The sequence below is a fragment of the Achromobacter xylosoxidans genome (genome assembly GCF_001457475.1).
Taxonomy (GTDB): domain Bacteria; phylum Pseudomonadota; class Gammaproteobacteria; order Burkholderiales; family Burkholderiaceae_B; genus Achromobacter; species Achromobacter xylosoxidans.
In genome coordinates this window covers 5436396-5491408 of the sequence record NZ_LN831029.1, presented here as the reverse complement: position 1 = coordinate 5491408, position 55013 = coordinate 5436396, and the positions used below count along the sequence as shown (strand labels likewise).

Annotated in this window: 52 protein-coding genes and 6 tRNA genes (2 of these 58 cut by a window edge); 26 read left to right on the top strand and 32 right to left on the bottom strand. The window is 68.3% G+C overall.

Going from position 1 to position 55013, the window contains the following annotated elements; genetic code table 11:
• Positions 1–410, top strand: the final stretch of a protein-coding gene (locus tag AT699_RS24770; protein ID WP_058207475.1) for a dienelactone hydrolase family protein. Its footprint begins 475 nt before the window's first position; the window shows 410 of its 885 coding nt (coding positions 476–885); its start codon lies beyond the left edge, outside the window; the stop codon is at positions 408–410.
• A gap of 628 nt (positions 411–1038) precedes the next feature.
• Here AT699_RS24770 and AT699_RS24765 read toward each other — a convergent pair.
• Positions 1039–1464, bottom strand: a complete 426-nt coding sequence (locus tag AT699_RS24765) for a hypothetical protein (protein WP_006386666.1) — start codon at positions 1462–1464, stop codon at positions 1039–1041.
• Between the two features lie 229 nt (positions 1465–1693).
• On the opposite strand from AT699_RS24765, the gene AT699_RS24760 reads away from it, so the two are divergent.
• Together AT699_RS24760 and AT699_RS24755 are read left to right on the top strand one after the other, a co-directional pair.
• A complete protein-coding gene (locus tag AT699_RS24760; protein WP_006386665.1) occupies positions 1694–2197 on the top strand; it encodes a peroxiredoxin in 504 nt (167 codons plus the stop codon).
• 88 nt (positions 2198–2285) lie between these two features.
• Complete coding sequence (locus AT699_RS24755; RefSeq protein WP_024070186.1) at positions 2286–3689, top strand: MFS transporter; 1404 nt, start codon at positions 2286–2288, stop codon at positions 3687–3689.
• A 13-nt stretch (positions 3690–3702) separates the two neighbouring features.
• Here AT699_RS24755 and AT699_RS24750 read toward each other — a convergent pair whose 3' ends face one another.
• From AT699_RS24750 to AT699_RS24710, 9 genes are all read right to left on the bottom strand, one after another.
• Positions 3703–4584, bottom strand: a complete 882-nt coding sequence (locus AT699_RS24750; RefSeq protein ID WP_053500525.1) for an EamA family transporter — start codon at positions 4582–4584, stop codon at positions 3703–3705.
• Positions 4585–4586: 2 nt separating this feature from the next.
• On the bottom strand, positions 4587–5612 hold the full coding sequence (bioB, locus tag AT699_RS24745) for a biotin synthase BioB (protein ID WP_006386662.1): 1026 nt from the start codon (positions 5610–5612) through the stop codon (positions 4587–4589).
• A gap of 250 nt (positions 5613–5862) precedes the next feature.
• Positions 5863–7410 (bottom strand): helix-turn-helix transcriptional regulator, encoded by a 1548-nt coding sequence (locus AT699_RS24740; RefSeq protein WP_006386661.1) that lies wholly within the window; start codon positions 7408–7410, stop codon positions 5863–5865.
• Between the two features lie 173 nt (positions 7411–7583).
• Positions 7584–7660, bottom strand: a tRNA-Asp gene (locus tag AT699_RS24735).
• Between the two features lie 75 nt (positions 7661–7735).
• Positions 7736–7811, bottom strand: a tRNA-Glu gene (locus AT699_RS24730).
• Between the two features lie 45 nt (positions 7812–7856).
• A tRNA-Ala gene (locus tag AT699_RS24725) sits at positions 7857–7932 on the bottom strand.
• 103 nt (positions 7933–8035) lie between these two features.
• Positions 8036–8112, bottom strand: a tRNA-Asp gene (locus tag AT699_RS24720).
• Positions 8113–8173: 61 nt separating this feature from the next.
• Positions 8174–8249, bottom strand: a tRNA-Glu gene (locus AT699_RS24715).
• A 39-nt stretch (positions 8250–8288) separates the two neighbouring features.
• Positions 8289–8364: transfer RNA gene (locus AT699_RS24710), tRNA-Ala, on the bottom strand.
• A 311-nt stretch (positions 8365–8675) separates the two neighbouring features.
• Between AT699_RS24710 and AT699_RS24705 the strand changes: the two genes are divergently transcribed.
• Complete coding sequence (locus tag AT699_RS24705; protein ID WP_024070182.1) at positions 8676–9731, top strand: aldo/keto reductase; 1056 nt, start codon at positions 8676–8678, stop codon at positions 9729–9731.
• A gap of 128 nt (positions 9732–9859) precedes the next feature.
• On the opposite strand, the gene lnt is transcribed toward AT699_RS24705, so the two are convergent.
• The 5 genes from lnt to miaB all read right to left on the bottom strand — a co-directional run bounded on the left by lnt (position 9860) and on the right by miaB (position 15451).
• The gene (gene lnt, locus AT699_RS24700) at positions 9860–11491 is read right to left on the bottom strand and encodes an apolipoprotein N-acyltransferase (protein WP_024070181.1); all 1632 of its coding nucleotides are present in this window, start codon (positions 11489–11491) and stop codon (positions 9860–9862) included.
• A complete protein-coding gene (locus AT699_RS24695) occupies positions 11488–12378 on the bottom strand; it encodes an HlyC/CorC family transporter (RefSeq protein WP_038504299.1) in 891 nt (296 codons plus the stop codon). The genes lnt and AT699_RS24695 overlap by 4 nt, the downstream gene beginning before the upstream one ends.
• 154 nt (positions 12379–12532) lie before the next feature.
• The gene (gene ybeY, locus AT699_RS24690; RefSeq protein WP_006386657.1) at positions 12533–13006 is read right to left on the bottom strand and encodes an rRNA maturation RNase YbeY; all 474 of its coding nucleotides are present in this window, start codon (positions 13004–13006) and stop codon (positions 12533–12535) included.
• Positions 12996–14021 carry a PhoH family protein gene (locus AT699_RS24685; RefSeq protein ID WP_006386656.1) on the bottom strand — a complete coding sequence of 342 codons (1026 nt, stop codon included), beginning with the start codon at positions 14019–14021 and terminating at the stop codon, positions 12996–12998. The genes ybeY and AT699_RS24685 overlap by 11 nt, the downstream gene beginning before the upstream one ends.
• Positions 14018–15451: a tRNA (N6-isopentenyl adenosine(37)-C2)-methylthiotransferase MiaB gene (gene miaB, locus AT699_RS24680; protein WP_024070179.1), complete on the bottom strand. Its 1434-nt coding sequence runs from the start codon at positions 15449–15451 to the stop codon at positions 14018–14020. The genes AT699_RS24685 and miaB overlap by 4 nt, the downstream gene beginning before the upstream one ends.
• A 165-nt stretch (positions 15452–15616) precedes the next feature.
• Between miaB and AT699_RS24675 the strand changes: the two genes are divergently transcribed.
• Entirely contained in the window at positions 15617–16378 is a 762-nt protein-coding gene (locus tag AT699_RS24675) for a phosphatase PAP2 family protein (RefSeq protein ID WP_024070178.1), read from the top strand.
• 78 nt (positions 16379–16456) lie between these two features.
• Here AT699_RS24675 and AT699_RS24670 read toward each other — a convergent pair whose 3' ends face one another.
• The 7 genes from AT699_RS24670 to yajC all read right to left on the bottom strand — a co-directional run bounded on the left by AT699_RS24670 (position 16457) and on the right by yajC (position 22140).
• The gene (locus tag AT699_RS24670; RefSeq protein ID WP_024070177.1) at positions 16457–17170 is read right to left on the bottom strand and encodes an alanyl-tRNA editing protein; all 714 of its coding nucleotides are present in this window, start codon (positions 17168–17170) and stop codon (positions 16457–16459) included.
• A gap of 28 nt (positions 17171–17198) precedes the next feature.
• Positions 17199–17876, bottom strand: a complete 678-nt coding sequence (locus AT699_RS24665; protein WP_024070176.1) for a VOC family protein — start codon at positions 17874–17876, stop codon at positions 17199–17201.
• Between the two features lie 90 nt (positions 17877–17966).
• A complete protein-coding gene (locus AT699_RS24660) occupies positions 17967–18278 on the bottom strand; it encodes a helix-turn-helix domain-containing protein (protein WP_006386651.1) in 312 nt (103 codons plus the stop codon).
• Positions 18275–18643: a type II toxin-antitoxin system RelE/ParE family toxin gene (locus AT699_RS31230; RefSeq protein ID WP_006386650.1), complete on the bottom strand. Its 369-nt coding sequence runs from the start codon at positions 18641–18643 to the stop codon at positions 18275–18277. Before AT699_RS31230 ends, AT699_RS24660 begins: the two co-directional genes overlap by 4 nt.
• A gap of 169 nt (positions 18644–18812) precedes the next feature.
• Entirely contained in the window at positions 18813–19748 is a 936-nt protein-coding gene (gene secF, locus AT699_RS24650) for a protein translocase subunit SecF (protein ID WP_006386649.1), read from the bottom strand.
• A 51-nt stretch (positions 19749–19799) separates the two neighbouring features.
• Positions 19800–21680, bottom strand: a complete 1881-nt coding sequence (secD, locus tag AT699_RS24645) for a protein translocase subunit SecD (protein ID WP_006386648.1) — start codon at positions 21678–21680, stop codon at positions 19800–19802.
• Positions 21681–21795: 115 nt separating this feature from the next.
• Positions 21796–22140: a preprotein translocase subunit YajC gene (gene yajC, locus AT699_RS24640; protein ID WP_006386647.1), complete on the bottom strand. Its 345-nt coding sequence runs from the start codon at positions 22138–22140 to the stop codon at positions 21796–21798.
• Positions 22141–22511: 371 nt separating this feature from the next.
• Here yajC and relB point away from each other — a divergent pair, with 371 nt between their 5' ends.
• Together relB and AT699_RS24630 are read left to right on the top strand one after the other, a co-directional pair.
• Positions 22512–22808, top strand: a complete 297-nt coding sequence (gene relB, locus AT699_RS24635; RefSeq protein ID WP_020926666.1) for a type II toxin-antitoxin system RelB family antitoxin — start codon at positions 22512–22514, stop codon at positions 22806–22808.
• A complete protein-coding gene (locus AT699_RS24630; RefSeq protein WP_020926667.1) occupies positions 22795–23076 on the top strand; it encodes a type II toxin-antitoxin system RelE/ParE family toxin in 282 nt (93 codons plus the stop codon). The genes relB and AT699_RS24630 overlap by 14 nt, the downstream gene beginning before the upstream one ends.
• 49 nt (positions 23077–23125) lie before the next feature.
• Here AT699_RS24630 and tgt read toward each other — a convergent pair whose 3' ends face one another.
• From tgt to AT699_RS24615, 3 genes are all read right to left on the bottom strand, one after another.
• On the bottom strand, positions 23126–24262 hold the full coding sequence (gene tgt, locus AT699_RS24625; protein ID WP_024070175.1) for a tRNA guanosine(34) transglycosylase Tgt: 1137 nt from the start codon (positions 24260–24262) through the stop codon (positions 23126–23128).
• Positions 24259–25314 carry a tRNA preQ1(34) S-adenosylmethionine ribosyltransferase-isomerase QueA gene (gene queA / locus AT699_RS24620; RefSeq protein ID WP_054442897.1) on the bottom strand — a complete coding sequence of 352 codons (1056 nt, stop codon included), beginning with the start codon at positions 25312–25314 and terminating at the stop codon, positions 24259–24261. Before queA ends, tgt begins: the two co-directional genes overlap by 4 nt.
• A 235-nt stretch (positions 25315–25549) precedes the next feature.
• The gene (locus AT699_RS24615) at positions 25550–26383 is read right to left on the bottom strand and encodes an IclR family transcriptional regulator (RefSeq protein WP_024070173.1); all 834 of its coding nucleotides are present in this window, start codon (positions 26381–26383) and stop codon (positions 25550–25552) included.
• A gap of 121 nt (positions 26384–26504) precedes the next feature.
• Between AT699_RS24615 and AT699_RS24610 the strand changes: the two genes are divergently transcribed.
• The 5 genes from AT699_RS24610 (at position 26505) to upp (ending at position 31586) form a co-directional block, all read left to right on the top strand.
• A complete protein-coding gene (locus AT699_RS24610) occupies positions 26505–27518 on the top strand; it encodes an LLM class flavin-dependent oxidoreductase (protein ID WP_024070172.1) in 1014 nt (337 codons plus the stop codon).
• A 22-nt stretch (positions 27519–27540) separates the two neighbouring features.
• Positions 27541–28044, top strand: coding sequence for a flavin reductase family protein (locus tag AT699_RS24605; protein ID WP_006386642.1), 504 nt, complete (start codon positions 27541–27543; stop codon positions 28042–28044).
• 66 nt (positions 28045–28110) lie between these two features.
• Positions 28111–29265: an ABC transporter substrate-binding protein gene (locus tag AT699_RS24600; protein WP_024070171.1), complete on the top strand. Its 1155-nt coding sequence runs from the start codon at positions 28111–28113 to the stop codon at positions 29263–29265.
• Between the two features lie 111 nt (positions 29266–29376).
• Complete coding sequence (gene dacB / locus AT699_RS24595; protein WP_035182572.1) at positions 29377–30825, top strand: D-alanyl-D-alanine carboxypeptidase/D-alanyl-D-alanine endopeptidase; 1449 nt, start codon at positions 29377–29379, stop codon at positions 30823–30825.
• Between the two features lie 122 nt (positions 30826–30947).
• Positions 30948–31586 (top strand): uracil phosphoribosyltransferase, encoded by a 639-nt coding sequence (gene upp / locus AT699_RS24590; protein ID WP_006386639.1) that lies wholly within the window; start codon positions 30948–30950, stop codon positions 31584–31586.
• Between the two features lie 49 nt (positions 31587–31635).
• Here upp and cysG read toward each other — a convergent pair whose 3' ends face one another.
• Positions 31636–33051: a siroheme synthase CysG gene (gene cysG / locus AT699_RS24585; RefSeq protein ID WP_024070170.1), complete on the bottom strand. Its 1416-nt coding sequence runs from the start codon at positions 33049–33051 to the stop codon at positions 31636–31638.
• A 606-nt stretch (positions 33052–33657) separates the two neighbouring features.
• On the opposite strand from cysG, the gene AT699_RS24580 reads away from it, so the two are divergent.
• The 7 genes from AT699_RS24580 (at position 33658) to AT699_RS24550 (ending at position 38930) form a co-directional block, all read left to right on the top strand.
• Positions 33658–34956 carry a CmpA/NrtA family ABC transporter substrate-binding protein gene (locus AT699_RS24580; protein WP_024070168.1) on the top strand — a complete coding sequence of 433 codons (1299 nt, stop codon included), beginning with the start codon at positions 33658–33660 and terminating at the stop codon, positions 34954–34956.
• A gap of 28 nt (positions 34957–34984) precedes the next feature.
• Complete coding sequence (ntrB, locus tag AT699_RS24575; RefSeq protein WP_054449042.1) at positions 34985–35860, top strand: nitrate ABC transporter permease; 876 nt, start codon at positions 34985–34987, stop codon at positions 35858–35860.
• Between the two features lie 4 nt (positions 35861–35864).
• A complete protein-coding gene (locus AT699_RS24570; RefSeq protein ID WP_006386635.1) occupies positions 35865–36734 on the top strand; it encodes an ABC transporter ATP-binding protein in 870 nt (289 codons plus the stop codon).
• Between the two features lie 228 nt (positions 36735–36962).
• Entirely contained in the window at positions 36963–37688 is a 726-nt protein-coding gene (locus AT699_RS24565; RefSeq protein ID WP_026384962.1) for a hypothetical protein, read from the top strand.
• Between the two features lie 82 nt (positions 37689–37770).
• Complete coding sequence (locus AT699_RS24560) at positions 37771–38088, top strand: ElaB/YgaM/YqjD family protein (RefSeq protein ID WP_006386633.1); 318 nt, start codon at positions 37771–37773, stop codon at positions 38086–38088.
• 68 nt (positions 38089–38156) lie between these two features.
• A complete protein-coding gene (locus AT699_RS24555) occupies positions 38157–38567 on the top strand; it encodes a phage holin family protein (RefSeq protein WP_006386632.1) in 411 nt (136 codons plus the stop codon).
• Positions 38568–38570: 3 nt separating this feature from the next.
• Entirely contained in the window at positions 38571–38930 is a 360-nt protein-coding gene (locus AT699_RS24550) for a hypothetical protein (RefSeq protein WP_006386631.1), read from the top strand.
• Positions 38931–39028: 98 nt separating this feature from the next.
• On the opposite strand, the gene ubiD is transcribed toward AT699_RS24550, so the two are convergent.
• On the bottom strand, positions 39029–40573 hold the full coding sequence (gene ubiD, locus AT699_RS24545) for a 4-hydroxy-3-polyprenylbenzoate decarboxylase (protein WP_054449043.1): 1545 nt from the start codon (positions 40571–40573) through the stop codon (positions 39029–39031).
• 83 nt (positions 40574–40656) lie between these two features.
• Between ubiD and AT699_RS24540 the strand changes: the two genes are divergently transcribed.
• The gene (locus tag AT699_RS24540) at positions 40657–41475 is read left to right on the top strand and encodes a lytic transglycosylase domain-containing protein (RefSeq protein ID WP_006386629.1); all 819 of its coding nucleotides are present in this window, start codon (positions 40657–40659) and stop codon (positions 41473–41475) included.
• Positions 41476–41505: 30 nt separating this feature from the next.
• Here the strand turns inward: AT699_RS24540 and AT699_RS24535 are convergent, their stop codons facing one another.
• From AT699_RS24535 to AT699_RS24525, 3 genes are all read right to left on the bottom strand, one after another.
• Complete coding sequence (locus AT699_RS24535; protein ID WP_058207474.1) at positions 41506–42612, bottom strand: hypothetical protein; 1107 nt, start codon at positions 42610–42612, stop codon at positions 41506–41508.
• Between the two features lie 316 nt (positions 42613–42928).
• Complete coding sequence (locus tag AT699_RS24530; RefSeq protein WP_054449045.1) at positions 42929–44038, bottom strand: fimbrial protein; 1110 nt, start codon at positions 44036–44038, stop codon at positions 42929–42931.
• Between the two features lie 381 nt (positions 44039–44419).
• A complete protein-coding gene (locus tag AT699_RS24525) occupies positions 44420–45580 on the bottom strand; it encodes a pyridoxal phosphate-dependent aminotransferase (RefSeq protein WP_020926685.1) in 1161 nt (386 codons plus the stop codon).
• Positions 45581–45624: 44 nt separating this feature from the next.
• Here AT699_RS24525 and AT699_RS24520 point away from each other — a divergent pair, with 44 nt between their 5' ends.
• The 4 genes from AT699_RS24520 (at position 45625) to AT699_RS24505 (ending at position 50630) form a co-directional block, all read left to right on the top strand.
• Positions 45625–46521, top strand: a complete 897-nt coding sequence (locus tag AT699_RS24520) for an FAD-binding oxidoreductase (RefSeq protein ID WP_024070162.1) — start codon at positions 45625–45627, stop codon at positions 46519–46521.
• 140 nt (positions 46522–46661) lie between these two features.
• Positions 46662–48950: an NADP-dependent malic enzyme gene (locus AT699_RS24515; protein WP_024070161.1), complete on the top strand. Its 2289-nt coding sequence runs from the start codon at positions 46662–46664 to the stop codon at positions 48948–48950.
• The gene (locus AT699_RS24510; RefSeq protein WP_020926688.1) at positions 48931–50166 is read left to right on the top strand and encodes a patatin-like phospholipase family protein; all 1236 of its coding nucleotides are present in this window, start codon (positions 48931–48933) and stop codon (positions 50164–50166) included. The genes AT699_RS24515 and AT699_RS24510 overlap by 20 nt, the downstream gene beginning before the upstream one ends.
• Positions 50163–50630 carry a barstar family protein gene (locus AT699_RS24505; RefSeq protein WP_006385613.1) on the top strand — a complete coding sequence of 156 codons (468 nt, stop codon included), beginning with the start codon at positions 50163–50165 and terminating at the stop codon, positions 50628–50630. Before AT699_RS24510 ends, AT699_RS24505 begins: the two co-directional genes overlap by 4 nt.
• Before the next feature lie 27 nt (positions 50631–50657).
• Here the strand turns inward: AT699_RS24505 and AT699_RS24500 are convergent, their stop codons facing one another.
• Positions 50658–51389, bottom strand: coding sequence for a 16S rRNA (uracil(1498)-N(3))-methyltransferase (locus tag AT699_RS24500; protein ID WP_024070160.1), 732 nt, complete (start codon positions 51387–51389; stop codon positions 50658–50660).
• Positions 51390–51493: 104 nt separating this feature from the next.
• Positions 51494–51994, bottom strand: coding sequence for a hypothetical protein (locus AT699_RS24495; RefSeq protein ID WP_024070159.1), 501 nt, complete (start codon positions 51992–51994; stop codon positions 51494–51496).
• 259 nt (positions 51995–52253) lie between these two features.
• On the opposite strand from AT699_RS24495, the gene tkt reads away from it, so the two are divergent.
• Both tkt and gap read left to right on the top strand, forming a co-directional pair.
• Positions 52254–54290 carry a transketolase gene (tkt, locus tag AT699_RS24490; RefSeq protein WP_006385609.1) on the top strand — a complete coding sequence of 679 codons (2037 nt, stop codon included), beginning with the start codon at positions 52254–52256 and terminating at the stop codon, positions 54288–54290.
• Between the two features lie 15 nt (positions 54291–54305).
• Positions 54306–55013, top strand: partial view of a type I glyceraldehyde-3-phosphate dehydrogenase gene (gap, locus tag AT699_RS24485; protein ID WP_006385607.1) — the 5' portion only. Its footprint extends 303 nt past the window's final position; only the first 708 of its 1011 coding nucleotides appear in the window; the start codon lies at positions 54306–54308; the stop codon falls past the right edge of the window.

The following is a 55013-nucleotide window of genomic DNA, read 5'->3' as shown; positions in this document are numbered from 1 at the left end:
GCGACGACAAGCTCGGCATCCTCGGCTTCTGCTGGGGCGGCCGCCAGGTCTGGCTCTACGCCGCCCACAACCCCAAGCTCAAGGCCGGCGCCGCCTGGTACGGCCAACTGGCCGGCGACCCCACCGAACTCAAGCCCCGATCCGTCCTCAGCCTGGTCAACGACCTCAAGGCCCCGGTCCTCGGCGCCTACGGCGGCAAGGACGCCGGCATCCCCCAGACCGACGTCGACAAGATGCGCATCGAACTCGCCAAAGGCCCCGCCGCCGCCAAGGCCTCCCGCATCGACGTCTACCCCGAAGCCCCCCACGCCTTCCACGCCGACTACCGGCCGAGTTACCGCAAGGCCGAGGCGGAGCAGGCTTGGCAGAGGATGCTTGACTGGTTCAAGCAGAATGGGCTCGGGGCTTGAGGCGAGAAGCTCGTTCTTCGTAGGCCGCTCGGGCGGAGTGAGGGGAGAGATCTTGCGTTGCCCGCCGGGACCGGCTGCGCGGGCAGCCGGTCCCGGCATACGCTTTGGCGGTGCGTCGTGAGAGCGGCGCTGCGCGCGGGTGGAGAGGAGGGAAGGTGGCTGCAACGTCGTTGACGGGCGGCCTGCGGCTATCCGTTGGACGCCAATCCCGACACTCCAGATTCCGTTTCCAAACGCTCATGTCGCACGCACACGCGCAGCGTTCATCCTGAACTGCAAGACCCCGCGTAAGCCAAAAAAGGCCGCCCGCGCGGCCGGCTTTGGCGGGCCCCGCAAATTCCTCCGCCCCCCGTAGATGCGGCCAAGCATGCCAAGCACCCACCTCGCCCCAACAATGCGGAAACCAAGACATCCTGAGCCCGGCGGGACGGCGGCAGGCGGGGGCGGGGCGTGTAGATGCGCCCGACGGAATCCGAAGGAGTCGCCGAAGGCGAGGACGAGGATGAGGATGGGGCAGTCCGGAGCGAACGCTCCGGACCGCAATCGTAGCCCCGCCCCCGCCTGCCGCCGTCCCGCCGGGCGGCTCAAGAACTCAATCCCCCGCCAGCAAAAAAAAACCGCAGAGAATTCACTTCTCCGCACTCTCCCCCGGCAACCCATCACTAACCTCAGCCAACGCCGCCTTCATATCCTCATAAGAAATCACCCGCTCATTCTGAAAACTCCCCAGCACCCCCCGGCACCCGTCGACGCCCGACCGCTTCATCTCCTCCATCATCCGCGTCCCATCCGCCAGCCCCTTCTGATAGAGCCCGTCATACCCCGCCGCGGAAAATCCGTATTCCTTGGCATACCGCTCCAGGTTCTTGCGCGAGGTCGCCTGGTGCTGCGCCAGGTCGGGTTCGGACGCCCCGCAGGAACGGGCCGCGCCGTTGGAGGCGCCCGCCGCCACCACGAACGATTCGAACTGGGCCTGCTCTGCCGCGTCGGGCGCGGCCCAGGCCGGGGCGGCCGCGGCCATCGTAAAGGCCAGGCCGATCAACATCTTGCGCATCGGTTCATCTCCGCAAAGCGCCCGCGCGCGGCCATCGCGCCCGGGCATTGATCACGCCCACATTATGGCAATGATCCCCGCGCCGCCCCGCGTGTGGAGTCGTTTCAGACTGTGCGGGTTTCTTTCCCGATCTGTCCGCCGGGCCAGCAAGCGCAACAGACACGAACTATGATGAGGGCTGTGGGGCACGTCCGCCCCAATGCAACGCCCCAACACTGGAGATCCTCCCATGAGCATCAAAGTCGGCGATCGCGTGCCCGATGGCACCCTGACCGAATTCATCGAAACCGAAAGCGAAGGCTGCTCGCTCGGCCCCAACGCCTTCCAGGTCGCCGACCTGACCCGCGGCAAGACCATCGCCCTGTTCGCGCTGCCCGGCGCCTTCACGCCGACCTGCTCGGCCAAGCACCTGCCGGGCTACGTCGAGCAGGCCGCGGCCCTCAAGGCCAAGGGCGTGGATGAAATCTGGTGCGTGTCGGTCAACGACGCCTTCGTCATGGGCGCCTGGGGCCGCGAACAGAAGACCGGCGGCAAGGTCCGCATGCTGGCCGACGGTTCCGCCCTGTGGACCAAGGCCCTGGGCCTGGAGCTGGACCTGATCCAGCGCGGCATGGGCGTGCGCTCGCAGCGCTACTCGGCCTTGATCGTCGACGGCGTGGTCAAGCAGCTGAATGTCGAAGGCCCCGGCAAATTCGAAGTCAGCGACGCCGCGACCCTGCTGTCGCAAGTCTGATTCCCCGCGCAGTTACTGTTTCATCGCTCAATGCGCGGGCCGCCCAGGCGGCCCGCGTCGCTCCCCCCGGCAGGGGCAGCCAGACGCCATGCTTGCAACCCTCTCTTCTTTCTCGTCGCTGTATGTCGCGACCCTGCTGATGCTCATCGGCACCGGCCTGTTCAACACCTACATGGGGTTGAGGCTGACCGCGCAGTCCGTCAGCGAGATCTGGATCGGCGCGTTGATCGCCGGTTACTACCTGGGCCTGGTGTGCGGCGCGCGGCTGGGCCACAAACTCATCATCCGCGTCGGCCACATCCGCGCCTTCGTCGCCTGTGCCGCCGTCGCCACCAGCATGATCCTGGCGCAGACGCTGGTCGATTCCATGCCGCTGTGGCTGGTGTTCCGTGTCATCTCGGGCATCGTCATGGTGACCGAATTCATGGTCATCGAGAGCTGGCTCAATGAACAAACCGAAAACCATCAGCGCGGGCGCGTGTTCTCCGTCTACATGGTGGTGTCCGGCCTGGGAACCGTGCTGGGGCAACTGGCCCTGACGGCCTACGCCACGCTCGACCTGCGGCCGCTGACCCTGGTGGCCATGTGCCTGGTGCTGTGCCTGGTGCCGATCGCCGTCACCGCGCGTTCGCACCCGCCCACGCCGCTGCCCGCCGCGCTCGACATCCGCTTCTTCATGCGGCGCGTGCCGCTGTCCATGACGGTGCTGTTCGTCGCCGGCAACCTGTCGGGCGCCTTCTACGGCCTGGCCGCCGTCTACGGCGCCAAGCACGGCATGACCACCTCGCAGGCCGCCATCTTCGTGGCCGCCGCCGTCACCGCCGGGCTGTTGTCGCAATGGCCCATGGGCTGGCTGTCCGATCGCATCAACCGCGCCGGCCTGATCCGCTTCAACGCATTGCTGCTGGTATTGCTGCCGGTCGTCATGTGGGGCTGGCTGACGCTGCCGTTCTGGGCGCTGGTGCTGCTGTCGTGCGCCTTCGGCATCCTGCAGTTCACCCTGTATCCCCTGGGCGCCGCCTTCGCCAACGACCACGTCGAATCCGAGCGCCGCGTCAGCCTGTCGGCCGTGCTGCTCATGACCTACGGCGTGGGCGCCTGTGTCGGCCCGATGATCGCCGGCGTGCTGATGTCGCTGGCCGGCCACAGCATGTATTACGTCTTCATCTCGGCCTGCGCCCTGATCCTGGTCTGGCAGGTGCGGCCCACGCGCGTCACCGGCGCGCACCAGGTCGACGAGGCGCCGGTCCACTTCGTGCCGATGCCGGACACCCTGCAGAGCTCGCCGGCCGCGGCCGTGCTCGATCCGCGGGTCGACGTCGAAAACGATATCAGCATCGAAATGGTGCAGCCCGATCCGGCCGCCGCGCCCGCCACGCCGCCGGTGGAAGGCGCGGGCGCCGTGGACCCGCCTGGCGGGGCGACCGAGGCGGCCGAGGCGCCGCGGGATGAACCCGCCGAGCCCGAGCGCCAGGCCCGCACCGGCACCTGACAGCCGCCGCGATTCACCAGGGCGCCATCAGCACGATGGCCGCCAGCGCCAGGGCCAGGCCGAGGCCATTCAGGCGCGTCAGCGGCTCGCGGAACACCAGCGTTCCGACCAGCGTGCCCAGCGTGATCACGCCCATGTTCATGGACGCGAACACCAGCGCGGGGTGCTCCGGCAGCGCCTGGTGCGCGCGGATGTAGGTGATGATGTTGCCGAAATTCACCGCGCCCAGCGCCACGCCGGCCGCCAGGTGGCGCGGCGCCCAGCGCGCGCGGCGCCACAGCAGGTAGGCCAGCATCAGCGCGCTGGACAGCGCGAACGCCAGCAACAGGCCGCCGGCGAACGCGGTGCCGGCGCGCGCCATCTGCTTGAACAGGATATCCACCACGCCGTAGGCCACCCACACCGCCAGCGGCCACAGCCACAGCGCGCGGCGTTGCGCGGCGTCCATCGCGCCCGGGGCCGCCGCGCCCGTGGCGGCGGGCCGGCGCAGCAGGCAGAACAGCGCGGCGAAGGCCAGCGCGATGGCGCCCAGCTTGCGGCCGCTGACCGGCTCGCCGAACAGCAGGAACGCCGCCAGCAGGGGAATGAACAAGGACAGCCGCTGGGCCGCGTCGCTGCGCACCACGCCGGCATGGCGCACCGCCAGCGCCATCGCCATGAAGCCGCTCGGCAGCAACAGGCCCAGCGCCAGCAGCACGGCCCACGGCGTCTGCGGCGTCAGCAACGCGGCCGGATCCGGCCGCAGCACGACCCAGCAGAGCAGGGCGGCGACCGCGTGGTTCACCATGATGGCCTGGCGCACGTCCAGCTGCCAGCGCCGCGCCAGCTTCAGCATCGCCGCCACGGCGACGCTGCAGGCGACGCTGGCCAGCAGGTAGGACAGGCCGGGCGCCAGCGTCACGCCGAGATGTCCTGGCGCGCGTGGTGGTGCGCGTGCTGGCCGGCGTCGATGCGCATGCCCAGGCGTTGCAGCAGGCGCTGGTCCGCCTCCATGCGCGGGTTGCCGGTGGTCAGCAGCACGTCGCCGTAGAACATCGAATTGGCGCCGGCCATGAAGCACAGCGCCTGCATGGCGTCGTCCATGGCTTCGCGCCCGGCCGACAGGCGCACCATGGCGCGCGGCATGGTGATGCGGGCCACCGCGATGGTGCGCACGAACTCGAACGGGTCGAGCGGCTCGGCGTCGGCCAGTGGCGTGCCTTCCACCCGCATCAGGTTGTTGATCGGCACCGATTCGGGGTAGGGCTCCATGTTGGCCAGTTGCGCGATCAGGCCGGCGCGCTCCTGGCGCGATTCGCCCATGCCGACGATGCCGCCGCAGCAGACGTTGATGCCGGCGCCGCGCACCCGTTCCAGGGTGTCCAGGCGGTCCTGGTAGGTGCGGGTGGTGACGACCTTGCCGTAGAACTCGGGCGCGGTGTCCAGGTTGTGGTTGTAGTAGTCCAGGCCGGCGTCCTTGAGCTGTTCGGCCTGGCCCTCGCGCAGCATGCCCAGCGTGACGCAGGTCTCCAGGCCCAGCGCCTTGACCGCGCTGACCATCTCGGCCACGGCCTCCAGGTGATGCGGCTTGGGGCTGCGCCAGGCCGCGCCCATGCAGAAGCGCTGCGCGCCGCCGGCCTGCGCGGCGCGCGCCGCCGCCAGCACCTCGTCCAGCGGCATCAGCTTTTCGGCTTCCAGGCCGGTGTCGTAGCGCGACGACTGCGAGCAGTAGCCGCAGTCCTCGGGACAGCCGCCGGTCTTGATCGACAGCAGGCTCGACAGCTGGATGCCGTTGGGATCGAAATGGGCGCGGTGCGTCTGCTGGGCGCGATACACCAGGTCCATGAACGGCAAGTCGTAGAGCTCCATCACGGCGGCGCTGCTCCACGCGGACGCGGGTTGCGGCCGGGACGGCTTGGGAACGGGAATGTAGGCGGTCTGCATCAACGGACTCCAGGAAGGCTTGCGGGGATCGCGCCGCGCGCCTTGGCGGGGCGGCTTGATCGGCGGATCGTAAGAAGCTGCGCAGGGTTTGCGCAATCTCGGGCCTGTCCGTGTTTTTGCGGGTGCGTTGAGGGCGATTTCGGTGGATATGGCGTTTTTTAGCGGGGATGCGGATCTAACGCGGCGCCATCTTCGCGCAGCCGTAACCCCGGATTATTTTGATTCAATTTGTAAATCCACGCGCCCGGCATCAGCCTTGGCCGGCTTTGCCTCGGGTCCGCGGCTTTTCGTGGCCGGTGATGCCGCGGTCGCGGGCCCACACGATCGCCGCGCTGCGGCGGTGCACCCCGATCTTGCTGTAGATGGTGGCCACGTGGTTGCGCACGGTATTGCGCGACAGGCGCAGTTGGCGCGCGATACCGTCGTCGTCGTGCCCCTGGCACAGCAGGCCCAGCACCTCGCGTTCGCGCGCCGTCAGTTGCGCCAGGTCGGCCACGTCGCGTGACGCCGGTGCCGGCGCGCGCAGTTGCGCCAGCTTTTCGATGATGCCGCGGCTGAACCATGACGTGTCCTGCATCACCGCCTCGATCGCGGCCAGCAGTTCGGTCTCGCTGCGCTTGCGTTCGCTGATGTCCTGCATCACCAGCAGCACGCGGCGCTCGCCGCCGATCATGACCGGTTCGGCGGACGCCAGGCAGTCGAGCTGGCCGCCATCGGCCGCGACCAGCATGGCCTCGCGGTTGCGCACGCTCTCGCCGCGCGCCAGGCTCTCGGCCATGCCTTCGGACGGACGCAGGCCCAGCGCGGTCAGTTCGCGGCCGACGGCGTCCTCGGGCGAGACGCCCACCGCCCGGGCAAAGGCGTCGTTCAGGTCCAGCGCGCGCAGCGACTCGCCTTCGCACAGCGCCATGGGCACCGGCGCCAGCCGGAAGGCCTTGGAAAAGCGCTCCTCGCTGTGTTGCAGGGCCTCTTCCGCGCGCTTGCGCTTTTCCAGATCGATGAAGGTGAACAGCATGCAGGGCTCGCCCTGCATGTCGATCGGCTGGCCGGCGACGATGACGAACCTGGCGCCACCGTCGCCCAGCCGCAGCACGCCTTCGCGCTGGCTGATGGTCAGGCCGGCATTCAGTTTGGCCACCGCGTCGTCCTTGTCCTCGCCGCCGTCCAGCACGTCGAGTTCGTAGGCCGACTTGCCCAGCACGGCCTCGCGCGGCAGGCCGGTCATGTCCAGGAAGCCCTGGTTCACTTTCACGTAGCGCAGATCGGACAGCCGGCAGATCAACGCCGGCGCGGGATTGGCGGCAAAGGTGCGTTCGAAGCGCTGTTCGGCGTTGAACGCCTCGGTCTGGTCGTCCAGGATCAGCACGCGGTAGTCGGCGTCGTCGTCTTCGAGCAGCAGGCCGCGCGCGCGGATGTTGCGCAGGAAGTCGGGGTCGTCCTTGCGGGTCAGGTCCAGCAGCAGGTCGTCGAAGGCGGCGCCCGCGGCCAGCAGATCCAGCGGATACTGCCGGGCCGGCACGCGGTGGTGGTTGCGGTAGGTCAGCGCGTAGCGCTTGCGGTAGCCGGCGGGGGTGTTGCCCAACGCCTCCAGTGTGTCGATGCCATGCAGCGCCAGCGCGCTGGCGTTGGCCCAGGCGATGGCGCCATTGGCTTCGAGCAGGATGATGCCTTCGTTCAAGCCTGCGATGATGCGTTGCAGGTGCTGGCGATGCGCGTGCGGGGCGGCGTTGCTGGGGGTCACGTGGGCCTCTTGGCTTGGCTGGCACAAGCGCACAGGATGCGTTGCGAGACGCGCCATGTCCAGAGGATAAACGGACGAGACGGGGGAAGGGGGCGGCACGGCGCTTGCTGCCGCGCAAAGCAAAAAAGCCCCGGAATCCGGAGCTTTTGGCGGGCGCCTTCTGGCGCAGTGCAGGAAGACTCCTGCGGAACAACTGGATCTTGCGGCTTGCTGGGATGCACGCAAGTGCTTGGCGGAGCGGACGGGGCTCGAACCCGCGACCCCCGGCGTGACAGGCCGGTATTCTAACCAACTGAACTACCGCTCCGCAGCGGCTTACTTCACTTCTGGCATGTCGTCTTGTCAGGACGATCCTGCAGGTCCGGTCGGCGAGCCAGCGAACTGGCGTCCCCTAGGGGATTCGAACCCCTGTACTCACCGTGAAAGGGTGATGTCCTAGGCCTCTAGACGAAGGGGACCGGAAACTGCAACTGCTCGAACTACTGTACTACTTACTGCTTTACTGGTGGAGGTAAGCGGGATCGAACCGCTGACCTCTTGCATGCCATGCAAGCGCTCTCCCAGCTGAGCTATACCCCCCAGAATCCCTGCCGTTCCAACCTGCAAACAACAAGGCTTACACCCTATAAATGCAAAAAGCCCCGAGGACGGAGCTCTTGAAAGGCACTGCGTAGAGCGCTTTTGGCGGAGCGGACGGGGCTCGAACCCGCGACCCCCGGCGTGACAGGCCGGTATTCTAACCAACTGAACTACCGCTCCGCAGCGGCATACTCAACTACTGTGTCACTTCAACTGCATCTTGTACTGCTGCCAGTAAGACTGGCGTCCCCTAGGGGATTCGAACCCCTGTACTCACCGTGAAAGGGTGATGTCCTAGGCCTCTAGACGAAGGGGACTTGGACTTGCGTCGTGCTTTACTACTCTTCGCTTTGGACTGGTGGAGGTAAGCGGGATCGAACCGCTGACCTCTTGCATGCCATGCAAGCGCTCTCCCAGCTGAGCTATACCCCCGTTTTTCTAATCAACTCCAGCCACGTTTTACGTTTCTCCGAACGCTTTCACGCTCGTTTTTCGTATCTCGTTGCCGGTTTTGTTTAGTGCCGTTGGCGAAGAAACGAGATTATGCACGAACTAAATTCGGCGTGCAAGTCGGTTCGATGCAAAAAATGAAAAAGTTGCGTGGAAGTCGCTTTCAAGGGGACGCATGCGCGGGAAGCCGGAGATAAATCAAGGGTTTGCGCGAATGCTATCGTGGGGAAGGTCGCGGGCGCGCACAATGTGTATCCCGCCATGATGTCTTGCCGGCAGGAGAATTCTTTCGCATGAGCACCCGGACTTCCTTTCCGACGCGCCAGTTGGGGCGCAGCGACATGTTCATCACGCGGATTGGCGTGGGCGCCTGGGCCATGGGCGGCAACGCCTGGGCCATCGGCTGGGGCCCGCAGGACGATGGCGATTCGATCGCCGCGATCCGCCTGGCGGTGGACCGCGGCATCAACTGGATCGACACCGCCGCCGTCTACGGGCTGGGCCATGCCGAGGAAGTGGTGGGACGGGCGCTGGCGCAGATGAGCCCCGGCGACCGGCCCTACGTCTTCACCAAGTGCGGCCTGACCTGGTCCCCCGACCAGCCGCGGGCCACGCCGCGACGCAATGGCGCGCCGGCCAGCATCCGCCGTGAAATCGAAGGCTCCTTGCAGCGCCTGGGCGTGGAACGGATCGACCTCTACCAGATGCACTGGCCGGCCGGCGACGGCACGCCGCTCGAAGCCTATTGGCAGGAACTGCTCGACCTGAAGCAGGAAGGCAAGGTGCGCGCGGTGGGCCTGTCCAACCACAACCTGGCGCAGTTGCAGGACGCCGAGACGCTCGGCCACGTCGACTCGCTGCAGCCGCCGTTCTCGGCGATCCAGCGCGGGGCGGCTAACGACCTGATTCCGTGGTGCGCGCGGAACGGCACCGGTGTCATCGTCTACAGCCCGATGCAGTCGGGCCTGCTCAGCGGCGCCTTTTCCGCCGCGCGGGCGCAGGCCCTGGGCGCGGATGACTGGCGTTCCCGCAACGCCGAATTCCAGGTGCCCAACCTGGCGCGCAACCTGGCCCTGGCCGAAGCGCTCAAGCCCATCGCCGAACGCCACGGCACCACCCAGGCGGCGGTGGCCATTGCCTGGACGCTGGCGTGGCCGGGCGTCACCGGCGCCATCGTCGGCATGCGCAACGCGGCCCAGGTCGATGGCGTGCTGGGCGCGGCCGAACTGGAGCTGGATAGCGACGACATGGCGCGCATCGCCGACGCGATCGAGCTGACGGGCGCGGGCGCGGGGCCGCTGCGGCCGGTCAACGATAGCGGCGCGTTGCCGGTCAATTTGTTGCGCTAGGGGCGCGCCAGGACAAGCGCTGGCAGTAAAGGCACGGCACGGCCGGTAAAGGCGTGGCCGGCAAGGGGGCGGCCTGCAAAGGCCTGTGAAGTGGAACCGGGCCAGGCAGAACCCGGCCCGTTCCTGGTTCAGGGGCGACGCGCGCGGCGGCTGCCGAAGGCGGCGATGAGGGCCAGGCCGATCAGCGCCAGCGCCGACTTGTCGCCGAAGCGGGCGTAGGGCGTCAGGCCCGTCATACCCTGCACCGAGACCGGCAGCACGCCCGGCTGCAGCGGCGCCAGTTGCGCCGCCACGCGGCCCTTGGCGTCGATGGCCGCGGTGATGCCGGTGTTGGTCGAGGTCAGCATGGGGCGCGCGGTTTCGATCGTGCGCAGGCGCCCGATCTGCAGATGCTGGCGCAGGGCCCACGTATCGCCGAACCAGCCCAGGTTGCTGACGTTGACCAGGATGGTCGCGCCCGGTTCGCCATTGGCGCCCGGCTGCAGCGCCGGCAGCAGGTCGGGACCGAACAGGTCTTCGTAGCAGATGTTGAAGGCGATGTGCTGGCCGCCCACCGCGAACGGCGTCTGGCGCTCGGGGCCGCGGTCGAAATCGCCCAGCGGGATGTTCAGCATGTCGACGAACCAGTGAAAGCCCGGCGGCACGTATTCGCCCCAAGGCACCAGGTGGCGCTTGTCGTAGCGCATGGCGGTGCTGCCGCCGGTCAGTTGTTCCAGCGGCGTCTGGCCGTCGAAACCCATGACGCTATTGGTGTAGCGGTCGCGGCCATTGCGCACGTCGTGGATCGGCGCGCCCATGGCGATCACGGCGTTCTGCCGCGCCGCCACCTGGCGCCAGACGTCCCAGACGCGGGGATCGAGCTGGTCCTGGAAGATCGGCAGCACGGTTTCCGGCAGGATGATCATCTGTGGCGGCGGCACGCCCGCGGCCGGCGGCAGGGCCGCCAGTTCGAGGTGGCGACGCAGGCTCTGGTCCAGCAGCGCCGGGTCGAACTTCTGCGATTGTTCGATGTTGCCCTGGACCAGCCGCACGTTCAGCGCATCGCCGCTGGGCGTGGACCAGTCGATGCGCGACAGCGGCCAGCCGGCGGCGGCCAGCGCCAGCGCCACGCCGGCGGCCAGCGCCCGGCGGCCGTCGCGCGCTTGTTTCCGGTCGCCCGCCGGGCGCCACAGGCTGGCGATGGCGGCGGCGGCGAAGGCCGCCACCAGCGCCATGCCATGCACGCCCAGCAGCGGCGCCCAGCCGGCGATGGGGCTGTCGACCTGCGCGTAGCCGATGTTGAGCCAGGGAAAGCCGGTCAGCAGCACCGCGCGGACCCATTCGAAGCCGGCCCACAGCGCGCCCCAGGCCAGCGTGCCGGACAGCACGCGACCCGGCGCCGAGTCGGCCGTCAGCGGCACGTAGCGCCGCGCCAGCGCGCCGGCCGTGGCTGGGAACAGTGCCAGGAAGGCGGATAGCGCCAGCACCGCGGCCACCGCCAGCGGCGCGGCCAGGTCGCCGTAGCGGTGCAGGCTGATGAAGATCCAGTACAGCCCCAGCGCGTAGGTGGCGAAGCTGAACAGCCAGCCGCGCAGCCAGGCCTGGCGGGCCGAGGGCGCGTACAGGGTGACGCGGGCGGCCACCGCCAGCGCCAGCACCTGGGTGATGGCCAGCGCCCAGCCCGGCAGCGGACCGGGGGCGAAGGTGAGGGCCTGGACGGCGCCGGCCAGCGTCAGGCCGGCCGCGCCCAGCAGGAACGGACCGCGGGAGGCGCGGCTCATGCGTCGGTATCGGGCGGAACGCCGCGGGACGGCGCGACGCGCTTGACGCGCAGCCAGATGGCGCGACGGGCGTCGCCGCGCGCCACTTCCAGTTTCAGGCCGTCGAATTCGGCGCTGTCGCCGCGGCGCGGGATGCGGCCCAACTGGCCGCCCATCCAGCCGCCGACGCTGTCGTATTCGTCGTCGGGCAACTGGCAGCCGAACACGTCGTTGAAGTGCGAGATGTCGGTGGCGGCCAGGACGCGCCACTGGTTCTCGCCTTCGGGGAAGATCGAGTCTTCCTCGGTTTCGTCGAATTCGTCTTCGATATCGCCGACGATCTGTTCCAGCACGTCTTCCATCGTGACCAGGCCGGAGATGCCGCCATGCTCGTCGATGACGATGGCCTGATGGTTGCGGCTGGCGCGGAACTCGTGCAGCAGCACGTTCAGGCGCTTGGATTCGGGGATGAACACCGCCGGGCGCACCAGCGTGCGAACCTCGATGTCGGGTTCCAGCATGCAGCGCAGCAAGTCCTTGGCCAGCAGGATGCCGATGATGTTGTCGCGGTCGCCCTCGTACACCGGGAACCGCGAGTGGGCGGTTTCGATCACGGTGGCCACCAGGTAGGGAATGGGCTGCGTGACGTCGAGCAGGTCCATGCGCGAGCGCGGCACCATGATGTCGCCGACAGTGCCTTCGGACACGGCCAGCGCGCCCTTGATCATCTTGTAGGACTCCGCGTCCAGCAGGTCGCGGTCATGCGCGGCTTCCAGGACGGCCTTGATGCCTTCACGGTCCTCGGGCTCGCGGCGCACGAGGGAAAGCAGACGGTCTAGAAGGGATTTGGTGGCGGGTTTGGATGAGCGAGAGGGAGTCGCTTCGGGAGCAGGATAAGGGTCAGACATCGTCCGGGAGGACAAGTTATGGAGGGGCCAGCATAACCGAATCTGGCGCGCAATTTGTAACGCGACCCCGGAAAATGGGTCCAACCGACGCGATCTGCGCCTTGCTGGCCGCCATTTCGCGTCGATTGCTCAGGGTTGACCCCAGGCCCGTGAATCAGGCGGCAAGATAGGGATCGGCGATGCCCATGCGCGCCAGCGTGGCGGTTTCCAGCGCTTCCATGCGGCGGGCGTCGCGCGCCTTGATGTGGTCGTAGCCGAGCGAATGCAGCACGCCGTGCAGCGTCAGGTGGGCGGCGTGGTCCAGCAGCGCCTTGCGCTGCTCGCGGGCCTCGCGCACCAGCACCGGCACGCACATCACGATGTCGCCGCGCGCCACGCCCAGCGGATCGACGCCGTACTCGAAGGTCAGCACGTTGGTGGCGTAGTCGCGCTGGCGGAAGTCGCGGTTCAGGCGGCGTCCCTCGGCCGCGCCCACCAGGCGCAGGCTGAGCTCGGCGGCGCTGAATTCCACCAGGCCATCCTCGGCCGCGGCGGCCAGCGCGCGCTCGGCCCAGCGGCGCAGGCGCCAGCGCGGCAGGCGGGGTTCCTCGACCCCGTACTGGACGGACAGGGACAGTTCAGGCGTCATTTTCCGCGGCCCGGTCATAGGCATCGACGATGCGCGCCACCAGCGGATGGCGCACCACGTCGCGGCTGGTGAAGCGGGTGGTGGCGATGCCCTGCACGTCGTGCAGCACCTTGACCGCGTGCGCCAGGCCGCTTTCCTGGCCGCGCGGCAGGTCCACCTGCGACGGGTCGCCGGTGATGACGGCCTTGCTGCCGAAGCCGATGCGCGTCAGGAACATCTTCATCTGTTCCGGCGTGGTGTTCTGCGCCTCGTCCAGGATGACGAAGGCGTGGTTCAGCGTGCGGCCGCGCATGTAGGCCAGCGGGGCGATCTCGATGGTCTGCTTCTCGAACAGCCGCTGCACCTTCTCGAAGCCCATCAGGTCGTACAGGGCGTCGTACAGCGGGCGCAGGTAAGGGTCGACCTTCTGCGCCAGGTCGCCGGGCAGGAAGCCCAGGCGCTCGCCGGCCTCGACCGCCGGGCGCGTCAGCACCAGGCGTTGCACCGTGTCGCGCTCCATCGCATCGATGGCGCAGGCCACCGCCAGCCAGGTCTTGCCGGTGCCGGCCGGACCCACGCCGAAGGTGATGTCGTGCTTGAGGATGTTGTTCAGGTAGTCGCGCTGGCGCGGCGTGCGCGGCCGCAGGTCGCTGCGCTTGGTGCGCAGGGCGATGGCGTCGCTGTCGTCGTCCAGCGACGGCAGCGGATCGGCCTCGCGAACCGGCGCATCCTGCAGCTTTTCTTCCTGGCGGCCGACGCCGATCTCGACCAGCCCCAGCTGGATGTCGTCGACCGACAGGGCGCGGTGCACCGCCTGCTCGTGGAAACGGCGCAGCACGCGGCCGGCCAGTTCGGCCTTGTCGCCTTCGATGGTGACGCGGCTGCCGCGGCGCGAGAGCTTCACGCCCATGCCGTCGGCGAGCTGGCGCAGGTTCTCGTCCAGCGGGCCGCACAGGTTGGCCAGGTGGGTGTTGTCGCCGTCCAGGGTGACGACGACGGGCATGCTGCGGCGGGCGCGGGGGCGGGAAGTGGTCATTCGGCCTCTTGGGGATCGCGGTCGACGTCGGCCACGCGGGCGCGCAACGAGTTGGTGTGCGCCTCGGTGATGATGACGTCGACCATCTGTCCGATGAGCCGCGCGGGCGCGGCGAAATTGACGATGCGGTTGTTTTCGGTGCGGCCCATCAGCTCGTTCGGATCGCGCCGCGACGGGCCTTCGACCAGCAGGCGCTGGCGCGTGCCGATCATGTTGCGGGCGATGGCGGCGGCCTGCTCGTTGATCAGCGCCTGCAGGCGCTGCAGGCGGCGCAGCTTGACGTCCTGCGGGGTGTCGTCGTGCAGGTCGGCGGCCGGCGTGCCGGGGCGGCGCGAGTAGACGAACGAGAACGAGGTGTCGAAACCGACATCCTCGATCAGCTTCATGGTCTTTTCGAAGTCTTCCTCGGTTTCGCCGGGGAAGCCGACGATGAAGTCCGACGACAGCGTCAGGTCGGGACGCGCGGCGCGCAGGCGGCGCACCACCGACTTGAATTCCAGCGTGGTGTAGCCGCGCTTCATGGCCGCCAGCACGCGGTCGCTGCCGGCCTGCACCGGCAGGTGCAGGAACGACACCAGCTTGGGCAGGCGGGCGTAGGCGTCCACCATGCGCTGGGTCATTTCCTTGGGGTGCGAGGTGGTGTAGCGGATGCGTTCGATGCCGGGGATCTCGTGCACGTATTCCAGCAGCATGGCGAAATCGGCGATTTCGCCGCTGTCGCTCATGCGGCCGCGGTAGGCGTTGACGTTCTGGCCCAGCAGGGTGACTTCCTTGACGCCCTGGTCGGCCAGGTCGGCCACTTCGACCAGCACGTCGTCGAACGGACGCGAGACTTCCTCGCCGCGCGTGTACGGCACGACGCAGAAGCTGCAGTACTTGCTACAGCCTTCCATGATCGAGACGAAGGCGGTGGCGCCCTCGACCCGCGGCGGCGGCATGTTGTCGAACTTCTCGATCTCCGGGAAGCTGATGTCGACCTGCGAGCGGCCCTCGGCGCGGCGGCGCTGGATCAGGTCGGGCAGGCGGTGCAGGGTCTGCGGGCCGAACACCACGTCCACGTAGGGCGCGCGCTTGACGATGGCCTCGCCTTCCTGGCTGGCGACACAGCCGCCCACGCCGATCACCAGGTTCGGGTTGGTCTTTTTCAGGTGCTGCACGCGGCCCAGGTCGGAAAAGACCTTTTCCTGGGCCTTTTCGCGCACCGAACAGGTGTTGAACAGGATGACGTCGGCGTCTTCCGGGTTATCGGTCAGCTCCAGCCCCTGGTCGCCGCGCAGTACGTCGGCCATCTTGTCCGAGTCGTACTCGTTCATCTGGCAACCAAAGGTGCGGATGTACAGCTTGCGGGGGGCGCCGGTGGCGGGGGCGGGCGGGACGGCGGCGGCGCCGTCTTGCGCGTGGGGCACGCGCTTGAGGGAAGTTTCTTGCATGTCGGTCGCCGTGACGGGTGTAGATCCCGGGGGCAGTGGAGAGGGGAAAAGCGGAATTTTACCCCTTGCTGCAAATTTCCTTCATGCGGACGCAATGCAGGGTTACGATAGCTGGCCCTCGCCGATTCCCTTTCCGAGAACAATTATCTTTACGCGACCGGTCCGATGACGACGAATCCCTCCCTTCCGCCGGCCGCCACGCTCGCGCCCGGCGCCGCGACCGCCACGACGGACGAGTTCCGCAATCCGCTGTCGACCTCCGCCTGGCTGCTGGCCGGTCTCGGGGGGGCGCTGGTGGCCGCGGTCTGCGCCCTGTGGGTCGACCTGCCGCTGGCGATCTGGATCCGGCAATCGGTCAGCGACGGGGTCAACACCTCGTTCGAGTGGATCGGTGAAATGGGCGAAAGCGGCCGCTACATCGGCGTGGCGCTGGCGTTCTACATCGTCGGCCTGGTCGGCCTGGCGCGCGGCTGGCGCAATCCGGTGCGCATGAGCTACGCCAGCATGGCGCGCGGCAGCCTGCTGATGCTGTCGACCATGGCGGTCGGCGGGCTGGTGGTGCTGGTGCTCAAGCGCTCCGTGGCGCGGGCCCGTCCCGAGCTGTTCTTCGAGAAGGGCATCTACGGGCTGGGCGAGTCGTTCTCGCGCGCCAACCAGTTCAATTCCTTTCCGTCCAGCCACACCTATGCCGCCTTCGCCGTGGCGGTGGTGCTGGGCATCCTGGCGCCGCGCTGGCGCTGGGCCTTCCTGTCGCTGGCCGCGCTGGTGGCGACCAGCCGCCTGGTCAACCTGGACCACTACCTGTCCGACGTGTTGACCGCCGCCGCGATCGCCATCGCCGTGGGTCACCTGCTGGCGCCCCGGGTGCTCTGTAGCAAGTACCAGTGGCCGCTGCGCGCGCCGTGGCGCTGGTGGAAGAAGGGCTGAGCGCGCCGCGAGGCGCCGCCGACGGACTTCAATGAAAATGGCCGCCATGCAGGCGGCCATTTTCATTGGCGGCAAGGTTCAGGCGAACGCCACCACCACGCGGCGGTTGGTGCGGCTTTTCTTTTCGATCTTGGTGACGGTCACCGCGCCGATTTCGCCCGTGTTGGCCACGTGCGTGCCGCCACAGGGCTGGCGATCCACGCCTGGAATCTCGATGATGCGGATGCGTTCCGTGCCGGCCGGAGGCGCCGCGCCGATGGTGCGCACCAGGTCCGGCTGGGCCGCCAGCTCCTCGGGCGTGATGGCGTTGACCGTGACGTCGGTGGCGGCCGTGATCAGCGCGTTCAGGCGCTCGGTCAGGTCGGCCTTGTCCAGCGTCGACTCGGGCAGGTCGAAGTCGATGCGCGCCGAGTCGGGCGAGATGCTGCACCCCGTGACCGGCGCGGGCACCAGCGCGCCGAGCAGGTGCAGGCAGGTGTGCAGCCGCATCAGCCGGTGGCGCCGGGGCCAGTCGATGGCCACGGTGACGCGTTCGCCCACTGGTGGCGGCGCCACGCCTTCGGCCAGCACGTGCACGATGCGGCGACGCTCGTCGGCGTAGACCGTGTCGGTCAGCGCCAGCACCCGGCCGTCGGCCAGGGTCAGCGTGCCGCTGTCGCCCGCCTGGCCGCCGCTGCGGGCGTAGCAGACGGTCTGGTCCAGTTCGACGCCGTCGGCGCCGACGGCGATGACGATGGCCTCGCACTGCCGTTCATAGGGCGCGTCGTCGAAGCGCTTGCGGGTCACGCTCATGGGGAAGTCTCCGTGTCCATTGTCCGTATCAGGCCAGGGTCTTGATGCCCTGCGGGGTTTCGATGGTGGCGCGCAGGCACGGCGCGCCGTCGGCCTGTTCGACCGTGATGAGATGCTCGGCGCCCAGCCAGGCCAGCCCCTGGCGCAGCAGCGCCGCGCGCGGGTGGGTGCCGGCCAGCGCCACCAGGGTCAGCGGCTGGCGCGGCAGGCTGACGCCGGGATAGGCGTCCACATCCCACTGGATCAGCGTCGGCAGCAGGCCGTCGCCGGCCGTTGCGCCCGCTTCGCGCCAGGCCGGCAGGCTGCCGTCGTCGGGCACGGTAAGGCGCCAGCGCAGGTCGCCGCGGGTCATGGGGATGGCGGGCGCGATGCGATCGGGGTGCCGCGCCTGCCATGCGCTCAGGTCAGCGGGCGCCTCGACTCGCGCCGCCCAATGCGCCAGGAACGGCCCTTCGGCCAGGCGCGCCCGCATGGCCGGCTGGTCCAGCCCGAACCAGCGCGGCCGCTGCGGCGCGGGCGCGTCCGGGTCGATGGCGATCACTTCCAGGTACACGCCGCCCGCCATGCCCAGCACGCGGTTGTGGGTGCCCATGCGGGGATGCGCGCCGCCACCCGTCGGCGCGATGCCCAGCAGGTCGGCCACGTGGCGAGTGCCGCTGTCCAGGTCGGCGGCAGCGACGACGAGATGATCGAGAGCGAGTTTCATGAGGCCTATGGTAGCGAATACGGCGGCAGCCGTACCCGTACACCCAGTGGGCGGAGCGTCTGTACAGTGCGGGGCTGCCTCCCGCTCGTGCTAGGCCGCGACGCTGATCCCGGCAGTGTCGGATTGCCTTGCCTTGCGTACCCGTATCTCCACGTGCTGGTCCAGCGCGACCAGGGCGCGCAGCAGCCGCTCCAGCGAGATGTTCTGCAATTGGTAGCGGCGGATCTGGGAGACCTTGGGCTGGGTCATGCCGGTCAGGGCGGCAACCTGGGCCTGGGTGAGCTGGCGCTGGTCGATCAGATCGTTGAGCTTGATGGCGAGCTGCGCCTGGGTGGTCAGATCGGCGGCGTCGTCAAAGCCGAGGTCATGCAGAACATTCAGGGTGCCGGTAGTACGCGTCATGGTTGTCTCTTGTGGGGCCCATAGCGGGCCTGAACCTGTTTGAGCCGCCGGGTGATCAGGGCAATGTCGGGCCGCGGCGTGGAAACGCCCGATTTGGACTTCTTCTGGAATGCATGCAGTACATGCACGCCGTTGCCGATGCGTATCAGGTAGACGGCGCGGAACGTATCGCCCCGATGATCGTCGACCAGTTCAAACACGCCCGGCCCCAGTCCGTGCCATGGTTTGGACGCGGCCGGTCGCCGGCCCGACTGCACGATGAACAGACTCATCCCCAAGTGTTTCTGAACGGCCAGCGGGAAGGTCTGGAAGTCTTTTTTCGAGGAACCTTCCCAATACAGGGGACGAGGGAGTTCGATAAACATGAATATACCTGTTCGGATATAACTGTCAACCTCCGTGGCGACGGCTTTGGCAAAGGTATCCGCATGTAGGACGGGCGGCTATTCGTAGTGACCGAGGGCCCTGCGCCAGGCTCGTCCGCCCATAAAAAAACCCGCCACAGCGGGCGGGTCTTGCGGGGCGGGAAGCAACTCAGGCGACTTCGCCTTCCTCGCCTTCCTTCTTGACCGGCTTGACCAGGTCTTCGCGCTTGACGCCCATCCACATGGCCAGCGCGGCGGCGACGAACACCGACGAGTAGATGCCGAACCAGATGCCGATGGTCAGGGCCATGGCGAAGTAGTGCAGGGTGGGGCCGCCGAAGAACAGCATCGCCAGCACCATCATCTGGGTCGAGCCGTGGGTGATGATGGTGCGCGAGATGGTCTGCGTGATGGCGCTGTTGATGACTTCCTGCACGTCCGCCTTGCGGTACTTGCGGAAGTTCTCGCGGATCCGGTCCATGATGACCACGGATTCGTTCACCGAGTAGCCCAGCACCGCCAGCACGCCCGCCAGCACCGACAGCGAGAATTCCCACTGGAAGAAGGCGAAGAAGCCCAGGATGATGACCACGTCGTGCAGGTTGGCGATCACGCCGGCCACGGCGAACTTCCATTCGAAGCGGAAGCCCAGGTAGACCATGATGCCGATGACCACCACCAGCAGCGCCATCAGGCCGTTGTGCAGCAGTTCCTGGCCCACCTGCGGACCGACGAACTCGACGCGGCGCAGTTCCACGCCCTGGTCGGCGGCCTTGAGCGCGGCCATGACGGTTTCGCTCTGGGTGGCGGAAGTTTGGCCTTCCTGCAGGGGCAGGCGGATCATGACGTCGTGCGAGGTGCCGAAGTTCTGCACCTGGAAGTCGGTGTAGCCCAGCTTCGAGACCACGCCGCGCACGTTTTCAAGCTGCGCCGTCTGGGCGTAGTTGACTTCCATGACCGTGCCGCCGGTGAATTCGATCGACAGGTGAAAGCCGCGCGTGAGGATGAAGAAGACCGCCGCCACGAAGGTGACGAGGCTGATGATGTTCAGCACCAGCGCGTGGCGCATGAACGGGATGGTGCGGTGAATCCGGAAAAATTCCATGTTTTGCCCTGGCTATTCGGTGGCGGGCGGCATGGCCGCCCGCAAGCATGTTCAGTTGGTCTTCGGCTTCCAGACTTCGCCGATGGAGATCGACGTGAGCTTCTTCTTGCGGCCGTACCAGAGGTTGGCCAGCGCGCGCACGCCCACGACGGACGAGAACATCGAGGTCAGGATGCCCAGGCAATGGACCACCGCGAAACCGCGGATCGGGCCGGAACCGAATGCCAGCAGGGCCAGGCCGACAATCAGCGTAGTGAGGTTGGAGTCGAGAATCGTGCCCCAGGCGCGCTCGAAGCCATGGTGGATGGCCTGTTGCGGCGACGCCCCGTTGCGCAGTTCTTCGCGTATCCGCTCGTTGATCAGCACGTTCGAGTCGATCGCCATGCCCAGTGTCAGCGCGATGGCCGCGATGCCCGGCAGCGTCAGCGTGGCCTGCAGCATCGACAGCAGGGCCAGCAACAGCAGCACGTTCAGGGTCAGGCCGACGGTCGAGAACACGCCGAACAGGTGGTAGTAGATGATGATGAAGACGGCGATGGCCAGGAAGCCGTACAGCGTCGAATGGAAGCCCTTCGAGATGTTGTCGGCGCCCAGGCTCGGGCCGATGGTGCGTTCCTCGATGATCGACATCGGCGCGGCCAGCGCGCCGGCGCGCAGCAGCAGGGCGGTGTCGGCGGCTTCCTCGGAGCTCATGCTGCCCGAGATCTGCACCTGGCCGCCGGCGATTTCGCTGCGGATGACCGGGGCCGTGACCACTTCGCCCTTGCCGTTCTCGAACAGCAGGATGGCCATGCGCTTGCCGATGTTGTCGCGGGTGACGTCGCGGAAGATGCGCGCGCCCTTGGAGTCCAGCGTCAGGTGGACGGCGGCCTGCTGGGTCTGCGAATCGCGGCCGGGCTGGGCGTCCTGCAGGTTCTCACCGGTCAGGACCACCTGGCGGCGCACCAGGATCGGGCGACCGTCGCGGTCGGAGTAGCGCTCCAGGCCGAACGGCACCGAGCCGCCCAGCAGCGCGGCCTGCGCGGCGGGCGAATCGTCGACCATGCGGATTTCGAGGGTGGCGGTGCGGCCCAGCAGTTCCTTGGCCTTGGCCACGTCCTGCACGCCGGGCAGCTGCACCACGATGCGGTCCGAACCCTGCTGCTGGATGACCGGCTCGGCCACGCCCAGTTCGTTGATCCGGTTGTGCAGCGTGTTGATGTTCTGCTTGAGCGCCGAGTCCTGCACGCGGGTGACCGCGGCCGGGTTCAGCGCGCCCAGCAGCAGCAGCTTGCCGTTTTCTTCGCTTTCGGTGAATTCCAGGTCGGGCAGGCGGCTGCGCAGCGTCGAGATGGCGCGGTCGCGGTCCTGCGCGTTGGCGAAGCTGGCGGCCACGCTCATGCCCGAGCGCTCGACGCCGGCCACGTTGACCTTCTGGTCGCGCAGCACCGAGCGCACGTCGGCGGCCAGCGAATCGTAGCGGGCGGTCAGGGCGCCCTGCATGTCCACTTGCAGCAGGAAGTGCACGCCGCCGCGCAGGTCCAGGCCCAGGTACATGGGCTTGGGGGCGAACCAGCCCAGTGCGCGCATCCAGGTGGGCGAGGCCGGCAGCAGGTTCAGCGCCACGGTGTAGTGCGGGTCGCCCTGGACGGTATTGAGGGATTTGTCGATCAGGTCGCGCGCCTGCAGTTGCAGGTCGGTCGAGGTGAAGCGGGCGCGCACGGTGCCGAGCGTGCCGTTCTGTTCGTAGTAGACCCCTTCATTGGGGATCTTGGCGTCGGTCAGGATCTGCTCGACCCGGCTCAGCATGGCCGGATCCACCTTGATGGTGGCCTTGGCGCTGGAAACCTGGACGGCGGGCGACTCGCCGTAGAAATTGGGAAGCGTATACAGCAGGCCGATAAGGACCGCAATCAGGACCGTAATGTACTTCCAGAGGGGATAGCGGTTCATTGCCGGCTACGTCATGTAAGAGTGGAGAAAAGGCCGCCCGGGCGGCTGGCGCGACGGGCGGCGGGGCGGCTGCCGTCGGACCCCGGGGCCCGGCGGCGGAGCTCCTATGGGACGCTTACAGGGCCTTGATGGTTCCCTTGGGCAGAACGGTCGACACCGACGACTTCTGCATGATGATCTCGACCGGCTTGTCGGCCAGTTCCGAGACTTCGACGGTGACGTAGCTGTCGTTCACCTTGGTGACCTTGCCCAGCATGCCGCCGGCGGTGACGACTTCGTCGCCCTTGGCCAGGGCGGCGATCAGGTTGCGGTGTTCCTTCTGGCGCTTCATCTGGGGACGGATCATCAGGAAATAGAGGATCACGAACATCAGGATGATGGGCAGCATGCCCATCAGCGCATTGCCTTCGGGGGCGGCGGCCTGGGCCACGACGAGGCTGGCGGTATCGATAGCGGACATGTAATTCTCCTGCGTTTGGTCTGTTTGGGTTTGTTTATATCGTGCTGTCGACGATCTTGTTCTGCGCCCATCCCCGCGCGAGCCATGGATAGGGCAAGCCGACTATTGTAGCGAGGTTTAGGGGCCCCCACGCCGCGCGCGCGTGGTGCGCTGGCTGCCCCCGAGGGGGCTGCCCCGCCTTGGGGCGGCCCGGCGGCGGGGCGGCCGTTCTGGCGTAGGGGGTCGTCCTGTGCGCAGTGATGAGGGCGGAAACGCGAAACAAAAGTCCTTATTCGGGTTCTCCCGGTATGGGTGGACGCAAAATGCGCGGTTGGTGGCAGGAAAGTATCTCAATTGAGATACACTGGCCCGACACTATTGCAGGAATCGCCATGCCCCAGACCTCGATGCTCCACGTCCGCGTGGACGACAAGCTCAAAGCCGACGCCACCGAAAAGCTGGCCGAATTCGGCCTGACGATTTCCGACGCCGTGCGCATCCTGCTCACGCGGGTGGCCAAGGAGGGCGGCCTGCCCGCCGGGTTGACCACCGATGCCCAGGCGCACGACGCGTGGTTCCGCGCCAAAGTCCAGGAAGCCCTGGCCGATACGGGGCCGGCGGTGCCGCACCAGCAGGTCATGGATGAAGCCCAGGCGCTGATCGACAGGAAGCGCCGTGCCCGCAGTTGAATGGTCGTCCGCCGCCCGGGCCGACCTGTTGGCCATAGTCGACTACATATCAGATGACAATCCAGACGCTGCCCAGCGTCTGAAAGACGATATTGAAACGAAGGCGGCGCAACTGCCCGCCCGTCCCGCGCTGTACCGCCCCGGAAGGATCGCCGGTACCCGCGAAATGGTCGTTCGCGCGAATTACATCATCGTGTATGCGGCGGATGCGCTGGCCGTGCGGATCCTGCGCATCTTGCATGCCGCGCAGCAATGGCCGCCGCAGTGATTCTCTCGTTGCGCCGCTGAGCGCGAACCGCGAGCGGCACAGCGCCCCGCTACTCCACCCCGCGCGCCCGGTCGGCCGCGAACTGCGCGCGCCAGGCGTCGAAGCGGCCCTCGGCGATGGCCTCGCGCATTTCCTTCATGATGGTCAGGTAGAAATGCAGGTTGTGCAGCGTGTTCAGGCGCGCGCCGGTGATCTCGTTGGCGCGCTGCAGGTGATGCAGGTAGGCGCGCGAGAAGTTGGCGCAGGTGTGGCAGGCGCAGCTCGGGTCCAGCGGGCGGGTGTCGTCGCGGTACTTGGCGTTGCGGATCTTGACGTCGCCGAAGCGGGTGAACAGCCAGCCGTTGCGGGCGTTGCGGGTCGGCATGACGCAGTCGAACATGTCGACGCCGCGGCTCACGCCCTCGACCAGGTCTTCCGGCGTGCCCACGCCCATCAGGTAGCGCGGCGCCTGGGCCGGCAGCTTGGGCGTCACGTGCGCCAGGATGCGCATCATGTCTTCCTTGGGCTCGCCCACCGACAGGCCGCCGATGGCGTAGCCGTGGAAACCGATGTCCTGCAGGCCGGCCAGGGACTCGTCGCGCAGCGATTCGTACATGCCGCCCTGCACGATGCCGAACAGCGCGTTGGGGTTCTGCAGCCGGTCGAATTCCTCGCGCGAGCGGCGCGCCCAGCGCAGCGACATGCGCATCGAGCGGGCCGCTTCCTCGATGGTCGCGGGGCGGCCGTCTATCTCGTAGGGCGTGCACTCGTCGAACACCATGACGATGTCCGAGTTCAGCGAGCGCTGGATGCGCATCGATTCCTCGGGCGTCAGGAACAGGCGGGCGCCGTCGATGGGCGAGGCGAACTTCACGCCTTCCTCGGTGATCTTGCGCATGCCCTGCAGGCTGAACACCTGGAAGCCGCCCGAGTCGGTCAGGATCGGCTTGTCCCACTGCATGAAGCCGTGCAGGCCGCCATGCTTTTCCATGATGTCCGTGCCCGGGCGCAGCCACAGGTGGAAGGTGTTGCCCAGCACGATCTGCGCGCCGATGTCCTTCAGTTCGTGCGGCATCATGGCCTTGACGCTGCCATAGGTGCCCACGGGCATGAAGATGGGTGTTTCCACCACGCCATGGTTGAGCGTGATGCGGCCGCGGCGGGCGCCGCCGTCGGTGGCAAGCAGTTCGAAATTCAGTCCGGTCATGGGGCGGGGGATTCGATGAACATGGCGTCGCCGTAGCTGAAGAAGCGGTAGCGCTGGGCCACGGCGTGGGCGTAGGCGCGGCGGATCGGCTCGACGCCGGCCAGCGCCGACACCAGCATCAGCAGGGTCGACTGGGGCAGGTGGAAGTTGGTGACCAGGGCGTCGATGACGCGGTACTGGTAGCCGGGGGTGATGAACAGGCGCGTGTCGCCTTGGGCGGCGGCCAGCGGCAGGCCGGGGGCGGTGCGGCCCTCGGTCTGGGCGGCGGCCGATTCCAGGGCGCGCACGCTGGTGGTGCCGACCGCGATCACGCGGCCGCCGCGGGCGCGCGTTGCGGCGATGGCGTCCACCGTGGCCTGCGGCACGGTGAACCATTCGGCGTGCATGACGTGGTCGGCCAGGTTGTCCACGCGCACCGGCTGGAAGGTGCCGGCGCCCACGTGCAGCGTGACGAAGGCGCGCTCCACGCCCTGCGCCGCCAGGCGGTCCAGGGTGGGCTGGTCGAAGTGCAGGCCGGCGGTCGGCGCCGCCACGGCGCCCGGTTCGCGGGCGTAGACGGTCTGGTAGCGGTCGTCGTCGCCGGCGTCGGCGGCGTGCGTGATGTAGGGCGGCAGCGGCGTCGCGCCGTGCGCGTCCAGCAATTCCAGCACCGGCCCGGGGAAGCGGATGTCGAACAGCTCGCCCTCGCGGCCCAGCACCGTGGCGTCGAAGGCGTCGGCCAGCCGCAGCACCATGCCGGCGCCGGGCGACTTGCTGGCGCGCACGTGCGCCAGCGCGCGGTCGGTGTCGGTGATGCGCTCGACCAGCACCTCGACCTTGCCGCCGGTGATCTTGTGGCCGGCCAGGCGCGCCTTGATGACGCGGGTGTCGTTGAACACCAGCAGGTCGCCGGGGCGCAACAGCCCCTCCAGGTCGGCGAACTGGCGGTCATGCAGCTGGCTGGCGCCGTCCAGGTGCAGCAGGCGGCTGCCCGTGCGCTGGGCGGCGGGTGTCTGCGCGATGAGCTCGGGAGGCAGCTCGTAGTCGAAATCGGAAACGGTAAGGGCTTGCACGCGGGTATCGGTATCAGGGGCGGGCGCGGCCTGGGCCGGCCGCCGGGCCGCCGGATGGGGCGGCGGCAAAAAAGCGAGCCGGACCTGTCGGCACGGCTCTGGGCAACTGTCTATTGTAAAGGGGCTGGCGAAAAGGGCGGGGCGGCCGGCGACGGCGGCGCCCGCGCAAGCGAGGACGGCAGGACGGGAGCGAGCGATTTTCAGGGGAAGGTGCGCCGGGGGCTGGCGCGGCGACTTAGCGCCCGCCGCGCCAGCCGAGCCGGCGCGAGCAGTCGGCCGCGGCCGCCATCAGCGCCCGCAGCGGCGCGCCGTCCGGCGCCAGGTCGAAGCCGCCGTGCAGTCCCAACCCGGTGATGGCGCCGGCCAGCTGGCCTTGCGCGTCCAGCACCGGCAGGGCGGCCGAGTCGATGCCGTGCAGCAGGTGGCCGCTGACGCTGGCGTAGCCGCGCTGGCGCGTGGCCTGCCAGCGCGCCCGCAGCGCGGCGGCGGGGTCGGCAGGATCCAGCGGCAGCCCGCCAGCGGCCGGATCGTCCAGCAGTTGCGCGGTGTCGGCGCCCTGGCGCCGCGCCGCGTCCCATTCGGCCAGTGCGCGCGGCAGCGCCAGCGGCTCCGGCAGCCAGGCCGCGAAGACGCGCCCGGTGGCGCTGTTGAGCAGCGGCAGCACCGAACCCACGCGCACGTTGACCGTGACCGGCAGCCGCGCGTCGCGCCACTGGACGATGGTGGGACCGTGCTGGCCCCAGACCGAGAGGAAGACGGTCTGGCCGATGGCGGCGCTCAGGTCTTCCAGGCAGCCGGCCGCCACTTTGACGAAATCCACCTCGGCCAGCGCCGCCAGCCCGGTGTGCAGCGCCTGCGGCCCGAGCCGGTAGCGGGCGCTGGCCGGATCCTGCTCGACGTAGCCGCGCCGCTCCAGCGACACCAGGTAGCGGTGCGCCTTGGCGCGCGGCATGTCCAGGCTGCGGCCCAGTTCCGACACCGACACGGCGCCGCCCAGCTCGGCCAGCCGGGTCAGGACGTCCAGGGCGATTTCGGCGGACTGGATCCCGGTGCTGCTATCTGTTGACATCAGTTCGTCTCTTATTAGAATACGTGTATCACTAAAAAATACATCAGCGTGCCGTGGCGGACAACCATCCGGGCCGGAAGACCGATTCGGGGGCGCGAGCGGACAAAGACGGAGACAAGCAATGAAGATGTCCATCTTCTCGGTGCAGGACCACTACCCCGACCAGCCCCGCAGCCTGGGCCAGCTCTACAGCCAGGTGCTGGAGCAGGCGCGCCGCGCCGAACAGCTGGGCTACGACACCTTCTGGGTGGCCGAGCACCACTTCCATGAATACGGCGCGGTGCCGAACCCGGCGGTGTTCCTGGCGGCGCTGTCGCAGCAGACGACGCGGCTGCGGCTGGGCACCGCGATCTCCATCCTCACCTTCCACAACCCGCTGACGGTGGCGGAAAACTATGCCCTGGTGGACCAGCTTTCGCAAGGCAGGCTGTCGCTGGGCGTGGGCTCGGGCTACCTGAAGCACGAGTTCGAGGGCTACGCCGTCGATCCGGCCACCAAGCGCGAGCGCTTCGACGAGAACCTGATGCTGGTCGAGCGCCTGCTGGCCGGCGAGCGCGTCAGCCACGAAGGCAAGTTCAACCGCATCCACGAGGTGCGCCTGAACGTGCAGCCGGTGCAGCAGCCGGTGCCCGTCTACGTGGCGATCCTGCGCCGCGAGGCCGCCTACCACGTCGGCCGCCAGGGCCGCCGCATGCTGTTCGTGCCGTACGCGGCGGTGGACAACTTCGAAGAGATCGGCCTGATGATGCAGGACTACCGCCGCGGCCTGGCCGAGGCCGGCATCGAGGATGCCACGGGCATGGCGGCGGTGGCGCTGCACACCCACGTGGCCGAGACCGACGACGAGGCCCGCGAACGCGCCGCCCGCGCCTTCGACCTGTACGTGGACACCCGGCTGTACGCGCGCAAGCAGGTCTACGACGACATCATCGCCAGCGGCCTGTCGCTGTTCGGCTCGCCCCGCACCGTGGCCGACAAGCTGGCGCGGCTGGCCGACATGGGCCTGGACCACGTGATGAGCCTGCACAACTTCGGCCTGATGCCGCAGGACCTCGTGCTGGACTCGATGCAGCGGTTGATGGCCGAGGCCATGCCGCTGTCGGGCGTGCGCCCGGCCAGCACGGTGCCGGCCTGAGCGGCGGCCGCGGGGAAGCCGCATGCCTGCCAGCGACGATCTCAGCCCGCTTCGTCTGCGCCGGGCGCTGGGGCGCTACGCCACCGGCGTCACGGTGGTGACCGCCGCGGGCGCCGACGGGCCGATCGGCCTCACGGTCAACTCCTTCGCGCCCGTCTCGCTGGAGCCGCCGCTGGTGCTGTGGAGCCTGCGCCGCGCCAGCATCCACTACGCCGACTTCACCACCCGGGGCGGCTTCGCCATCCATGTGCTGGGGGCGCCGCAGCGCGACCTGGCGCGGGTGTTCTCGCAACCCGTGGCGGACCGCTATGCCGGGCTGGACTGGTATGCCACCGAGGACGGCATCCCCGTGTTCGACGCCTGCGCCGCCCGCTTCGAGTGCGCCACCCGCCAGGTGCTGGAAGTGGGCGACCACGCCGTGCTGATCGGCGAGGTGCGGCGCCTGCACGCGCCGGACGACCACGGCGGCGCCCTGGTTTTCCATGACGGCGCTTTCCTGTCGCACCGGGGGGATCCCGTCGTATAACGCTTTCTACGCCGTAGCGGATCGGCAAGACGCATAACGATATCCGCGCCCCAAAGGAGATACCGCATGACCCCTCGTAGCACTCTGACGGCCGCGTTGGCGGCCCTGCTGGTCGCGGGCGCCGCGCCCGCGCTGGCGCAGGTGAAGATCGGCGCCACCCTGTCCACCACCGGCCCCCAGGCGTCCCTGGGCATTCCCGAACGCAACACCATCGGCCTGCTGCCCACCGAGATCGGCGGCGTCAAGGTCGAATACGTGGTGCTGGACGACGCCTCCGACACGACCCGCGCGGTCAGCAATTCGCACAAGCTGATCTCCGAGAACAAGGTCGACCTGATCGTCGGCTCGACCACCACCCCCAACACCATGGCCATGCTGGACACGGTGGCCAGCGGCGCAACGCCGGTGATCACGCTGGCCTCGTCGGCGCGCCTGATCGATCCGGTGGACGACAAGCGCCGCTGGGTCTTCAAGACGCCGCATTCCGATTCCCTGATGGCCGAGGGCATCGCCCGCCACGCCGCCGCCAATGGCGTCAAGAAGCTGGCCTTCATCGGCTTCAACAACGCCCTGGGCGAGACTTTCTGGGTGGAAGTGGAAAAGGCCGCCAAGCAGCACGGCATCGAGATCGTCGGCAAGGAAAGCTTCGCGCCCACCGACACCTCGGCGGTGGCGCAGACGCTGAAGCTGGTCGGCGCCGCCCCGGACGCGGTGGTGGTGGGCGCCTCCGGCACGCCGGCGGCGATGCCGGCGCGCTCGCTGCGCGAACGCGGCTTCAAGGGCAAGATCTACTTCAACCACGGCGTGGCCAACAACGACTTCCTGCGCGTCTGCGGCGCGGCCTGCGACGGCGCCTGGGTGCCGGTGGGGCCGGTGATGGTGGCCGACCTGCTGCCGGACACCCATCCGGTCAAGGCCACGGCCCAGGCCTTCGCCAAAAAGTACGAGGCCGCCAACGGCGCGGGCAGCGTGTCGCTGTTCGCCGCCTACACCTGGGACGTCGGCCTGCTGCTGCAGCAGGCCGTGCCGGTGGCGCTGAAAAAGGCCAAGCCCGGCACCGCGGAATTCCGCGCGGCGCTGCGCGACGCCCTGGAGAACGTCAAGAACCTGCCGACCGCCACCGGCGTGGTCAACATGGGCGCCACCGACCACAACGGCCTGGACGAGCGCGCCCTGGTCATGGCGACCGTGGCCGGCGGCAAGTGGAAATTGCAGCAGTAGTGCCACGGCGAAGGCGGCCGGCGCCGGCGTCCGGCCCGTGTCGCCGCCCGTAACCGTCCCAGGTTTTGTATGCTCACGGTTTTGCAGGACGAGCAACCGGGTGGACAGGGCATGACGGGACTAGGGAAAAAGCGTGTGGGCGGGCCGCGGCAATGGCTGGCCGGTGGACTGCTGGCCCTGGCCGCCGGCGCCGCCTGCGCCCAGGTGCCAGGCCTGCCGCCCAGCGTGGTCAACGCCTGGAAGGCCAGCAAGCTGCCGGACAGTTCGCTGTCGCTGGTGGTGCAGGAAGTCGGCGGCCCGCGCCTGGCGGCCCTGAACGCCAAGGAAGCGCGCAATCCGGCCTCGGTGATGAAGCTGGTCACGACCTGGGCGGCGCTGTCCGAACTGGGCCCCAACTACGTCTGGCGCACCGCCTTCATGACCGAGCCGGGCGCCCGGCCCGACGCCAAGGGCGTGCTGCCGGGGCCGCTCTACCTGCGCGCCGGCGGCGATCCGCAATTCCTGATGCAGGACCTGTGGGTGTTGCTGCGTGAACTGCGCCTGCGCGGCGTCAAGCAGATCAACGACCTGGTGATCGACCGCAGCATCTTCGGCCAGGTCGCCACCGACCCCGGCGCCTTCGACGGCGCGCCCGACCGCGCCTACAACGCCAGCCCCGACGCCCTGATGGTGGGCTTTGGCGCCGTGCGCATCCTGTTCACCCCCGATCCCGCCGCCAACAAGTGGGTGCCGCTGATCGACCCGCCGCTGCCCGGTTTGAAGATCGAGGGCCGGGTCGAATGGAGCGATGCCCGTTGCCCGGGCGCGCCGGTGGTCACCACCGATCCGGTCATCACCCAGCAGGGCGTGACCCTGCGCGTGGGCGGCAAGGTGGCCGGCTCCTGCGGTGAATTCGACCTGTACCGGCTGGCGCTGTCGCAGACCGACTACGCCACCGAGCTGTTCCGCCTGCTGTGGAAGGAACTGGGCGGCACCTTCAAGGGCCAGGTGCGCGCCGGCATGGTGCCTGGCGATGCCGTGGTGCTGGCCTCGCACGATTCGCCGACGCTGGCCGAGGTGATCCGCCAGATCAACAAGCGCAGCAACAACGTCATGGCGCGCACGCTGCTGCTGACCCTGGGCGCGGAAAAGGGCCGCCGGCCGGCCACCGTGGCCAGCAGCGGCGCCGTGGCCAAGGACCTGCTGGCGCGGCAAGGCCTGGACATGCCCGAACTGGTGATCGACAACGGCGCGGGCCTGTCGCGCGACGCGCGGGTCTCGGCCGACAGCCTGGCCTCGATGCTGACCCTGGCCTGGAATTCCCCCGTCATGCCGGAGTACATTTCATCCCTCGCGATCGCGGGCGTCGACGGCACGGTGCGGCGCCGCATGAAAGGCGATGGCACCCTGGGCATGGCCCACCTGAAAACCGGCTCGCTGCGCGACGTGCGCTCGATCGCCGGCTACGTGCTGGGCGCCAGCGGCAAGCGCTACGTGGTGGTCAGCATCGTCAACCACGAGCAGGCCGGCGCCGTGCGGGCCTTCGACGACGCCCTGATCGCCTGGCTGGCCGAACAATAAAGGTTGACGCGGCCCCCTGCATCCTCCTGCCAAACCGATTACGATTCTCGGGCGTGCGCCATGTTGTGGCGGCGCCTGAGGCGAACCAACCCTGCTTATCAATATTCTGGAGATTTACGCACATGCCCGTGCACGAAATCCGCCATCCGCTGATCCGCCACAAGCTCGGGATCATGCGCCGCGCCGACCTCAGTACCAAGAGCTTCCGTGAACTGTCGCAGGAAGTGGGCGCGCTGCTCACTTACGAAGCGTCCAAGGACCTGCCGCTGGCGCCCGCCACCGTCGAAGGCTGGTGTGGCGCCGTGCAGGTCGAGAAGATCGCCGGCAAGAAAGTCACCGTGGTGCCCATCCTGCGCGCCGGCATCGGCATGCTGGACGGCGTGCTCAGCCTGATCCCCGGCGCCAAGGTCAGCGTGGTGGGCGTGGCCCGCAACGAAGAGACGCTCGAAGCGCACACCTACCTGGAACGCCTGGTGGGCGAACTGGACCAGCGCCTGGCGCTGATCGTCGATCCGATGCTGGCCACCGGCGGCTCCATGGTCGCCGCCATCGACCTGCTCAAGCGCGCCGGCTGCAAGGAAATCCGCGCGCTGGTGCTGGTGGCCGCGCCGGTCGGCATCGACGCGGTGCTGTCCAAGCACCCGGACGTGCATATCTACACCGCGTCCATCGACGACGGCCTGAACGAGCACGGCTACATCATGCCGGGCCTGGGCGACGCCGGCGACCGCATCTTCGGCACCACCCAGAAGACCGACTGAGTCCTGCCGGGCGGCGTGGCCGGGGCCTTGCGGCAGCCGTCGCCGGCCGCTACGCCGCCAGCCTTTGCGGCGCGCCTTCCAGGTGCTCGCCGAACCAATGCAGTGATTGCGCCAGTCCCGCCACCTCGCCCACGATCAGCAGGGCGGGGGAACGGATGGCGTGCGCCCGCGCCAGTTGCGGCAGGTCGCGCAGCGCGCCCGACAGCACCCGCTGCTCGGGCCGGCTGCCGTTTTCGATCAGCGCGAACGGCGTCTCCGGCGCGCGGCCGTGGCGGATCAAGCGCTGCGTCAGCAATTCCAGCTGGCCCACGCCCATGTAGAACGCCAGCGTCTGCCGCTCGCGCGCCAACGCCGGCCAGTCCAGATTGTCCTCGTCCTCGCGGCAGTGCGCCGTCACCAGGCGCACCGATTGCGCGTGCTCGCGGTGCGTCAGCGGAATGCCGGCATAGGCCGCACAGGCCAGCGCCGCGGTGATGCCGGGCACGACCTCGTAGCGCACGCCATGCGCGCGCAGGTGTTCCAGTTCCTCGCCGCCACGGCCGAAGATGAAGGCGTCGCCGCCCTTCAGGCGCACCACGCGGCGGCCGGCGCGGGCGTGCTCGACCAGCAGGGCGTGGATGCGCGCCTGCGTGGCGTGGTGGTCCTCGCCCGGCAGCTTGCCTACCGCAACGCGCTCGGCGTCGCGGCGCGCCAGCGACATGACCTCGTCGCTGACCAGCCGGTCGTACAGGATCACGTCGGCTTCGTTCAGCGCGCGCAGCGCCTTCAGCGTCAGCAGGCCGGGGTCGCCGGGGCCGGCGCCCACCAGCACCACGCTGCCCTCGGCCGGCCTGAGCGGCTGGGCCAGCGCCGCGTCCAGCGCGGCCGCGGCGGCCTCGGGCCGCTGCTGGCGCAGCAGGCCGGCCACCGGGCCGTCCAGCAGCCAGTCGTAGAAGCGGCGCCGCGCGCCCAGGTCGGGATGGCCGGCGCGGATGCGCGCGCGGTAGCGTTCGGCCAGCGCCGCCAGGCGGCCCAGGCTGTGGTCGAACAGCGATTCGATGCGTTCGCGCAGGCGCCGCGCCAGCACCGGCGCCACCCCTGACGACGAGATGGCGACGATCACGGGCGAACGGTCGACGATGGACGGCACCTGGAACGAGGACAGCTCGGGGTCATCCACCACATTGCTGAAAATGCGGCGGGCCTGGGCGGCGGCGGAGACCGTGGCGTTGACGTCGCGGTCGTCGGTGGCGGCCACCACCAGCCAGGCGCCCTCGAGCCACGCGGGGTCGAAACGGCCGGGCAGGTGGCGGATGCGGCCGTCGGCCAGCAAGGCCTCCAGGGCCGGCGTCAATTCGGGGGCGCCGACGGCGACCGCGGCATGGGCTTCGAGCAGGGCCAGCGTCTTGCGCTCGGCCACCGCGCCACCGCCCACGACCAGCACGGGCCGGTCTTTCAGATCGGCAAAAATCGGGAAAAGCTTCATCACGCAGCCTCGGGCGCACCCGGCAGAAGGTCAAACGATCATAGGGACCGGGTTTCATCCCCACAACTTCTGATTTCTTGAATCCATATAGCCATAACTTATTTGGCGCGGCGCGCATGCGCGTTGCGCCGCCTCAAGCCATGCAAGTTCCATGCCCGCGGCGGTGGGCGGCGCGACGCAACGCCGGTGTCCGCGGGCGCGCTGCCCGGAAATGCGGAAAAAGGCGGCGGCCGGCAGGGCGCGGGGCAGCCGGGCCATCGAACACAGGAACTGCCGTGGCGCGCACATCGATGGTGCGCCGCCGCATTCGTTTACGCACCAAGTTGGATCGCGGGTCCCGCCGTCGCCATCGGGCCTGGCCCGCGACCTGCGCCCGCGCCACTGCCGTGGACGCCCGCAAAGCCAGTGGGCACGCGGGCGCAGGGCCGCCGCGCCGGCTATGCGAGGCGCCTTGGCACGCGGATTGCTTAACGGTTCATGGGCGGGCCGCGAGCGGCTCGACCACGCCAAGCGCCGCGACAGCGGCAGGGAACAACGACGTTCCGCGGCGCCAGCGGGTTGTTCCCGCGCGGCGCGCGGGACGTTTTTTTTTGCCAGGAGCCCCGTATGACGCCAGTGAAACCCCGCCTTCCCGCCGCCGCCGCGGACCCGGATTCGACCACCGACGCCAGCCGCCGCAAGTGGCTGGCCGGCACCGCGCGCGCCGTGGCGGGCGCCGGCCTGCTGTCGCTGGTCGACCCGCTGGTGCGCGCCGGCGCCTGGGCCGCCGGCAGCGACGCGCCCGAACAGGCCGAGGTGAAGATCGGCTTCATTCCGCTGACCGACTGCGCCTCGGTCGTCATGGCCTCGGTGCTGGGCATCGACAAGAAATATGGCGTGACCATCACGCCGTCCAAGGAAGCCTCGTGGGCGGCCGTGCGCGACAAGCTGCTGAACGGCGAACTGGCGATGGCGCACGTGCTCTATGGCCTGATCTACGGCGTGCAGATGGGCATCGGCGGGCCCAGGAAGGACATGGCCGTACTGATGAACCTGAACCAGAATGGTCAGGCCATCACCCTGTCGAGCAAGCTGTCGCAGGCCGGCGCCCGCGACGGTGAATCGCTCGCCAGGCTGATGGCGTCCGAGAAGCGCGAATACACCTTCGCCCAGACCTTTCCCACCGGCACCCACGCCATGTGGCTGTACTACTGGCTGGCCGCCTATGGCATCCACCCGATGAAGGACGCCAAGGTCATCACCGTGCCGCCGCCGCAGATGGTGGCCAACATGCGCGTGGGCAACATGGACGGTTTCTGCGTTGGCGAACCATGGGGCGCGCGCGCCATCCTCGACAAGATCGGCTTCACCGCGGTGACGACCCAGGCGATCTGGACCGACCATCCCGAGAAAGTGCTGGGCACCAGCGCAGACTTCGTGGCGCGCAACCCCAACACCGCGCGCGCCGTCACCGCCGCGATCCTGGAAGCCGGCAAGTGGATCGACGCCTCGCCCGAGAACCGCCGCAAGACGGCCGAGACCATCGCCGCCAAGTCATACGTCAACACCGACGCCAGCGGCATCGTCGACCGCATGCTGGGCCAGTACGACGACGGCCTGGGCAAGCGCTGGAGCGACGCGCATCCGATGCGCTTTTCGGGCGACGGCGCGGCCAACTTCCCCTACCTGAGCGATGGCATGTGGTTCCTGACCCAGCACAAGCGCTGGGGCCTGCTCAAGGAACATCCCGACTATCTGGCCACCGCGCGCCAGGTCAACCGCATCGACGTCTACAGACAGGCCGCGCAGGCCGCCGGCATCGCCGTGCCCGCCGGCGAGATGCGCAGTTCCAAGCTGATCGACGGCGTGGTCTGGGACGGCAGCAATCCGGCGGCCTATGCCGACGCTTTCAAGGTCAAGGCCTGAGCGCCGCCACGCAGAGGAGAGACTCGCCATGTCTACCGTAACGAGTATGGAACGGGCCGCCGCCGCGCCGGCGCCGCAGCCTGCCGCGCCCGCCACGCCCCCCCCGCAATGGGCCGATGCCTGGCGCGAACGGCTGGAAGCGGCGCTGCGCGCCGTGGTCGGCCCGGTGGCCGGTTTCGCGCTGTTCGTGCTGGTCTGGCAGGTGGTCGCCATGCGCATCCCGGAGATCCCCACGCCGGGCGTGACCTGGCAGGCGGCGGTGGCATTGTTCTCGGATCCGTTCTACGACAACGGTCCCAACGACAAGGGCATCGGCTGGAACCTGCTGGCCTCGCTGCAGCGGGTCGGCATCGGCTTCGGCCTGGCCGCGCTGGTGGGCATCCCGGTGGGCTTTGCCATTGGCCGCTACGCGCCGGTGCGGGCGATGTTCTCGCCCATTGTCAGCCTGTTGCGGCCGGTGTCGCCGCTGGCGTGGCTGCCGCTCGGCCTGCTGCTGTTCAAGGCCGCCAACCCGGCCGCGATCTGGGCGATCTTCATCTGTTCGATCTGGCCCATGATCATCAACACGGCGGTCGGCGTGTCGCGCGTGCCGCAGGACTACCTGAACGTGGCGCGCGTGCTCAACCTGTCGGAATGGAAGGTCACCACCAACGTGCTGCTGCCGGCCGTGCTGCCGTACATGCTGACCGGCGTGCGGCTGTCCATCGGCACCGCCTGGCTGGTGATCGTCGCGGCCGAGATGCTGACCGGCGGCACCGGCATCGGCTTCTGGCTGTGGGACGAGTGGAACAACCTGAAGGTCGAGCACATCGTCATCGCCATTTTCGTGATCGGCATCGTCGGGTTGATCCTGGAAACGCTGCTGGTCGCGCTGGCCCGCCGCTTCACCTACACCGAGGAGTAGCGCCATGAAGAAATTCGTACGCATCGAGCGCGTGGGCCAGACCTTCGCCACCCGCAAGGGCGCCTTCGTCGCGCTGCGCGACATCGACCTGACGGTGGAGCAGGGCGAGTTCATCACCCTCATCGGCCATTCCGGTTGCGGCAAGTCCACCTTGCTGAACCTGATCGCCGGCCTGACCCGTCCGACCAGCGGCGTGCTGCTGTGCGCCGAGCGCGAAATCACCGGCCCCGGCCCGGACCGCGCCGTGGTGTTCCAGAACCATTCGCTGCTGCCCTGGCTGACCTGCTTCCAGAACGTGCACCTGGCGGTGGAACGGGTCTTCGGCGCCTCGGAAAAGCGCGCCCAGCTGGCCGAGCGCACCCGCGCCGCGCTGGACCTGGTGGGCCTGCTGCCGGCGCAGAACAAGCTGCCGCGCGAGATCTCGGGCGGCATGAAGCAGCGCGTCGGCATCGCCCGCGCGCTCGCCATCGAGCCGGGCGTGCTGCTGATGGACGAGCCGTTCGGCGCGCTCGACGCGCTGACCCGCGCGCACCTGCAGGACGAACTGCTCAAGATCGTCGCCAAGACCCGCACCACCACCATCATGGTGACCCACGACGTGGACGAGGCGGTGCTGCTGTCCGACCGCATCGTCATGCTGACCAACGGGCCGGCCGCGACCATCGGCGAAATCCTGCCGGTGCCGCTGCCGCGCCCGCGCGACCGGGTGCGCCTGGCCAACGATCCTGTCTATCTGTCGTGCCGCGCGGCGGTGGTCGATTTCCTGCACCGGCGCCATGGCAACCCGGAACGCGCCCAGGCTGCCGTGGCGCTGGCCGCCGTGCCCGATGGGGATATCGACGCCGAGGCCACCGGCTCGCGGGCCGTGGCCTAGCGAGGGGATCGATGGGCAAGGGCGCCGCGCCTACGCCGGCGGGTCGCCCGGTCGCCCGATCGTGGCGAGCCGTTGCGGTCCATTGGGGCGGTCGGGGGGCGTCGCGGCGCGTCGTCCGGCTGACACGTTCCGTCATGCGCCGGTTTCGCCAACCGGTGTAGTATCAAGCCAGCCGCGCGCGGACCGGCGCGCGGTGCGTTTCCTGGATTTCTGGAGTGGCTTGTGGCGTTGCGAAAATTGGCATCCCTGGTATTTGTGGCCGGCGCGCTGGGCGCGGCCGGCGCGGCGCAGGCCGGCGTCTGCGATGCGCAGTTCATGCATGACGGCGGCGCGGTGCAACTGACCGGCTCCGGCAATATCGCGCTGGGCGCCGACCTGACCTTCGCCGAGGTTACAAAAAGCAATGGCGACAACTGCCGCGCCCGCGTGCAGGGCGTGGCGCGCTTCAGCTACGCGGGCCTGCCGCCTGGCAAGTCCAAGCTCGATTACCTGATGACCGTCAAGGGCGGCCAGGCCACCTTCCTGAAGTACGCCAGCGCGGGCGAAGCGCCCAAGCCGTCCGAAGGCCAGTTCGACCTGCGCATGCTGGGCCTGTTCGCCTACGACGGCAAGCTGAGCGCCGGCCAGAAGCTGCCGGGCAATTCGTTCCGTCTGAAAATCGGCAAGGAAGCGCCGGTCGGCGGCCAGCCCAGCACCACGGTCCGCATCGGCGACAAGACGGTCGGCCGCGCCGCGGCGATCAACACGGCGTTGGGGCAGCAGTCGTGCCACCCCATCACCTACACCCGCAATTCCGATCCCACCATGGCCACGTTCCAGGGGCTGACGATTCCCATCCCCGGCATGAACACCACGGTCACCGACTGGTACTGCCCGGCGGTCAACCTGGTCATGAAGCAGGATATCGACCAGGGCGGCGTCAAGTCCGCCGTTGAGATTACGCAAATCAAGTAGCACACGGTAGCAAGCCGGCCGGGCCCATCGCGGAGCGGCTGGTATGATGGTTTCGTCATAGACACAAACAGGAGCTCAAAACATGGCCACGAGAAAATCCGAAGACGTCGCAAAAGAAAAACTCATCGACAGTGTCAAGACCAGCCTGAACGACGCCGAAAGCCTGCTGCGCGAAGCCGCCAGCAGCACCGGCGACAAGGCCGCTGAATTGCGCGAACGCGCCCTGACCTCGCTCAAGCGCACCCGCGAAGCCCTGTACGAAGCGCAGGACGCGGTGCTCGAACGCGGTCGCAAGGCGGCGCGCGCCACCGACGACTACGTGCACGACAATCCCTGGCAAGCCATCGGCATCGCGGGCGTGACCGGCCTGCTGCTCGGCTTGCTGATCAGCCGCCGCTGACAAGGCAGGACCTCCGGGCGGGCGGCGCCGGCCTTTGGCCGGCTCGCCCGCCCGGTGTCCTTTTGGCCATGGGTCTACGCAAATCTGTGTTTGGCGTGGCGTCCAGCCTGGTCGGGCTGATGCGCACGCGCCTGGAACTGCTGGCGCTGGAGGCGGCGGGCGAGAAGGCGCGCCTGCTCAAGCTGCTGGGCATGGCGTTCGCCGCCTTGCTGTTCCTCACGCTGGCGGTGCTGGTGTTCACCATCACGATCGCGGTGGCGTTCTGGCCCACCGAAGACCGCTACCTGGCCCTGGGCCTGCTGGCGGCCTTGTACCTGGTGGTCGGCGTGGTGCTGCTGCTGGTGGTGCGCCACGGCCTGGTCTACGGCCCGCCGCCGTTCTCGGCCACGCTGGAAGAACTGGGCCGCGACGCCGAATTGCTCGAACGCGTGCGCGACGCGCAGGACGATGACCGCGCGCAGCGGCGCCAGGAGGACTGAATCATGACGAAAAGGTCTCCCGCCGTCGACCGCGCCGTGCGCATCGAACTGTTGCGCGCCCGCGCCGCCATCGAGCGCGAATCGCTGGCGCAGGGCATCGTGTCCGCCGGACGCAGGCTCGAACCGGCCGCGCTGTTCAAGAGCTTGCTGCCCGGGCTGGCCTCGGGCGGGGCATCGCGCTGGGCCATGCAGGCCATCGGCCTGGCGCGGCGCTATCCGCTCATCAGCTCGTCGCTGTCGGCCATGTTCATGCGCGGCGGCGGCAAGTCCAAGCTGCTCAAGCTGGCCGGCGGCGCGCTGGTGGGCTGGCAGGTGTTCAAGCTCTGGCGCGATTCGCGCGACGAACGCAACGACGCGCGCTGATTCTGGTCTCTGCGTCCCCCAAAAGAAAACCCGCCGGATACGGCGGGTTTTCTTTTGGGGCGGGGGATGCGGCCAGGGCGGCAGGCCCGGCCATCGGGCTACAGCCCCAGCTGCCCCCACATGTCGTCCACCCGCTTCTTGACGTCGGCGTCCATGGTGATGGGCGTGCCCCATTCGCGCTGGGTTTCGCCGGGCCATTTGTTGGTGGCGTCCAGGCCCATCTTGCCGCCCAGGCCGGACACCGGCGAGGCGAAGTCCAGGTAGTCGATGGGCGTGTTCTCGACCAGCAGCGTATCGCGCACCGGGTCCATGCGCGTGGTCATGGCCCACACCACTTCCTTCCAGTCGCGCGGATTGATGTCCTCGTCCACCACCACGATGAACTTGGTGTACATGAACTGGCGCAGGATGCTCCACAGCCCGAACATGACGCGCTTGGCGTGGCCGGCGTACTGCTTGCGGATCGACACCACCGCCAGGCGGTAGCTGCAGCCCTCGGGCGGCAGGTAGAAGTCGACGATTTCCGGCAGCTGGCGCCGCAGCAGCGGCACGAATACCTCATTGAGCGCCACGCCCAGCACCGCGGGTTCATCGGGCGGTTTGCCGGTGTAGGTGGAGTGGTAGATGGGGTTGCGGCGCAAGGTGATGCGCTCGACCGTGAACACCGGGAACCAGTCCTGCTCGTTGTAGTAACCGGTATGGTCGCCGTAGGGGCCTTCCAGCGCCATCTCGTAGTCGCTGTGGGGCGGCGGATTGACGCCGTCCGGTACCACCGGCGCGATGGCGCGCGGATCCGACGACGGCAGCAGGTGGCCTTCCAGCACGATCTCGGCCCAGGCCGGCACCGACAGGTTGCTGCCCAGCGCCTGCGCCACCTCGGTGCGCGAGCCGCGCAGCAGGCCGGCGAACTGGTATTCGGACAGGCTGTCCGGCACCGGGGTGACCGCGCCCAGCGTGGTGGCCGGGTCGGCGCCCAGCGCCACGGCGATGGGGAAGGGGGTGCCCGGATGGGCCAGCGCGTGGTCGCGGAAATCGAGCGCGCCGCCGCGGTGCGACAGCCAGCGCATGATGAGCTTGTTCGGGCCCAGCAGTTGCTGGCGGTAGATGCCCAGGTTCTGGCGGCGGGCGTTGGGGCCGCGCGTGATCACCAGGCCCCAGGTCAAGAGCGGCGCCACGTCGCCGGGCCAGCAGGTCTGGATCGGCAGGCGCGTCAGGTCCACGTCCTTGCCTTCCCAGACGATCTCCTGGCAGGCCGGGCTCTTGACGTTCTTCGGGCTCATGTCCCACAGCGCCGACTTCAGCATCGACACCTTGGCCAGCGCATCGCGCAGGCCCTTGGGCGCCTCGGGCTCGCGCAGCGAGGCCAGCAGTTCGCCGATGTCGCGCAGCGCGCTGACGTCGTCGGCGCCCATGCCGCGCGCCACCCGCGAGGGCGTGCCGAACAGGTTGGCCAGCACCGGCATCCCGGCCGGCTTGCCGTCGTGCAGGGCCTTTTCGAACAGCAGGGCCGGGCCCTCGGCGCGCAGCACGCGGTCGGAAATCTCGGTCATTTCCAGGCGCGTCGAGACCGGCGCGGCGATGCGTTTGAGCTCGCCCATGCGTTCAAGTTGGGCGAGGAAGTCTCTAAGGTCGCGGTATTTCACTACAGATCCCGGCTATTTGGTTACATCTTGGGTAGAAAGAGAGGTTAACATTGACTCCCTCTTTTTTAACGCAGGAGGTTTTCATGCCCGATGCGTCAGTGGCCAGCCTGTTCAGGAGCATGGCCCAAGGAGTGCACCAATATCTTGCCGAATCACTGCGCATCTGCGCCCTCTACCTGGGCATTGCGGTGATCGTGACGGTAAGCATGGGATTCGCCTTGCCCGGTTTGCGCGACCAGGCATTGCAAGTGCACAAAGCCTTGTTGACCGCCCTCGCGCCTTCATCCATGCAGACCGGCGTCGAATCCGAAGCCGGGTCCGAACTCGGCGCCGATTCCTCGTCGGCGATCGCCATGGCCGTTCCCACCGCGCCGTCCAGCAATGCGACCGGCATGCTGGGGCCTGCCCGCGCGGCGCCCGCCGCGCCCAAGAAGCCCGCCATGGTCGCCACCGGCCCGCAGGCCGAAGCGTTGCGCAACTATATTTCGCGCAAGTACAAGGTCGCCTATGACGCGACCGGCCCGCTTCTGAACACCGTGTACAAGGTGGGCCGCGAGAAGCAGCTGGATCCGCTGCTGCTGCTGGCCGTGATCGCCATCGAATCACGCTACAACCCGCTGGCCGAAAGCCATGTCGGCGCGCAAGGCCTGATGCAGGTGATGACGAGCGTGCACCAGGACAAGTTCGATGCCGTGGGCAAGAACCCGCTGGACCCGGGCGCCAACATCGCCGTGGGCGCGACCATCCTGCGCGACTGCATCAACCGGCGCGGCTCGGTCGATGGCGGCCTGGCCTGCTATGTCGGCTCGACCGGGCCGGACGACAACGGCTACGGCGCCAAGGTGCAGGCCGAGCGTCGGCGCCTGGCGCTGGCATCGGGGATTGCGCTGGCCCGCGACTGATCGCGCTGGTCCGTGGATCGAGGCCGGGGATCAGCGAAAGGTCACGAGTATCGTGACTTGCTGGCTGAACGTCCCCGGCACCAGCGCCGCGCCGGTCTTCATCAGTTCCGCCGAGTAGTACAGGTTCCTGGGATGCTGGGCAACGCTCAATGACTCGGTCGCGCGCCATTCATTGAAGGCGATCGGAATGGCGCCGTTTTCCTTGACTTGCAGCGCAAGGCCGTTCGGCGTGCCGTCGGTGTTTTTCAGCTCGATGTTCTGGTTTTTGGACGTCAGCACCGCGCCGCCTTCGGGCTGGAACTTGATCTGCAGTGGAACCACCATGTTGCCCAGGTCGATGACGCGGAAACCGCCATCGCAGGCTTCGTTGAAATCCGCGGCAATGGTGAACTGCGTGGGCGCTGGCAGCGGCAGATTGCCCACGCTGTATGCCCTGCCCAGGTGAACCGTGCCGGGCGTCGAGATTTTGGCGATGCATGTCGGGATCAGGCTTATGGCCGTGTCGTTGCTGGAGCCGATCTCGATGTGATTCGTATGGATGAATGCGTAATGCATCCTGACCAGGTCGGCGTACGGGGGGAAGTAGGCCCTGACGGCTTGGGTCGGAGGCGTGACGGTGACCAGTTGCAGCCTGCCGAGCAGCAGCCCTGCCGCCGTGAGCGTGGGGTCTGTCGCGGACTTGGGAGCGTAACGCTCGGCGCTCAAGCGGAATCTGTCGTCGGTGGTGTTGCCTGTGGGTTCCCAGTCCGGGTAACCGTTGATCTTGATGATGAGTTTCAGTCCAACCCTGCGCAACTCGTTCAGTACCGAGGTCAAGTTCCCCCCGGACACCAGGAAAGGCGCCGTGCTCGCACTGTTGCTGACGCACACCCAAGGCACGGGCGGCAAGGGGGCATCGTAGACGACCGTGCCGGGCGGATTGGACTTGTCCAACGTCAGGAGCGTTGGCGCGAATTGCCCGGGCGCGGTCTGCGTTCCCATGTCCTGTGTGTAGTTGCCGGCCCGCTTCGGGTCGAGCTGGCACCCGGGGCCCAGCGCATGGGCGGCAACCGGCAGCAGGCAGGCGAATAGGCTTCCCGCCACCGCCAGCGCGCCACGCCGGGGGCGGCGGACCATCGTCGCGATCCGCTTGATCATGAATTGACTCCTGGATAGGCGCGGCCGGGCCGCGCGGCGGCCGGCCGGATTGCGGAAAAGTCCTCGGGGAATATCGGTGGCCACGCGCGGAAATGCCGCGCCGCGATGGGCGTGGCTATTGGTTCCGGGCGATTTCGGCGGGCGCGAAGGCCCGCCATGGCAGTCGGGATTCACCGGGGCGTGGCACGGAAGCCGTGACGCCCGGCGAGTTTGCATGGCAAGGATTATCTGAACGTTAACTTCTCGTCAGATGCCTGGGTGGCGGCGCGCGGGGCGCCTCGCGAACGCGCGGCGCTGCCGCGCTATCTTGCGATGTTCACTGAAAGGTCACCTGGATCGTGACCTGCTGGCTGAATTCGCCCGGCACCATCGGCGCGCCGGTCTTTTGCAATTGCGCCGAGTAGTACAGGGGCAATGGCCGATTGCTCACAGTCAGCGAGGTGGGTGTGTCGTGCCATTGGTTGAATGTGATGGGGAACGCCCCGGCCGCCTTGATCCCGAGCGCCAGGCCATTGGGCTGCCCGTCGCTGTTCTTCAATACGATTGCGCTATCGAACGGAGTGAGTTCCTGGTTGCCCTCGGGCTGGAACCTGACCTTGAGCGGCACGGTGAGCGGGCCCAGGTCGACGATGCGAAAGCCGCCGTCGCAGCTTTCGTCGAAATCCGCAGAGAGCACGAAATTTACCGGGGCAGGCAGTGGCAGATGGCCGACCCCGTAGGCTCTGCCCAAGTGGACCGTTCCCGGTGTCGAAATCTTCGCGATGCATCTGGGAATGAGGGCCACCCTGGTGCCGTTGGTCGATCCGATCTGGATCCTGTTCGTGGCGGCCAGGTAGCCGGGGTGCATTCTGACGATATCGTCCATGGGGCCGAAATAGGCACTGATCGGCCTCGTGGGAGGCGTTACGACGACGAGTTGCATCCTGCCGAGCAATACCCCCTTGGCCGTCAGGGTGGGATCCGTTGCCGACTTGGGCGCATAAATGGCGCTGGTCAGGGGAAGCTTGTCGTCGGTGGTATTGCCTGTCGGTTCCCAGGGTGGATAGTTGTCGATCAGCAGAACCATTTTCAGGCCGGTCTTGGCCAGTTCCTTCAGCACCACCTGCATGTATCCGCCGGGTGTCAGGAAAGGGTGTTGGGTTGCGAGTCCCGCAGTGCAGACCCAGGGGACCGGTGGCAGGGGCTGGTCATACACGACCATGCCTGGGGGATTCGATTTGTCCAGCGTAAGGATGTCGGGCGCCAGCTTGCCCAACGCGTAGGATATGCCCGTGTCTTGCGCGTAGTTCCCGGCTCGCGAAGGGTCGAGCTGACATCCCGGTCCCAGGGCATGCGCCGGCAGGGGCAGCAGGCAGGCCGCCAGCCACGCGGCCGCCAACGCTCCGCGCCAACCGGGGCGGACGGTCCTTGTCTTGGGCGGGATCATGCGATTTCTCCTGGGTCGGCGCCGTGTCACGCGGCGCGGCCGGGCCTGGCCGGAATGCCGAAAAATGAACGGAAAAATATAAGTGGAAGGGGGGCGCCCGAGACCGCGTCAGCACAGGGTTGGCTATTGAGTCGGGAAGATCTGGACGGATTGGAAATACCGGTCCGGCGATCCAGAATCAACGGGCGAGGGGAAGGGGCAGGCGGCCTCTTTGCCAGGCGAGTTTGCATGGCAAGGATTATCTGAACGTTAACTTTTCGTCAGATGGGGAGAGGGCGGCGCAAAGCCGCCCGGCGAGTGTACCCGCGGTGGCCGGGCGTGACCTCGGCAGGGGGCGCCGCGGACCGGTGCGGGGCCGCGCCGGTGCGGCCTTGCGGAGCGTCAGCGGCCCAGCAGCTTGCCCATGCGGGCCACGGCTTCTTCCAGCCGGTCCAGGCCGGTGGCGTAGGAAAAGCGCATGGTGTGGCGGCCGTGCGCGGGGCCGAAGTCCAGCCCGGGCACGGCGGCGATGCCGGCTTCGAGCAGCAGGCGTTGCGAGAAGGCGGCGCTGTCGTTGGCCAGGTCGCTGATGTCGGCGTAGATGTAGAAGGCGCCATCGGGCTTGACCGGCACCTTCAGGCCCAGGCGTTCGAACTCGGGCAGCAGGTAGTCGCGGCGCTGCTTGAAGGCTTCGCGGCGGTGTTCGAAGGTGCGCAGGGCGTCGGGGGTGAAGCAGGCCAGGGCGGCGTGCTGCGCCAGGGTGGGAGCGCAGATGGCGAGGCTGCCGGCGATCTTCTCGACCGCGGCCACCATGGCCTCGGGCACGATCATCCAGCCCAGGCGCCAGCCGGTCATGTGGAAATACTTGGAGAAGCTGTTGATGACGATGATGTCGTCGTCCAGCGTCAGCGCGGAGCGCGGCTGGCCTTCGTACGACAGGCCCAGGTAGATCTCGTCGACGATGGCGAAGCCGTCGCGGGCGCGGACTTCGGCCAGCAGCCTGGCCAGTTCGCCATGGTCGATGGAGGTGCCGGTGGGGTTGCTGGGCGAGGCCACCAGCACGCCCTGGGTGGCCTCGGTCCAGTGCGCGGCGACGTCCTGCGCCGACAGCTGGAAGCGCTTGTCGGCCGAGCTGGGGATCAGGCGCGGCCGGCCGCCGGCCGCGAGCACGAAGTTGCTGTTGGCGGGGTAGGAGGGGTCCGGCATCAGCACTTCGGCGCCGGTGTTGACCAAGGCGGCGCAGGCCAGGGTCAGGGCGCCCGAGGCGCCGGCGGTGACGATGACGCGGCGCGGATCGATCCTGGCGCCGAACTGTTCGTGGTAGAACCGGGCGATGGCTTCGCGCAGCGGCATCAGGCCGGCCGGGGCGCTGTAGCCGCTGTGGCCGGCCTGCGCCGCGCGCTGCAGCGCTTCCACGACCTGGGGCGGCGCGGTAAAGTCCGGTTCGCCGATGCCCAGGCTGATGATGTCCTTGCCCGCCGCCTGCAGCGCTTGCGCCTGCTTGAACAGTTCAACCACCTGGAAGGTCAGGAAATCGTTGGTACGGGCGGCAAGGCGGGGCATCGGAATCTCGAAGGCGATTTGAAGCGGAAAAAAGGATTGTAGTCATGCAGCCATCGCGGCGCGCTTTCCTCCTTGGCCGACGGCCGGTCCAGACACCCTGGGCCACTTTCCTGCAACGGCTGGCGCTGTTGTGCCAGGGGGCCGTGCGCGACCTGGGCGAGGCGCCGGGCCTGGGGCCGCGCGCCATGCTGGCGCCGCAGCGCGAGGCGGACGTGGCCCAGGCGCGCGCGCTGTGCGCCGAGTATGGCGTGGTGATGGCGCTGGACGAGGCGCAGGGGCCGTTCGCGCCGGTGAGCGGGCCGCTGCTGGCGGTCGATCCCGGCCGCCTGGCGGGGCTGGCGCGGTTGGCGGGGCCGACTCCGCGCTGGCGCGCCCAGCCGGGCGTGCCGCTGGCCGCCCTGGCGCAGGCGGGCCTGCGGCAGTTCGACGGGCTGCCGGGCAGCATGACCCTGGCGCAATGGCTGGCGGCCCCGGCGGCCTGGCCGATGGGACGCTGCGCCGATTCGGGCGTGCTGGCCGTGGACCTGCTGCTGGCCGATGGGGTGGAGGAAACCCTGGGCCCCTTTGGCACGGACGACGTGCAGCCGCTGCGGTCGGCGACGGTGCAACGGCTGGTGCCGGCGCTGTTCCAGCTGGCCGCAGGCGAACTGGCCAGCGCCTGCCGCGCGGCGCCGCGCTGGGGCGCGCGCTACCGCCTGGATGCGCTGGCGCCCGAGGCGCCCGCCACCGTCAACCTGGCGCATCTGGTGCTGGGACACGGCGGCACGCTGGCCTGGGTGCAGGGGGTGACGCTGGCCATCGGGGCGGCGCCGGCCGATTCCGCGTCGGGCGACGCCGCGCCGCCGCAGGCCGCCGCGCTGCGCGCGCGGATCAAGGCGCTGTTCGATCCGTATGGGCGTTTTCCCGAATTGGCGGCGCGCCCGGATGGCGACAATTTGTAAGCCGGGGGTAAGATGGGCGGCGCCCGCGGCCATGGCGGCCGTGCGCGCCGGCGGCCCCCAGCGGGAACGTTTCGTCCGGCCCGCCATCGGAATAGAATTGCCCCCTTTCGTGTTCCTCACTCTAGCCAGTAGCCGCCCCTATGGATGCCAACCTCCGCAAAGCCGCCCTTGAATACCACGAGCACGGCCGTCCCGGCAAAATCTCCGTCACGCCGACCAAGCAGCTCTCCAACCAACGTGACCTGGCCCTGGCGTACTCGCCCGGGGTGGCGGCGGCCTGTGAGGAAATCGTGGCGGACCCTGCCAATGTGTTCCGCTACACCGCGCGCGGCAACCTGGTGGGCGTGATCACCAACGGCACCGCGGTGCTGGGCCTGGGCAACATCGGCGCGCTGGCCTCCAAGCCGGTGATGGAAGGCAAGGCGGTGCTGTTCAAGAAGTTCGCCGGGCTGGACGTGTTCGACATCGAGATCAACGAGACCGACCCGGACAAGCTGGTCGAGATCATCGCCGGCCTGGAAGCCACCTTCGGCGGCATCAACCTGGAAGACATCAAGGCGCCCGAATGCTTCACCGTCGAGCGCAAGCTGCGCGAGCGCATGAAGATCCCCGTCTTCCACGACGACCAGCACGGCACCGCGATCTGTGTGTCGGCGGCCTTCATCAACGGCCTGAAGGTCGTGGGCAAGGACATCGACAAGGTCAAGGTGGTGACGTCGGGCGCCGGCGCGGCCGCGCTGGCCTGCCTGGACCTGATGGTGGACCTGGGGCTGCCGCTGGAGAACATCTGGGTCACCGACATCGAAGGCGTGGTCTACGAAGGCCGCACCACGCTGATGGACCCGGACAAGGCGCGTTTCGCGCAGAAGACCGACGCCCGCAAGCTGGCCGAGGTGATCGAGGGCGCGGACGTGTTCCTGGGCCTGTCGGCCGGCGGCGTGCTCAAGCCGGAGATGGTCGCGGCCATGGGCCCGCGCCCGCTGATCCTGGCGCTGGCCAATCCCACGCCCGAGATCCTGCCCGAACTCGCCCATTCCGTGCGCGACGACGTGGTGATGGCAACGGGCCGTTCGGACTACCCGAACCAGGTCAACAACGTGCTGTGCTTCCCGTACATCTTCCGCGGGGCGCTGGACGTGGGCGCCACCACCATCACCCGTGAAATGGAAAAGGCGGCGGTGTACGCCATCGCCGAGCTGGCCGAGGAAGAGCAGAACGAGGTGGTGGCCGCCGCCTACGGCACGTTCGATATCTCGTTCGGCCCCGAATACCTGATTCCCAAGCCGTTCGATCCGCGCCTGATCGTGCGCATCGCGCCGGCGGTGGCCAAGGCCGCCATGGAAGGCGGCGTGGCCACGCGTCCGCTGCCAGACCTGGAAGCCTACGAAGAGCAGCTGCAGCAGTTCGTGTACCACTCCGGCGCCTTCATGAAGCCGCTGTTCTCGGCCGCCAAGCGCATCGTGCGCGAAGGCGGCCCGGCCCGCATCGTGTTCGCCGAAGGCGAGGACGAGCGCGTGCTGCGCGCGGTGCAGGTAGTGGTGGACGAAGGCCTGGCCCGTCCCATCCTGGTGGGCCGTCCCTCGGTGCTGTTGACCCGCATCGAGAAACTCGGCCTGCGCCTGCGCCTGGGCGAGGACGTCGAAGTCACCAACCCCGAATACGACGAACGCTTCCACCAGTACTGGACCACGTACTGGGAACGCATGTGCCGCCGCGGCATCACCAAGGAGATGGCGCGCGTGGAAATGCGCCGCCGCATGACGCTGATCGGCGCGATGATGGTGCACCTGGGCGATGCCGACGGCATGGTCTGCGGTTCGGTCGGCGCGTATCACGACCACCTGCGCTTCATCGACGAAGTGATCGGCCGCCGGCCGGGCCGCAACGTCTACGCCGCCATGAACATCCTGCTGCTCAACGAGCGCACGGTGGTGCTGGTGGACACGCACGTCAACGACGAACCGACGGCCGAGCAGATCGCCGAGTTCACCATCGCCGCGGCCAAGGAAATGCAGCGCATGTTCCTGGCGCCGAAGGTGGCGCTGCTGTCGCGCTCGAACTTCGGTTCGGGCAGCTCGGCTTCGGGCGCCAAGATGCGCCGCGCGCTGGAACTGGTGCGCCAAGCCGAGCCGGAACTGGAGATCGACGGCGAAATGCACGGCGACTGCGCGCTGGATGAAGCGCTGCGCCTGCGGATCCTGCCGTCCTCCACGCTCAAGGGCGAGGCCAACCTGCTGGTGTGCCCGAACGTGGACGCCGGCAACATCGCCTACAACCTGCTCAAGACGGCGGCCGGCGGCAACGTGGCGGTCGGCCCGTTCCTGCTGGGCGCCAACGCGCCGGTGCACATCCTCACTTCCAGCTCGACCGTGCGCCGCATCGTCAACATGACCGCGATGACGGTGGTCGATGCCAATACCCCGCGTTGAAGTCACCAATGGCGGTCCGGCGTGCCCGCGCACGCCGACCGGCCTGGTCCTGACAGGCGGCGGCGCCCGCGCCGCCTATCAGGTGGGCGTGCTCAGCGCCATCATGGAGCTGCTGGACCCCGACTGGCATTCGCGTTTCAAGAATCCCTTCGACATCATCTGCGGCACGTCCGCCGGCGCCATCAACGCCGCCGCGCTGGCCTGCCGGGCCGAGCGCCCCCACCTGGGCGTACGGCGCATCCGGCGCCTGTGGTCGTCGCTCAACACCGACATGATCTACCGGGCCGACGCGCCCGGCCTGATCCGCACGGGCGTGCGCTGGCTGGGGCTGCTGTCGCTGGGGTGGATGTACTCCGGCCTGACGCGCAAGCGGCCGCAGTCGCTGCTGGACAACAGCCCGATGCAGGCGCTGCTGGCGCGGGTACTGGATTTCGACCACCTGCAGTCCAGCCTGGAAAGCGGCGCCCTGTCGGCGCTGGCGATCACGGCCTCGGGCTACACCAGCGGCGAGCACCTGACCTTCTACCAGGCGCACACGCCGATCGAGCCCTGGCACCGCTACCTGCGGCTGGCCATCCCGACGCCGATCACGGTCGATCACCTGATGGCGTCGTCCGCCATTCCCTTCGTCTTCCCGGCCCGGCAGATCAAGGTGCACGGCAAGGGCGAGTGGTGCGGCGACGGTTCCATGCGGCAGCTGGCGCCGATCAGCCCCGCCATCCACCTGGGCGCGCACCGGGTGCTGGTGATCGGCACCGGCTTTCGCGACGACACCCATCCTGAACACCGCGAGGATTCCCCGCCGTATCCCTCCCTGGCCCAGGTGGGCGGGCATGCCCTGTCCAGCATTTTCCTGGACGGCCTGTCGATGGACGTCGAGCGCCTGGAGCGGATGAACTACCTGGTCGACCAGGCCGTTCCACGCGATGGGGGCGAGCCGGTCACCGTGCGCCGCATCCAGGTGCTGACCATCACCCCGAGCCGCTCGCTGGATTCGCTGGCGCTGGAGCACCTGGGCGACATGCCGGCGCAGGCCCGTGCCCTTTTCCGCGTACTCGGTGTATCGTCCGACCCAGGCCGTCCCGGGGGCGGTGCGCTGATGTCCTACCTGTTGTTCGAGTCCAGCTACACCAAGCGATTGATCGAACTGGGTTATGCCGATACGATGCAGCGTAACGATGAAGTGATCGCCTTTTTCAAGGAGGCACAGGCATGACGCGCAATGCCCAATCTACCCTGCACAAGCAGTTGAAGCGAGGTGGAGCGCTGGCCCATGACGGGCTGGACAAAAAGGCCGTGGTCGACGCCGCGCACGAGCTCGGCCTGGCACTGTTCGTGGCCAATTGCGACCCGGCCCGCAGCCGTTCCGCGGTGCTGCGCGCCATCGTCAAGGCGGTCGATTTCCCCGAGTATTTCGGCGGCAACCTCGACGCGCTCTACGACTGCCTGTGCGACACCGTGCTGGATCACAAGACCGGCGTGGTGCTGTGGCTGTACAAGCTGCATTCCGGCGACCCGGCGCTGGAGGAAGACGCCGCCCGCATCGAGTCGGTGTGCGCCGACGCCGCGGAGTTCGCCCACGAAAATGGTCGCACCTTTGCGTATGTGGTGGAGCACGCGGGCAAGCACCCGGACCCCGAGCCCGGCGTGGCCGCCGCGCCCTACGGCGAGAACGACTGAAGGTCCTGGCGGGCGGCATTCGCGCCGTTACCAGCCCAGCAGCGCCCCGGCGGCTGAGATCAAGGCCAGGCCAGCCGTTTCCGTGCGCAGCACGCGCGGGCCGAACCTGACGGCCTGCACGCCGGCCTCGCGCGCCAGGGCCAATTCCTGGTCCGACCAGCCGCCCTCGGGGCCGACCAGCAGCGTCAGTGAAGCCAGGCCGGGCGTGGCGCCGAGCAGGCCGGCCAGGTCGGTATCGGCCTGCGGGTGGCACAGCAGGCGCAGGCCATCGGCGGGCCGCGCCAGCCAGTCGGCCAGGGCCATGGGCGCCTCGACCGCCATGAGGCGATTGCGGCCGCACTGTTCGGCGGCCGACTGCGCGATGCGCTGCCAGTGGGCCACCCGCTTTTCCAGCCGCGGGCCGGCCAGTTGCAGCACGCTGCGCTGCGCGGCGATGGGACAGACATGGGCGGCGCCCAGCTCCACGGCTTTTTCCACCACCCAGTCCATCTTGTCGCCGGCGGGCAGGCCCTGTACCAGGGTGATGCGGCCGGCCAGCTCGGCTTCGCGCGGATCGAACGCGCCCAGCTGGGCGAAGCCGGTCTTGCCCTCGATTTCCAGCACCGCTGGATATTCGCCGCCCTGGCCGTTGAACAGCACCATGGGTTCCCCCGCGCGCAGCCGCAGCACGCGGATGGCGTGGTGAGCCAGGGCCTCCGGCAGGGCGATGCGGGCGCCGGCGGAAAGGGGAGCGTCGCAGAAGAAGCGGGGAGCGGACATGGGTAACGCGGTGGCGGACGGAAAGCGGACGTGGGGCCGGGCGCAGACCCGGGGCGCGGCACGGGCAGCGGCCCGGCGACTCAGGGGCCTGGCTCGTCGCCCGGTCACCTGAGCGCGTAGCCTACCATCTTGATGCCCCAGTCGATCAGGGTGGGAGCGCTGGACGCCAGTTGCAGCGTCAGCAGGGTCAGGAAGCCCACGGTCATTTTCTTGTCCAGCCGCAGGAGGTCGTGGCGTACCTCGGCCAGGTCTTCGTGGGTGGCGAAACGCTTGAGTTCTTCGCGGGTGGGCAATTGCTTGAGTTCCTCGCGGGTGGGCAATTGCGCGACGATTTCGACGAGTCTGTCGAATTGTTCCTGGGCGGCGCGCTTGGCGATGTCGCGTTCGAGCTCGGCGCGTTCGCGGGCGAAGTCGACGCGTGACAGGGCATAGGCCTGGAGTTCGGCGCGCGCTTCGTCCTGCGAGCGCTTGAGCAGGTCGGCCTCGCCCTGCAGGCGGGCGTGTTCCAGCGCCTGCGCCACCGCGATGGCGCGTTCCTCGCCGAGCGCGTTGCGCAGGGCCAGGATGCCGGCGGCGGGAATGGTGAAGCTCAACATGGCAATCATGATACGGAATCCAGCAAGGGGGGATGCCGGTCCATCATGAATCTCGGACCGGCCCGCCGCAATTGTGGGAACTACGCCATGCCATTGCGGTTTCCGCCCCGGGGGACCGCGTTTTCCCCAGGGGGTATCGTCCATCTGGCGGACCCCGCCGCCAGCCGCCGGCCGGGTCATCCCCAGGTGTTAAAATCGTCTGCTTCGCAACCTACTCAACTGGCCCCCATTTCCTGCGTGGGCGCGCCAGCCTCAAAGAGCCTTCCGAATGAGCAATCCGACCGCCCCTAAACTTGCCTTGGCGGATGCCATCCGCGCCCTCGCGATGGATGCCGTGCAACAAGCGAACTCCGGGCACCCGGGCGCTCCCATGGGCATGGCGGAAATCGCCCAGGCCCTCTGGATCGGCAACCTGCGCCACAACCCCAAGGATCCCGCCTGGGCCAACCGCGACCGCTTCGTGCTGTCCAACGGCCACGGCTCGATGCTGATCTACGCGCTGCTGCACCTGACCGGCTATGACCTGCCGATCGAAGAACTGAAGAACTTCCGCCAGCTGCATTCCAAGACGCCGGGCCACCCCGAAGTGGGCATCACCCCGGGCGTGGAAACCACCACCGGCCCGCTGGGCCAGGGCCTGGGCAACGCCGTCGGCATGGCGCTGGCCGAAGCGCTGCTGGCCGCCGAGTTCAACAAGCCCGGCCACACCATCGTCGACCACCACACCTACGCCTTCACCGGCGACGGCTGCCTGATGGAAGGCATCTCGCACGAAGTGTGCTCGCTGGCCGGCACGCTCAAGCTGTCCAAGCTGGTGGTGCTGTATGACGACAACGGCATCTCGATCGACGGCCACGTCGAGCACTGGTTCGCCGACGACACCGCCAAGCGCTTCGAGGGCTACGGCTGGAACGTCATCCGCGGCATCGACGGCCACGACGCCGCCGCCGTGGACGCCGCCATCAAGGCCGCCCGCGCGCAATCGGAAAAGCCCACGCTGATCGTCTGCCGCACCGTCATCGGCAAGGGTTCGCCCAACATGGCCGGCACCCACAACGTGCACGGCGCGCCGCTGGGCAAGGACGAGATCGCCGCCACCCGCGCCGCGCTGGGCTGGTCGGCCGAGCCGTTCCAGATCCCGCAGGACGTCTACGACGGCTGGGACGGCCGCAAGGCCGGCGCCGCCGCGCAGGCCGAATGGCAATCGGCGTTCGACGCCTACGCCGCCGAATTCCCGGCCGAGGCCGCCGAGTTCACGCGCCGCATGAAGGGCGAATTGCCGGCCGGCTACGCCGACCAATTCAAGGCGTTCCTGAACGCCACGCTGGAAAAGGCCGAAACCGTCGCCACCCGCAAGGCTTCGCAGTTCGCGATCACGGCGCTGGCCGCCGCGCTGCCCGAAATGCTGGGCGGCTCGGCCGACCTGACCGGCTCGAACTTCACCGACTGGAAGGGCGTGGGCGCCGTGCGCGCCGGCGACAAGGGCATCCAGTTCGGCCGCCACATCAACTACGGCGTGCGCGAATTCGGCATGGCCGCCATCATGAACGGCGTGGCCCTGCACGGCGGCTACCTGCCGTTCGGCGGCACCTTCCTGACGTTCTCCGATTATTCGCGCAACGCCATCCGCATGGCCGCGCTGATGAAGCAGCGCGTGGTGCACGTGTTCACGCACGACTCCATCGGCCTGGGCGAAGACGGCCCGACCCACCAGTCGATCGAGCACGCCGCCAGCCTGCGCCTGATTCCCAACCTGTCGCTCTGGCGCCCGTGCGACACGGCCGAGACCGCCGTGGCCTGGAACGCCGCCGTGACGCGTCCTGCCAGCATCGGCATGGACGTGCATGACGGCGGCCCGACGGCCCTGTTGCTGTCGCGCCAGAACCTGCCGTTCGTGCAACGCGATGCCGCCACCGTGGACGCCATCGCCCGCGGCGGCTACGTGCTGCGCGACGCCGATGGCGCCCGCGCCGTCATCATCGCCACCGGTTCCGAAGTCGCCATCGCCCTGGACGCGCAAGCCCAGCTGGCCAAGGAAGGCATCGCGGTGCGCGTGGTGTCCATGCCGAGCACCGACGTGTTCGACAAGCAGGACGCCGCCTGGAAGCAATCGGTGCTGCCCAAGGGCCTGCCGCGCGTGGCCGTCGAGGCCGGCGTGACCGCTTTCTGGCACAAGTACGTGGGCCTGGAAGGCGCCGTGGTCGGCATCGACCGCTACGGCGAATCGGCCCCCGCGGGCGCGCTGTTCAAGTTCTTCGGGCTGACCGCCGACAAGGTGGCCGAGACCGTCAAGCAAGTTCTGTAAAAAAGGAGCCTAGTCATGACCATTCGCGTCGCCATCAACGGTTACGGTCGCATCGGCCGCAACATCCTGCGTGCCCACTATGAAGGTGGCAAGAAGCACGATATCGAAATCGTCGCCATCAACGACCTGGGCGATCCCAAGACCAACGCCCACCTGACCCGCTACGACACCGCCCACGGCAAGTTCCCGGGCACCGTCGACGTCGACGGCGAGTACATGGTCGTCAACGGCGACAAGATCCGCGTGCTGGCCAACCGCAACCCGGCCGAACTGCCGTGGGGCGAGCTGAAGGTCGATGTGGTGCTGGAATGCACGGGCTTTTTCACCACCAAGGAAAAGGCCGGCGCGCACATCAAGGGCGGCGCCAAGAAGGTCATCATCTCGGCCCCGGGCGGCAAGGACGTTGACGCCACCGTCGTCTACGGCGTCAACCACGGCGTGCTGAAGTCGACCGACACCGTCATCTCGAACGCGTCGTGCACCACCAACTGCCTGGCCCCGCTGGTCAAGCCGCTGAACGACAAGCTGGGCCTGGAAAACGGCCTGATGACGACCGTCCACGCCTACACCAACGACCAGGTCCTGACCGACGTCTACCACGAAGACCTGCGCCGCGCCCGTTCGGCCACCATGAGCATGATCCCGACCAAGACCGGCGCCGCCGCCGCGGTCGGCCTGGTGCTGCCGGAACTGAACGGCAAGCTGGACGGCTACGCCATCCGC

What these genes read in the sequence shown, in the direction of transcription:
- AT699_RS24495 (WP_024070159.1), bottom strand. Translation starts at nt 51,994, where the DNA reads ATGATTGCCATGTTGAGCTTCACCATTCCCGCCGCCGGCATCCTGGCC.
- tkt (WP_006385609.1), top strand. Translation starts at nt 52,254, where the DNA reads ATGAGCAATCCGACCGCCCCTAAACTTGCCTTGGCGGATGCCATCCGC.
- AT699_RS24605 (WP_006386642.1), top strand. Translation starts at nt 27,541, where the DNA reads ATGCCTGCCAGCGACGATCTCAGCCCGCTTCGTCTGCGCCGGGCGCTG.
- cysG (WP_024070170.1), bottom strand. Translation starts at nt 33,051, where the DNA reads ATGAAGCTTTTCCCGATTTTTGCCGATCTGAAAGACCGGCCCGTGCTG.
- AT699_RS24665 (WP_024070176.1), bottom strand. Translation starts at nt 17,876, where the DNA reads ATGAAACTCGCTCTCGATCATCTCGTCGTCGCTGCCGCCGACCTGGAC.
- ybeY (WP_006386657.1), bottom strand. Translation starts at nt 13,006, where the DNA reads ATGACGCCTGAACTGTCCCTGTCCGTCCAGTACGGGGTCGAGGAACCC.
- AT699_RS24695 (WP_038504299.1), bottom strand. Translation starts at nt 12,378, where the DNA reads ATGTCTGACCCTTATCCTGCTCCCGAAGCGACTCCCTCTCGCTCATCC.
- AT699_RS24560 (WP_006386633.1), top strand. Translation starts at nt 37,771, where the DNA reads ATGGCCACGAGAAAATCCGAAGACGTCGCAAAAGAAAAACTCATCGAC.
- AT699_RS24685 (WP_006386656.1), bottom strand. Translation starts at nt 14,021, where the DNA reads ATGACCACTTCCCGCCCCCGCGCCCGCCGCAGCATGCCCGTCGTCGTC.
- secD (WP_006386648.1), bottom strand. Translation starts at nt 21,680, where the DNA reads ATGAACCGCTATCCCCTCTGGAAGTACATTACGGTCCTGATTGCGGTC.
- miaB (WP_024070179.1), bottom strand. Translation starts at nt 15,451, where the DNA reads ATGCAAGAAACTTCCCTCAAGCGCGTGCCCCACGCGCAAGACGGCGCC.
- AT699_RS24510 (WP_020926688.1), top strand. Translation starts at nt 48,931, where the DNA reads ATGCCAATACCCCGCGTTGAAGTCACCAATGGCGGTCCGGCGTGCCCG.
- AT699_RS24550 (WP_006386631.1), top strand. Translation starts at nt 38,571, where the DNA reads ATGACGAAAAGGTCTCCCGCCGTCGACCGCGCCGTGCGCATCGAACTG.
- AT699_RS24570 (WP_006386635.1), top strand. Translation starts at nt 35,865, where the DNA reads ATGAAGAAATTCGTACGCATCGAGCGCGTGGGCCAGACCTTCGCCACC.
- lnt (WP_024070181.1), bottom strand. Translation starts at nt 11,491, where the DNA reads ATGAGCCGCGCCTCCCGCGGTCCGTTCCTGCTGGGCGCGGCCGGCCTG.
- yajC (WP_006386647.1), bottom strand. Translation starts at nt 22,140, where the DNA reads ATGTCCGCTATCGATACCGCCAGCCTCGTCGTGGCCCAGGCCGCCGCC.
- AT699_RS24580 (WP_024070168.1), top strand. Translation starts at nt 33,658, where the DNA reads ATGACGCCAGTGAAACCCCGCCTTCCCGCCGCCGCCGCGGACCCGGAT.
- AT699_RS24740 (WP_006386661.1), bottom strand. Translation starts at nt 7,410, where the DNA reads ATGGCGCGTCTCGCAACGCATCCTGTGCGCTTGTGCCAGCCAAGCCAA.
- AT699_RS24500 (WP_024070160.1), bottom strand. Translation starts at nt 51,389, where the DNA reads ATGTCCGCTCCCCGCTTCTTCTGCGACGCTCCCCTTTCCGCCGGCGCC.
- AT699_RS24765 (WP_006386666.1), bottom strand. Translation starts at nt 1,464, where the DNA reads ATGCGCAAGATGTTGATCGGCCTGGCCTTTACGATGGCCGCGGCCGCC.
- AT699_RS24515 (WP_024070161.1), top strand. Translation starts at nt 46,662, where the DNA reads ATGGATGCCAACCTCCGCAAAGCCGCCCTTGAATACCACGAGCACGGC.
- tgt (WP_024070175.1), bottom strand. Translation starts at nt 24,262, where the DNA reads ATGACCGGACTGAATTTCGAACTGCTTGCCACCGACGGCGGCGCCCGC.
- AT699_RS24660 (WP_006386651.1), bottom strand. Translation starts at nt 18,278, where the DNA reads ATGACGCGTACTACCGGCACCCTGAATGTTCTGCATGACCTCGGCTTT.
- AT699_RS24615 (WP_024070173.1), bottom strand. Translation starts at nt 26,383, where the DNA reads ATGTCAACAGATAGCAGCACCGGGATCCAGTCCGCCGAAATCGCCCTG.
- AT699_RS24610 (WP_024070172.1), top strand. Translation starts at nt 26,505, where the DNA reads ATGAAGATGTCCATCTTCTCGGTGCAGGACCACTACCCCGACCAGCCC.
- AT699_RS24670 (WP_024070177.1), bottom strand. Translation starts at nt 17,170, where the DNA reads ATGAGCGTGACCCGCAAGCGCTTCGACGACGCGCCCTATGAACGGCAG.
- AT699_RS24600 (WP_024070171.1), top strand. Translation starts at nt 28,111, where the DNA reads ATGACCCCTCGTAGCACTCTGACGGCCGCGTTGGCGGCCCTGCTGGTC.
- bioB (WP_006386662.1), bottom strand. Translation starts at nt 5,612, where the DNA reads ATGCAGACCGCCTACATTCCCGTTCCCAAGCCGTCCCGGCCGCAACCC.
- upp (WP_006386639.1), top strand. Translation starts at nt 30,948, where the DNA reads ATGCCCGTGCACGAAATCCGCCATCCGCTGATCCGCCACAAGCTCGGG.
- dacB (WP_035182572.1), top strand. Translation starts at nt 29,377, where the DNA reads ATGACGGGACTAGGGAAAAAGCGTGTGGGCGGGCCGCGGCAATGGCTG.
- secF (WP_006386649.1), bottom strand. Translation starts at nt 19,748, where the DNA reads ATGGAATTTTTCCGGATTCACCGCACCATCCCGTTCATGCGCCACGCG.
- AT699_RS24760 (WP_006386665.1), top strand. Translation starts at nt 1,694, where the DNA reads ATGAGCATCAAAGTCGGCGATCGCGTGCCCGATGGCACCCTGACCGAA.
- AT699_RS24530 (WP_054449045.1), bottom strand. Translation starts at nt 44,038, where the DNA reads ATGATCCCGCCCAAGACAAGGACCGTCCGCCCCGGTTGGCGCGGAGCG.
- AT699_RS24540 (WP_006386629.1), top strand. Translation starts at nt 40,657, where the DNA reads ATGCCCGATGCGTCAGTGGCCAGCCTGTTCAGGAGCATGGCCCAAGGA.
- AT699_RS24705 (WP_024070182.1), top strand. Translation starts at nt 8,676, where the DNA reads ATGAGCACCCGGACTTCCTTTCCGACGCGCCAGTTGGGGCGCAGCGAC.
- AT699_RS24555 (WP_006386632.1), top strand. Translation starts at nt 38,157, where the DNA reads ATGGGTCTACGCAAATCTGTGTTTGGCGTGGCGTCCAGCCTGGTCGGG.
- AT699_RS31230 (WP_006386650.1), bottom strand. Translation starts at nt 18,643, where the DNA reads ATGTTTATCGAACTCCCTCGTCCCCTGTATTGGGAAGGTTCCTCGAAA.
- AT699_RS24535 (WP_058207474.1), bottom strand. Translation starts at nt 42,612, where the DNA reads ATGATCAAGCGGATCGCGACGATGGTCCGCCGCCCCCGGCGTGGCGCG.
- AT699_RS24505 (WP_006385613.1), top strand. Translation starts at nt 50,163, where the DNA reads ATGACGCGCAATGCCCAATCTACCCTGCACAAGCAGTTGAAGCGAGGT.
- AT699_RS24755 (WP_024070186.1), top strand. Translation starts at nt 2,286, where the DNA reads ATGCTTGCAACCCTCTCTTCTTTCTCGTCGCTGTATGTCGCGACCCTG.
- AT699_RS24520 (WP_024070162.1), top strand. Translation starts at nt 45,625, where the DNA reads ATGCAGCCATCGCGGCGCGCTTTCCTCCTTGGCCGACGGCCGGTCCAG.
- AT699_RS24525 (WP_020926685.1), bottom strand. Translation starts at nt 45,580, where the DNA reads ATGCCCCGCCTTGCCGCCCGTACCAACGATTTCCTGACCTTCCAGGTG.
- ntrB (WP_054449042.1), top strand. Translation starts at nt 34,985, where the DNA reads ATGTCTACCGTAACGAGTATGGAACGGGCCGCCGCCGCGCCGGCGCCG.
- relB (WP_020926666.1), top strand. Translation starts at nt 22,512, where the DNA reads ATGCCCCAGACCTCGATGCTCCACGTCCGCGTGGACGACAAGCTCAAA.
- AT699_RS24675 (WP_024070178.1), top strand. Translation starts at nt 15,617, where the DNA reads ATGACGACGAATCCCTCCCTTCCGCCGGCCGCCACGCTCGCGCCCGGC.